This is a genomic window from Bradyrhizobium retamae (genome assembly GCF_001440415.1).
Lineage (GTDB): Bacteria > Pseudomonadota > Alphaproteobacteria > Rhizobiales > Xanthobacteraceae > Bradyrhizobium > Bradyrhizobium retamae.
Genome location: NZ_LLYA01000176.1, coordinates 1 through 54,896 on the forward strand (window position 1 = coordinate 1; position 54,896 = coordinate 54,896).

Genomic DNA, 54,896 nt, shown 5'->3' on the forward strand with positions numbered 1-54,896 from the left:
AAGCGCTCGCCATCGCAAAAGCGGGATGCAAATGAATGAGTCAGAACACTAGCGCCGCGACAAACGGCGCAAGCCAGCGATCGAGATCGGCTTGCCAGTCCACGTCCATAGATCGGCCCTCCATAAGCCGACCTCTCATGAATCATTGAAAACCTGATTCGGGAATCCTGTTGCGACGATCAATCCAATAAATCTGCCAAAGTAGTGCTAGCTAGTTTGCTGTAAGCGCGGCATGGACCGTGAAATCCTCTTGCAGCAGTTGGCGGTAGCCCACCGCAAGTCTCCCAGGGCGCCGCGCGCATTGCCAAAAAGGAATTGCCTTCAACCCGGATCAAGTCCGTGGGGCAAGGTCCGGATGCGTCAGCCCCTCGATCCTTGTCCGCTTTCTGACAGCGGTGCACAAAGCTGTGAGATTCAAAACACCGTGCGCCGTTTGCGCATCGCGAACTGTTTCAAAGCACAATCAGGCGCTTAATGCGCGCGAGGAGCGCTGGCACGGCCCTTGCTCTATCTCGCCGTAGGGCAATAGGCGCCAATTTGAGCTGAACATGAACGGCACGACAGGATCTTGGATTATGGAAAAAAGCGCTGATGCCGAGTAAAGAACAGACCAACGCCAAAGAAGTTCGCGGCACTTCGATCCACAGCGGTTTTGGGAGCATATCACAGGACGCGATAGTTGCGGCTAGAGCTGTTTTGCTACCAGATGAAATGGCGGAAGAGCAGAAGAAGGGTTCTGAAAGTCAGCGACGAGATCAAGTCTGCCGTTCAGAGGCAGGGCTATCATGTCGGCAGTCTGCGAGCCACCAAGGCGCCGATGACAAAGATCGAGTACGTGCCTGCTCATCATGGAATTCCGACGCTTTCCGCAGCGCCCGCGGAGTAGCGGGAGCAGGATCGGCGCGGCGGCCTTGTGGCTGTCGTCTCGTGACCGATGGGGGCAATTTACCCCGCCAAAAAAGCCCGCCTTTCGCTTTCACCATAGTCGAGTGTCAATCGGCGATTGGCGGAACAGCGCCGAATTTTGCGCCCGAAACTTGCAAGAGGTTGCAGGCAACAAACGGAGCAGCGAGCAAGCGGCCTCTTGCTCGGTGCGATGCTCAAATCCAAATGGAGGAAAGTGAATGCGTAAACTAATAATCGGCGCCCTCGCGCTGTTCATTTCAAACACTACCGCGTTCGCCGGCTCCGGGGCCATCGCATACTCCAAACCAGATGACGTGGTCGGTTTCTCGTACGGGTCTGGATCACAACGGGACGCTAGACGGTGGGCCCTGCTCAACTGTCGCGGCAACGGCGGCTCGGATTGCCAAATCACAGCTTACGAAAATAACGCTTGCGCCGCCGTTGCCATAGGCAGGGGACGCGGGCTGGGACGTGCGTGGTGGTCCCACCCACTTGGTGAATTGGAAGAGGAGCGATCGCAACAAGGCGCGGTGGTCAGATGCAATGAGACCGGCGACGAGGACTGCAAAGTGCGGGCCTGGGTTTGCCACTAAGGCCCGTCAGTAAACCAAGGCTGAGGCAGGAGGTCAGGCGAACCCAAATTCGTAGCAGACATATCCAGCCGAACCCCGCGACTGAAGAGAGTTCTGTGCGTCAAGTTCAGCAAAATCGATCATGGGGTCCGGCCGAGCCATCCCCTCGGAGCCGCCGTCGCTCGCCTCACCCAGAAGCGCAGCGGGCGAGCGACGGCGGCGGAGAGGGGTGGCGTCCATCCCTTTGGTGGGCCCGAGCATCGTCAGGCCGCCTGGCGTAACGCCTCCTTGTCGTCATTCATCGCTTCAACAAACGCGCCTACAGAGGCCGAAATGTCATCGAACGCTGCTTTTGCCGGCTCAAGGACTTCCGCCGCATCGCCACACGATACGACAAGCTCGCCCGGAATTTCTTGGCCGCTGTTCAGCTCGCCGCTCTCGTCGCATATTGGCTCAATTGAGACCCGTCCTCGGCGAGCATCGCCAAGCGTTCAGCTGAATCGAGAAAAGGGATCGCATAAATTCCGTGGGCGGCACAGACTGCCGGCACGTCGGCCTCCAGATCGCACATCAGCCGCTCGATGATCGCGGCTCGGACGCGGTCTTCATCGGTGAGACGGTAGCCTTTTGACGTCGCCAGACGGCCAGCTGATGTGCCGGCTGTAGGAGCCTGTTGCAACATCGTTCTGGACGTAACCGTCGCCGAGACGGCCGATGGCCGACGTGCCGAAGCCGATCAGGATTTTGCAGGTGTCGGCCGAGTAACCCAAGGAGTTACGCCGCAGGCGACCGGCTTTCTGCGCCAGCGCGAGCTCATCGTCCGGCAAGGCGAAATGGTCGAGCCCGATTTGGTGATAGCCGGTGGCGACAAGCGTATCGGCCACGGCCGCGGCCTGTTCGGCGCGGGCAGCACTGTCCGGCAGCGCTGCCTCATCGATCAGGCGCTGACGTTTCATATACGAAGGAACGTGCGCGTAGCCGAAAACCGCAAGCCGGTCCGGGCGCATGGCTACCGCCGTCGTCGCGCTCTCGACGCAGGACTGCACCGTCTGATTTGGGAGACCGAAAATGAGGTCGAAGTTGATGCGGCTTATTCCGTGCTGGCGCAGATTTTTCGACGGCAGCGGCCGTCTGCGCCTTACTCTGGACCGGTTGATCGCTTTTTGAACAATGGGATCGAAGCTCTGCACGCCGACGCTCGCGCGGTTCACGCCGGCTGCTCCTAAGGCTTCGGCCATCTCGACCGTGAACGTGCGCGGGTCGATCTCGACGGCGATCGCAGCCGTTTTCCTGAACGCGAAGCGGCGGCGCAGGAGTTCCATCAGGGCCAGGAACTCCGCTGGCTCGATGACGGTCGGCGTTCCGCCGCCGAAGTGCACGTCTCTCACGGGCAGCGCTTGCTCCGCGACCAACCGGATCTCCTCGCGCAGCACCGACAAATAATTGAGGATCGGCGCAACCCGGCCAGTGATGGCCGTAGGGAAGCCGCAATACCAACAGATCGACCGGCAGAACGGAATGTGGAGATAGAGCGACACGGAGTCGTCAGCCGGCAGGCGCCTCAGCCATTTCTCACAATCCTGTGCACCGACAGCCGGGGAGAACTCCGGTACAGTTGGATAGATGGTGTACCAAGGCAGGCAGGCATCGCAATACTTTTTCAGGATTGAGGCCTGCAACGGTTACTATCCCACGCTTATATCAGCATCACCCTAACCGCTGCGCTCCCCTGTGTCTTTGCGCCATATCAATCGGTCCGCTTTAGCCGCGAAATCTGCGTTCCGTCGATGTCCATGCTAAGGAGACCGGTTAGCATGATAGCGGGAGCGATAGCCACTCCCTGACACTCATTTAATGTTTGTGAGAAGAAGGAATTTATCACACAACTGATGTTGAGAGCAGGGCTTGATGTCGAGGATCGACGTGCGCCGTTCCGCTTCGAGTCCCATCCCGCATGTTCGGTTTGATTGATGCGCTCGAGGCGAACAAGTGCTTCATGAGGATCGCAGAGCGATCTCCTCAAAGCACGAAATGGCAGAAGTGCGATTGCGCTCAACAGATCCGGGGCAATTGTTCGCCCGACAGCCAATCGACAATTCGCCCGCCACCAAAGCTGGTTGACATCTGCACAAACTGATGATTGTCGGCTACGGCCTCGCCGATATCAGCCGCATCGCACCCGAGCGGATGCGCCTTCATGGCTGCAAGCACGGCATCGGCCATGTCAGGCGCCACGATGGCAACGAGCTTGCCCTCGTTGGCGACGTGTAGCGGATCAAGCCCAAGGAGTTCGCAGGCGGCGGCAACCGCCGGCTTCACCGGAATGGCCTCTTCCTGCAGATGGAACCCGAGACCCGACTGATGCGCAATCTCGTTGAGCATCGCCGCAAGACCGCCGCGGGTGGGGTCGCGCATCACCCGGATGCTGCTGCCACCGGCCGCAACCATTAGGGCTACGAGATCATGCAGCGCTGCGGAATCCGAGACGATCTCGGTCTCGAAAGCGAGATTCTGGCGCCTCGACATGATCGCCGTACCATGGTCGCCGAGACTGCCGGAGACCAGCACGCGGTCGCCGACCCTTGCCTTCTCGGCGGAGAGATCGAGCCCATCGGCTAAAACCCCGACCCCCGTCGTCGAGATGAACAGGCTGTCCGCCTTCCCGCGCTCGACGACCTTGGTGTCGCCCGTGATGATGTAAACGCCGGCGGCGCGCGCGGCCTCACCCATCGAATCCGCAATCGTCTTCAAATCCGAAAAGCGGAAGCCCTCCTCGATGATGAAACTTGCCGACAGATAGAGCGGACGCGCGCCGCCCATCGCGACATCATTGATCGTGCCGTGCACCGCGAGCGATCCGATATTGCCGCCGGGAAAGAACAGCGGCGAAATCACATAGCCATCGGTCGTCATCACCATCCTGCCGGCGCCAACATCGAAGGCCGCCTGATCGTTGCCGCGGGCGAGCCATTCATTGCCGAAGGCTTCGTGAAACAGGCCGGAGATCAGCTGGGCCATGGCGCGTCCCCCGGCGCCATGGGACAGGTCGACCCGTCCGTTCTTGATGTCGAGCTTGCGTTGATAGGCTCTCATCACGCCCGCCTCAACCGATAATCGCGAAACCGTCCATACGTCCAATGCGCGGCACAGGCGCCTTCCGATGAGACCATGCAGGATCCTATCGGGATTTCCGGCGTGCAGACGGTTCCGAACAGCTTGCAGTCAACCGGCCTCTTCACGCCGCGCAGGATGGCCCCGCACTCGCACGCCGGATTATCGGCAACGCGCACTTCGTGCATCGTGAAACGCATCTCGGCGTCGAATTGAGCGTAAGCCTGCTTTAGCTTTAGTCCGCTATGGGGTACGAGCCCGAGCCCGCGCCATTCGAACTGGTCACGCAATTCGAAGATATCCGACACCTCTTCCTGGGCGCGCCGATTGCCTTTCCGCGTCACCGCACGGCTGTATTGGTTCTCCACCTCATGTCGGCCTTCGTTCACCTGCCGCACCAGCATCAGGATCGCCTGCATCATGTCGAGCGGTTCAAATCCCGCGATCACGATCGGCTTGCCGAATTGTTCTGCGAGGACCTCGTAAGGTTCCGTGCCGATGATGGTGCTGACATGCGCAGGCCCGAGGAAGCCATCAATTTCGACCCGCCCGATATTCCGGATATCGGGACTCTCGAGAATGCTGTGCATCGCCGAGGGAGTCAGCACGTGGTTGCAGAACACGCTGAAACTCTTCAGCCATTTCTTCTCGGCAAGCCGTATCATCACCGCTGTCGGCGGCGTCGTGGTCTCAAATCCAATGGCAAAAAAGACCACCTCTCGATTCGGCGCCTGTTCGGCGATCCGGATCGCATCGAGCGTCGAGTAGACCATCCGAATGTCGGCGCCGAACGCCTTGGCGCTCAGCAGGGATTTTCCCTGCGAGCCGGGCACGCGCATCAGGTCGCCATAGACACAGAGAGTGACCTCCGGCTGCTCGGCGAGCCTGATCGCCATGTCGATCCGGCTGGCGGGGAGAACACAGACGGGACAACCCGGCCCGTGGATCATGCGAACATTCGCAGGCAGCATATCCTCCAGGCCATAGCGGGAAATCGCATGCGTGTGCCCGCCGCAGAATTCCATGAACCGATATTCCCTTTGCGAATCGGTTTCGGCGCCAATCACACGCGCTAGCCCCCGCGCGATGGTCTTGTCGCGAAATTCGTCGGCATATTTCATGACTGGAGCTCCGTCCCCACGCTGCCCAGCTCCTGTAGGAGCTGCAGCGTGCGCTTGGCTTCCGCCGGGTCAATTCTAGCCAGGGCATAGCCGACATGGACAAGGACGTAGTCCCCCACCGCGAGATCGTCGATGAACGCGATCGATATCTCCTTGCTGATGCCGTCGATGGACACGATGGCCATGTCATCAGCAAGAATTTTCGCGACCTCAGCTGGTACCGAGAGACACATATTAGGCTGTTCCTTCCAGGGCTGACGGCCGTTCTGCAATCTGCAGAGCGGCGATCCAGGCTTGTCCGAGGCTCAAGCCACCGTCATTGGGCGGAACCTGCCGTGGCAGTAGCGGAGTGAGGCCGGCCGCAATGCAGCCGCGCTCGATTTCATCCGCGAGTACCGCGTTCAGGAAGCAGCCGCCGCTCAGAACGACGGCGGTAACGCCAGTTGTCCGCGCCGCGCGCGCGACCCAGTCAACGCAGGCAGCGGCAAACGTGCCATGAAACAGCTCCGCTCCCTCCGTGGCACCGACGTTGTCTGCAATCAAACGCGCAAACAGCGGGCGAAAGGACAGCACGTCGCCATCGATCATCCAGCCCGCTTCAAGCACCGCAGTCCGCCGCACACGCGCCTCGAGCTTCATCGCGGCTTCGCCCTCATAGCTCTGCAAAGTCGCGATCCCCAGCAGCGCCGCCGCTGCGTCGAACAGTCGGCCCGCGCTGGTCGTGGTCGCCACGCCGGGCTGATCGAGCATTGACGGCAGACGCTCGGCCTGAGGCTGTGCTGCAAAGCGCGGCCTGATTTCGCTTTCCCGTCCCAGCAAGTGAAATATTGCGCTCGCCATGCGCCAAGGCTCGCGGGCTGCGCGATCTCCGCCAGGCATTTGCAACGGCGCGAAATGCCCGATCCGTCGAAACCCGGCGCCTTCGCACAACAAGAGTTCGCCACCCCAGTTGCCGCCGTCGGAGCCATAACCATAGCCGTCGAGGAGAAGGGCGAGCGTAGGCCCCGCAAGGCCATGCTCCGCGATGACGGCCGCAGCGTGCGCGTGGTGATGCTGAACAGCGACCAGCGCGCGGCCGCTTGCTTCCGCAAAGCGGGTGGCCGCCATGTTGGGATGCAGATCATGGGCAATGACGACAGGATCGATGTCGAGGGTCGATGTGAGGTGCCGGATCGTCTCCTCGAAGAAGCGGATGCCTTCAGCCGTATCGAGATCGCCGATGTGCTGGGAGACGAAGGCCTCACTGCCCCGTGTGACCGTGATGGTCGATTTCAACGCGCCGCCGACGGCGAGGACGGGCGGCACGGACCTCGCAAGCCGAATCGGTTCGGGAACATAGCCGCGGGCGCGACGAATGAATTAGCGCCGCCCCGCCACCACCGCCACTACCGAATCATCGGCGCGCGTCTGAATATCGCGATCATGGGTCACAATAAGATCGGCGATGCCCGCGAGCCGCCGCAGCGCCTCCGCGTTGTCGATCGGGAGCGGTTCGCCGCCGGGATTAGCACTGGTGCTGACAATGACCGGACCTTCAGCCCCATGCCATGCACCTGTCGAACGAAGCGCATGGAAGATAAGGTGATGCAACGGGGCCGCCGGCAGCATCACGCCGACGCGCGACAGGCCAGGGGCTATCGCCGGCGCTAGATTGTTGCGCGACGGCAGGAGGACGATCGGACGGGCGACAGATTCGAGCAGTGGGAGCTCGGCGGCATTCGCCTCCGCAATCTCGCTGACCTGCTCTACGGAACCAACCATGACCGCGAACGGCTTCTGGTCGCGCTGCTTCCTCCTGCGCAAACGCTGCACGGCGTCATGGTTGCGAGCGTCGCAAAGCAGCTGGTACCCGCCAACCCCCTTTATTGCGACGATTTGGCCGCCATCGATCCCCGCGGCAATGTCGTTGATCCCATGACTGAGCCGAGGACCGCATGTCGGACATGCAATCGCTTCCGCATGAAACCGGCGGCTCGCCGGATCGGCATATTCGCCCGCGCAGGCGGCACACATCGCAAACTCCCCCATCGCCGTGTTGCGGCGATCGTAGGGAAGCCGTTCGGCGATGGTATAGCGCGGGCCGCAATGAGAGCAGTTGATGAAGGGATAGAGGTAATGGCGGCTGTTCGGGTCGAACAACTCATCGAGACATTGCTGGCATGTCGCGGCATCGGCGACGATCCGCGTCGAGCCCCTCCCGTGTTCGCTGGCGCGGATTGAGAAGTCTTTCGCCGCAAGCGCATCAATCTCCTGAACGGAGATGTGGTCGATCCGCGCCAATGGAGGGCTTTCGAGTGGCAAAGCGGCCACAAACTCGCACGTAAGGTCGCCCTCAACCTCGATGATCACGCCATCAGGATCGTTGGCGACGAACCCGGCCAACCTATAACGGGTAGCGAGACCATAAATATACGGACGAAAGCCGACACCCTGCACGGCGCCACTGACGCGCACCCGCAGCCGCGTTCCGCCGCGGATGATGGCATCGCCGCTCGCGCTCATGGCAATGCGTCACCGACGGGACGCCTCTGATTCGCAGCCTGCTTCCGGATCCAGGCGTAGAGCGCGGCAAAGCCCTCGCCCGTACGCGCCGAAACCGTCAGCACCTCAATGTTCGGATTGACGCGTCTCGCATATTCGATGGTCTTGGCTGAATCGAAGTCGACCACCGGCGCCAGATCAATCTTGTTGATCAGCATCAGCGACGATGCGGCGAACATATCCGGATATTTGAGCGGCTTGTCTTCACCATCGGCGGTCGAGAACACCACGATCTTGCAGGCTTCGCCGAGATCGAACGCCGCGGGACAAACTAGATTCCCGACATTCTCGATGAAGAGAATACCACCCTTGAGCGGCGGCAAGCGGCGATAAGCCTCACCGACCATCGCAGCATCGAGATGGCAGCCCTTGCCAGTATTGATCTGGATTGCGGGCGCGCCGGTGGCGCGAATGCGATCGGCATCGTTCGAGGTCTGCTGGTCTCCCTCGATGACACCAACCGGGCGGCTATCCTTCAGTTCCGAGACGGCGCGGACGAGCAGCGAGGTTTTGCCGGCGCCCGGACTGGAAACAAGATTGAACACGAGCAGGTCATCGGTCAAGAAGCGCGCGCGGTTGTCGGCGGCGATCCTATTGTTCTTGCCAAGAATGTCGCGCTCGATCCGAATGGTTCGCTCGCTGCTCATACCCGCGATCTTCAAGCCGGCCGGATCGGCACCGCAATCCACAAGCGCCCCTCCGCCCTGAGCATGTTGATGGCTATGATCATGATGGTGATAATGGCCGTGGTGATGGTTGTGAGAATCATGCACGTTTTGACCGCTATGCACATGATCACGGTGGTGACCGTAGTGATCATGCGCATGATCATGGTGATGACCCTGGGTTTGCGCACTTTGCGCGTCGGCGCGTTCGATGGAGGGCGTTCTTTCGCTACAGCCACATACGGTACACATCAATCGACCTCCAGCTCTTTCAACCGCATCTCTTCGCCCCCGGTCACCTGCAGCTGATAGCTGCCGCAGCAGGGACACGGCTCATCGCGCTGCGCAATCTCAACTCTCCTCGAACAGGCAATGCACCAGGCGACGCCAGGCAATTCGATGACCTCAATAACCGCGCCATCGGCGATTGTCCGCGCGGCAACGACCGCAAAGCAGAACTTCATCGCTTCGGGAGCGACATGGCTGAGCGCCCCGATCTCCAGACACACGGTCTTCACCCTGGAAAACGATCGCCGGCGCGCCTCCTCCTCGACGATCTCGACGATGCCCTCACAAAGCGCCATTTCATGCATCGCCAATTTCGCGAAAATTGAGAGCGAACCCGACGCAAGGGTCGAAGGATGCGACCATCGCGCGAACCGCACCCAGTCCCCGCGGTTTCGCGGCCAGCACCGCGCCTTGCAGGCTGCGGACAAGCGGTCCGCGCGCGTGGAAATTCCACTCGGTTGGGGCAAGAAATTCCAAGCGCAACATCTGCCCCTGACGATCAAGCTCAACCGCGTGATAGAGACGTCCCCTTGCGCATTCGACCGCGGCCGCACCACGGCCCGGCCCCAGCCTGTAGCTTTCGACGATCCCATCCTCCGCTGTTTCAACATAAGCACTGGAGCGGAGCCAAGCGTGCAGTCGCACGATTTCCGCGATCCTCGCCTTCAGCCGCTCGGCCGGCCCCGACCGGCCTAGCGTGAGCTGATCACGCATCATTTGGCGCGCCCACGCACCTGTCTCGGGAATGCGGCCCTCCAGGTCGGGGCAACGGCAAAATCCTGCATCATCCGCGAGCAGCCGTTCAATGACGCTGCGGTCGTCGGCAACGGACAAAAACGAGTGCTGCGTAGGCATTGGGTTCAACGCGTCTTCCTCGAGAGCCGCGATGCGAAGGGCGAGTGCGTTACCGAGTGTCGGCGCGCCGTCTTCGTTCGTTATGCCAAGCGCTGCCAGCGCAATCGGAACCCGCGCTGTTGCCTCGCGTCGAACCTGGCCGCAGCCGGGCTCTGAGCTGCTGAGAAGTGCCGATACCCCCTCCATCAGGGCGCGGATCGCTGCGGCGCTGGTGGTATCCAGCGCGAAATGCCCGACAAACAGGCCCCGCAGCAATTCCGCCAGCCGCTCGGCAACGACCATGGCGATACGATGCTGCCGCGTCGCAAGGCTGATGTTTTCGCGGCGCGCCGCTTCGATCGCGGACAGGAATGCCACCTGGTGCGCGGCGGCACACAACGAGAAGATTCGCGGCAGCACGTTGAGCAACGAAGCGGCCGGCTTGCCGGCGAATAGCCGCGCCAGTGGCGGCCGGGCGCACGGCAGAATCTCGACCGCGGCAATTGCGTCGCCAGCAAGCGATACGGTAACATCGATCTGGTTGCGGACGGCGAGGCTCATGCGCGCCGCTCCGTCAGTACACCGTGCAAGAAATGCCGGCGGTCGAACGAACTGATATGTGGCGCATCTGTCCCATGTGACGCCGCGCGATTGGCCGGCGACATCAGCGCCGCGAGCGCTGCTTCGGCGGTGGCGCGCGCGGACGCCATATCCTCGAACTCAAACATCGGCGAGAACAGTGAGTAGCTCGCGATCGAGCCCACGGGCACCAGATCGCTGACGGTGAATTCGATCTCGCCGGCCGGAAATCGCAAGCGCAGGTTCGATCCCGGGCCCGGAGACGATTGCGAAGTGCCGTCACGCATGGGTATGACCACGTTCATGAACCAGGGCGTGACCATCATGCCGACGACCCTGCCCTCGCGCGCGCGAAAGGCGATGGCTTCGACGCTCAAGGCATCGTTGAAGATCGGCAGGTCGCGCATGGTGCGATCGGCGATATCCCGATAGGCTGCCGAGAGCATCTCGCCCCACGCCGACGCATCGGCGTGCACGCTCCTGCGGGGATGCTGTTCGCGGTTAGGCGTCATCTTCAATCCCCATGAACTTCGATTTGGGCGCATCGCAATTTGCGACAACGCCAATTTTCGGGCAACCCGGCGAAAGGCGTTCCCGCTGCAATCTGCGTCGCCTCATCCCCCTCAGCTGGGTCGTAGACGATCCAACAGATGCCGCACTCCATGCGCGCGCCGTCTGCGATATCCTTCCGGACGCTAAAATTCTCGAAGCTCGTCATTCGAAGTAAGCTTTGATGATTTCTTGCAGGCGTTCGGCGGAATCCCAGAAATCCTCCTCGGCGGCCAAGGCGACCGTTGGCACGCCGCCGATCTCCAGCGTATCCAGAATGATGGTGTCCATGGCATTGAAGAACTGCACCGACCAGACGTTCCGGATGCCCGTAGCAAGCACTCGGCAAGTCCCGTAGCCGCGCGAGCTGAGCTGGATCGGCCCGTTGCCGACGCTTTGCTGCAGAAACGCCTGGTCGACCGGGCTCATCGGCAGCAGGGTGAAGTTGATGATCTGCGAGCGCATGCCCGGCCGCCAGGCCAATGCCCGCTCGCGGATTTCCGCGAGCACCGGCAGCACGTTCATCGCGCCGTCCGGTGCCGCGCCGATCATGAGATCGCTCGACGTCAGGTCGGTTGCGGCGCGCCGCACGATCTCCGGGATGGCACCGACCTCGACATATTCGTGTGCGGCGTCGGTCTCGATGCGCACGCGCCAGATTCCCGCAAGTACCGATTCCTGGATTTGCGCCACGCGGCCACCCGGCAGCGCCACGACGCCGGCCAGCTCGCCCTCTCCAAGCACGTCCGCAATCAGCTTGCGCTCGAGATCGCTGAGATTCCCGAGCCTGAACAGCTGCGTCGGCACGTCGCTCTTCTGGCCGGCAACGGCAGCCGCGACGGAAGACAACAGCGCGTTGGCACTCTGACAGTTCCTTGCCAGCTCGATGCAATTGAGCGAAGCGGGCCTCGCGAGCGCACCCGCAGCCGTCAGCCCGCTATGGGCTGCGCCGAGACTTTCCGCGGCGATAGGAAACACGCTCATCAGCTGCTCGCATTTTCTCGGCGCTATCGGGCGCGACCCGGAAACCTGTTTCATGTACGACGTTCCGTTGGTGTGCTGAGGGATGATGCTTATGTCCACAGACGCGCCATTGGCGCGCGGGCGATCAATGAGCTTCGCAATGCGGTCGATAGAGATCTCCCGGATCTTGGCGATTATGCCGAGTGTCTCGCGCTTGTGCGACGCTTTCGGTCCCCACCTCGGACAGACGGAGCCGCGTCAGATCATGTTTCCGGGCTGAAGGTCCATCAGCCGTCTCCCTGATAATCCATGGTTCTGCTGGATGAGGTGTAGCAAGGCACGTGCCAATCATTGCTCTTTCGCGATTGCGTTCCCGCTCGGATCAGCACCCGCTCGACATATTCCGCGTGAACCTTGTTTCGGCTGCAAATTTGGTTCCCGCTGATATAGGCAAAGATGGGCAGGCAGTGTCCGGGAGGCGACACCAGGCTAGCGCAGGTGCTCGGGCAGTTGCGGCTCTTGACCGATCAAGTCCGCAAAGAAACGATCGCAATCGTGGTCATTGAGGGCCGCATCACGGCCCTCAAGCGCGTCCGCGATCAGCCGCGCTTCGTCGTCATCCAAGAGCCGCACCGCGGTATCGATATGGACAAGCACCTTGGCACCGACCGGCGGCTCGGAGAGCAGCATGACTGAGACGCGCCGCTGTTCATTAGCATATTCGCAAAGCGCCGACATGCCGTCGGTCTCAATAATCGTCATTGGCAAGCCAAGGCACATGGTAATCGGCGAGCCGCTAGATCGGCCGCGCCCTCCTCTCATACTTTGCATGGTCGATGTCGTTCGCGAGTAGACGCTCCGACTCCGGTAGCGGCGCGGTCCGCAGTTTTGCCGGAGAACCCCACTGCGCCAGCAGTTCGCAAGCCAGTTCGATCGCAGGCGCAATCTGAGTGCGCACCGGAGCCGTCAGCGGCCCGCCCCAATCCTCCAGATCAAGTGGCTGACAGCCGATTAGAGCGAGCTCTCGCGGGCAGCGGCCAAGCAGGTCGGCCGCACTTAAGACCTCCTGGAAACCGGTCTGATGCAGGCTCACCTTCTTGGCGCCGGTGAATTTCGGCACCTCCTCGTCTCGCACGAGCTTCAAGTGCCCGGGCGCGAGTCCATAATCGATGGCATCGAACGCTATCAGGCAATCGGCCTCCTCGAGAAAATTGACGAGGTAGAGCCCCTGCGTGCCGCCATCGAGCATGGTGACATTGCCAGGGACGGCGTAGCGGCAGTGGAACTGCTCCACCACCCGCACGCCGAACCCCTCATCGGCCCACAAGATATTGCCGATGCCGAGCACCAGAATCCGTTTCGTGTTCTCCGGAGTTGGCATCTGCATCGTCAATCAATCGCGGAATTCGCGCTCGCCAGAAATGATCGAGGAGACGATGCTCTGGCGCGACACGATGTCTTCGCGAACCGCTGTATAGATGTGGATGAGCGCAAACGTCACGATCATCCACAGGCCGAGATGATGCCAGGTGTGGAGGTCCTGGCTGTTCGGCCAAATCGAAAACACCCAGCCGAACAGCATGTACTGCCAGCTGTCGTTGCCGGTGCCCTGTGCGTACAGTGCAAAGCCGGTGACGATCATGAACGCGATCGCCAGCGTAAACATGAAGAACATCGCAAGCTGGGCCAGCGGATTGTGCGCGACGTATTTCTTTGGCTCGGCCGCAACGAAAGCGTACCAGCGAATCTCGTGCCACACCTCGCGCCAATACCTCTTGCGCCAGAGCGGCACGTAGAAAATCTGCTTAGCATGGGGGTTGCCCATGAACGCCCAGTAAATGCGGAAGAGGAAGCCGAGCGTGAGCACATAGCCTGCGAAAAAATGCGCAAAACGGATATGGCCGAACAGGAAATCGTCGCTTGTCTCTCCCGGCATGGTCGGTATCCCACTGCCGATGAAATAGCCGGTGAGGCCCAACACCAGGATTGCCGCGGCGTTGATCCAATGCCATAGCCGCACCGGCGCCTCGTAGACGTAGACGACGCCACGCTCGGCGCTGCGGCCGGAGCGTACCGCGTCGGCCGCGACAGCGGCGGTTAGCGCTTGCGGAGATTTGTCCAGCAATGCCGCCTCCCCTAGCGGACCTTGACCGTTGCCATTTCCTGGCCATCCGGCCCCATCACATGGGTCGAGCAGGCCAGGCATGGATCAAAGGAATGGATCGTGCGCAGGATTTCCAGCGGCTTCTCCGGATCAGCGATCGGCGTATCCATCAACGAGGCCTCAAATGCACCGATATTGCCGTTTGGATCACGCGGCGAGCCGTTCCATGTCGTCGGCACGACGCACTGGTAGTTGTCGATCTTGGTCTCCTTGATCTTGATCCAGTGCCCCAGCGCACCACGCGGCGCCTCAGTGAAACCGTAGCCCTTGGCTTCCTTCGGCCAGCTCTCCGGCTTCCATTTATCGACGTTGGCGGTAGCGGTGTCACCCGCTTTGAAATGCGCCATAAGCTTGTCCTGGAAATAGCGCATCTGGTGCGCGGCCCATTGGCATTCGAGCGCACGCGCCGCAGTGCGGCCGAGCGAAGAGAAGAGTGCAGCGAAGGGTAGATCGAGCGTCTTCAGCAGCTTCTCGGTCGGCTCCTTGAACTCCGCTTTGCCTTGCGCGTGACCTATGATGTATCGCGCCAGCGGTCCCACCTCGACGGCGTTGCCGCGCCAGCGCGGCGCCTTGATCCAGGAATACTTGCCGCCTTCGTCGAGCTCCTTGATGTGGGTCCTGGTGCCCTTGACGTTGGGCCCGAGCTGGAAATTCGGCTCGGTGATACCACCCCAGGGATGCAGCCCCCTGGTTTCATCGGGATATTTGTACCAGGAATGGGCGACGAACTCCTGGATCTGCTCGGGATCGCCGTGATCGATCGGCAGGACTTCGCTGAAATTGCCATTGAGGATCACGCCGCGCGGCAGCTTGAGGTTTTTCGCGGAATAATCATTGGCGTTCTCGGGAATGTCGCCATAGGACATTATGCTCTTACCCGAGAGACCACCGCCATAGAGCCAGTCTTCGTAGAAGGAGCCAATCACGGCAACGTCGGGCAGATAAACCTGCTCGACGAATTCGATCGAACGGCAAATGATCGAGGATACCAGGTTCAGCCGCTCCATATTGATGGCGCCCACTGCACCGGTACCATCGACATTGATGGCACAGGCCACGCCACCGACCAGCCAATTCGGATGCGGGTTCTTGCCGCCATAGATGGCGTGGATCTTGACGACGTCCTTCTGGAAGTCGAGCGCTTCCAGATAATGCGCCAAGGCCATCAGGTTCGCTTCCGGCGGAAGCTTGTAGGCCGGATGCCCCCAATAGGCATTCTTAAACGGGCCGAGCTGCCCTGATTCAACGAACTTGGTGAGCCTGATCTGCAGATGTTTGAAATAGCCTGGCGATGATAGCGGCCAGGACGAGACCGATTGCGCCAACGCAGAGGTCGCCTTGGGATCGGCCTTGAGGGCGGAAATCACATCGACCCAATCCAGCGCGTGCAGGTGATAGAAGTGTACAAGATGATCGTGCACCTGCAGGCAGAGCTGCATGATATTGCGGATCGAATTAGCATTCTCTGGAATGGTGATGCCCAGCGCGTTCTCCACCGCGCGTACCGAGGTGAGCGCATGTGTGCCGGTGCAGACGCCGCAAATCCGCTCGGTGAACGCCCAGGCATCGCGAGGATCGCGTCCACGCAGGATCGTCTCGATGCCGCGCCACATAGTTCCGGATGAGACCGCGTTGCGGATCACATTGTCGGAATCGAGATTGACCTCCACGCGGAGGTGGCCTTCGACCCGGGTCAGCGGATCGATGACAATGCGTTTGCCGGAATGGTCGAGTTTGAACCCATTGGGTGTCTGGGCGCCCATCGTTGTCCTTCTGAATTCAATTATTTTTCCTGAGCTACTCGGCCCGGTTTAGGGTCAGCCGCTTCACGGCCGTGACCGCCGCGTGCGCGGCAACGGCTAGGCCGACCGCGCCAGCAGCGGCCATGCCGATTTGATCGGCGTTGGCCTCGATGCCGAATTGCTTGATGGTCGTCAGTCGATCGTAAAACGAGCCCTTGTCCCAAAAGCCATCTTCGGAGCAGCCGAAGCAGCCGTGGCCGGATTGGATCGGGAAGGAAACGCCGCCGTTCCACCGAACGGCCGAGCAGGCGTTGTAGGTGGTCGGCCCCTTGCAGCCCATCTTGTAGAGGCAATAGCCCTTGCGCGCTGACTCATCGTCCCACACCTCGACAAACTGGCCGGCGTCGAAATGGGGACGCCGATAGCACTTGTCGTGGATGCGCTGGGAATAGAACATCTTTGGACGCCCTTGGCGGTCGAGCTCGGGAAGCTTTCCGAACGTGGTGATGAATGTCACCAAGGCGGTCATGACCTCTGCGATGGGCGGGCAGCCGGGCACCTTGATGATCGGCTTGTTCGTGATCACTTTATCGATCGGCGTCGCCCCAGTCGGGTTGGGCTTGGCCGCCTGCACGCAACCCCAGGACGCACAAGTCCCCCAAGCGATGATCGCCATGGAATCTTCCGCCATCGCCCTGAGCTTTTCGACGAACGGCTTGCCGCCATCAATGCAGAACATGCCGCCTTCGTTCAGCGGCGGATTGCCTTCAACGGCAAGCACATACTCGCCCTTGTACTTGGCGCGGGTCTCCTCGAGGATGGCTTCGGCCTGGTGTCCTGCCGCCGCCATGATCAGGGCGTCATAATCCAGCGAGATCATCGACAGCACCACGTCTTTGACGAGCGGATGGGCCGAGCGGATAAAGCTTTCCGAACAGCAGGTGCATTCGAGCCCGTGCATCCAGATCACGGGCACACGCGGCTTTGTCTCCAGCGCGTTGGCAATCTGGCGTGCCGCGAGCGGACCGAGCCCGAGGCTCGTTGCCGTCAAACTGCAGAATTTGTGGAAACTGCGACGCGTGATACCCTGACGTCTGATGACGCCGTAAAACGTTTCCGCTGCCCCGCCCATAAATTCTTCCCCGAGATCTGTTAGCGACGACTTGCTGACGCTAGGGTAGCAAGAAGCAGGCCAACACCACACGTAAAACACTTGAGAGATACCAAGCCGTTTCCAGAAGAAGCGCTCAAATTAGTCACGCAAGGGCGATGAGAGCCGGGGAAACGGAACGCATTCAATCAGAAATCGGCAAGTAAGCTGCCGGCTTTAGCTCGGTGGCTCTGCGATCAGTCCGTCGTACACATCACGCAGGGCCGAACAAACGCACGATATTCTGGTCGCAGCGTCTGCATTGACCAAGTCGCTGTTCGACACTGTCTGATAGGTAACCATCACCTCAATGGGGGCATCGCTACGTCTTTACTCGTCGAGCTCACCTTCCGCGCTTCCGCGACGCCGCGCTTCTCTTGGTCGTCGCGCGCCGAAATCCTAGCGCCTCCACCTTCTTCAGCTTTTCACGAAGCTGGTCACTCAGGATTAGACTGGATTATCCAGGCTCACAATGTCATCTATCATGTGAGGTGGGGCATCCCGGCCGGTGAGCCGCTTATGGTAGAAAATCACTGCATATCCGTGCAACATCCCTTCCTTGCGGCGAACGTAGCCAGCCGTCTCATAAAGCCTTTGAGCCCCTACTTGGATCTTTGTCGTGTCGAGAATTATCCACTTGAATCCTAGAGCACCGGCTAGCGATTCCAATTCACTAAGAATCCTCCTCCCAAGCCCTCGTCGGTGAAAGGCAGGATCGACCCGCATCCGCTTCAGCTCTGCGACATCACCGTCAACAGGTTTCAATCCACCCATGGCAACGAGTCGGGAACCAATATGCGCAACCACGAAGTCTCCGCCTGACGCGATGTATACTTCTCCAATGTTGCGTAAATCATCCTCCCACGCTCCTTCCGGGCCACGCACACCAACATCCTCCGATGCGCTTCTATGCATATGCCATACATCATCAGTATCCCCTGACTCAAACCGACGAAAGATCACCTCGTCTTGAGACATCGAACATCACCTTTCGACCGGTGTCGGGCGCCGCACGTCTGGCGCATACCGTCAGCTTACGGACGCGCCGCCGTTAATAGCCGCTGTGAAAGGACAACCTCAACACTTTCCGACGCCTCAACTCCGACAGTTGGACGACCCGGTTCAACCGTATACTTTAAGGCAGTAATACGGTGCATCCGGGTGAACTGATCCAGCGCATAAACACAAGACGCGCGCAGTTTTCCGATTTCATTGCCGTGGCGTTCCATGACGGGCGAAATGGTTGCAGACTTAGGAAAGTCCGCTTTCCCTTCTAGCCAAGTTGGCGTGAGCTCCGCGCTTCTATTGTCCGGTGACAACCAGCGGAACACCTCGTGAATGCATCCCTGCGGATAGTATTCGGACAGCCGATATACATCCCTATAAAACTGCGGCCTCTGTTGGAAGAGTTCTTCACCGACCAGTAGCACCGAGACCGCCACTATGCGGGCAGAGAACCGGCCGCTCGGGCCAAGCCTGTTCTTGTAAGGGTTCTTTCCGTAAAACACACGGAATTGGCCAAATAGGTCAGGCGACATATGTTCGTAAAAGCGGGTCAGAACATTATTTGCTGACTCAAGGCGCTCCAAGCATACCGAAAGACATTGACGAGCGTCCGCGCCAGCCGCGTCACGCAATTCAAGTAGAGCGTCGATTGCTAGCTGTAGCTCGCTCTCGATGAGTTGGTGACCTAAGCAAAAATCTCGCTCCTCGACCCCGGCCGCGCCGAGGCAATACACGCGTGGATCGCTCTGCACCGGGTTCGCAAGGATCATATCTTCATACGAGAGGACCTCAATGCTAGGCTGCCGATGACAACTTAAGCAGGCAAGACGGCTCAGCTCCTCTCCCACCGTCAACTCCGCGTCCACGGGATCAAGACCGGCAAACGCTGACATCTGATAAGCACAGTTGACGAGATACTGGATGTCTGTCTTAGCGATCGCGAAGTCGGGCTGCGGCAGATTCAGCAGCTGTACCACATAGTCAGTCGATGCAATCATCGCGTTGACGCTGCGTCCAAGAGCCTTGACCCCTTCATCTGGCCGTTTACTGCCTTTGATCTCGGCAATGCAGTGCGGAAGCTGATCGGCGACAAAATTGCTGACAAGCCCAAGCGGGCGTTTTCGCTGCCCGCGATCAATGCCATCGGTAAGATGAGAAAATATCTGCTGCTCCCGATAGGGCGGCGGCTCCGGAGTGGAAAGGGATAAACTATGGATCATAGACGAGCGCCCCGATTTCATCGAAAGACAGCTTGCATTTCTGCACTTGACCCGTATCTTGCGGCCGGCGAGTAGTCGTGTTTTTCGAGCAGATCGGTTCGCTTGTCTGTTATCCTGCCATCGTTGTACGCGACCCGCTCAAGCACATTGTCGGAGAAAAATAGCAGCGATACAGCGCCCGAGTTGATATTGCCGGCGGCAGTTAACGACAGCACGCCATCGTTTGAGATGCAGACGAGACCCGCCTCCCTTAAGATTTCAAGCTCGCGGCAAAAGTATTCTTCAACCGATACTCCAAACTCCCGCTCGAATCGGGAGAGCAACACTCCGCTGCTTCGCAAAGCAAACATTAACGTTCGGCGCATAAGGTCGTCTTGCGACAGTACAACACCCCTCCACACTGGCTTCTCGCCTGCCTCAACCCTAGAGAGGTAGCGATCTAAGTCTGCCTCGTTATAGAACTGGCACTGGCTCATGTAACCAAATCCGCCAACCCCAAACGGGACAAGATTATTGTCGTTCCAGGAATCGTACTTACGGCGCTGTTGAACGGAGTGCGGCTGCGACCTCTTAGTCCAATAGAAAATCGGCCCGTGGCGATAGCCGAGTTTAGTGAGGATGTGCTCTGCCATAAAGTGCATTATGATGCGCTCTTTAGCCCCGGCGAATTGATATCGTCCTCTAGCCAAATGGCGGGCTACGGGGTCAGTCGATTTAAACATCAATGGGAATACATTGAACTTCTCTATTCCCATGTCCAATAGGCCGATAATTGAGTCGTACCAGCTTCGGAGCGTTTGCTGCGGCAGCCCATACATGAGGTCAAGCGACAGGTTCTCAACGCCCATTTCATTCAGCAATTTTACGGTTTGTATCACCTCCTCCACACCGTGCCCGCGGTTCAGTATGCGCAAAATACTCCAGTCTAGACTTTGAACGCCCAGTACGAAGCGGTTTACGCCACCTCTAAGTAGAGTGGATATGCGATCCGCAGCGTCCGCATGCTTCACAAGAGAGGGATGCAATTCGAAACTTACTTCGGCCCTCGATAAATCAAAGCGCTGATTAGTCATATCAAATAGCGTTTTGAGTTGATGGTTGGTCAAAAACGAGGGAGTACCACCTCCAAAAAAAGCAGTCTCAACATCTCTGCCAGCAAGCGCCGCATCTGACCAACTCATCTCCTTATTCAAAGCCACCAAATAACGTTCCACTCGCTCGGAAGATGGATTGATTTCCTTGGCGAAGTGGCAAAAGCTGCAATACTGATTACAGAAGGGGATGTGGAAATAGAGATCAATTGACGACGCGACCTGAGTCAACAACCTTTCGGCATTCAGGTCCCCCATTGCCTTGAGAGGCGGATAGGTGCCGACGAGATAATCGTTGTGCGTATCAAGGTGCAAGTTTCGCGATCTCAACATGTCTAGGTTGATCTCGTACGAACGGTCGATCGCGAATTCCAGGGCCTCGGAATAGCTTGGCGCGTTCATGCTTTGGAACTCCTTTAGTTTTCGTGTGCAGGAAAGCCGCGATGGCAGCTGCGGCCGCGTCCCATCAGTTTCTTCTTTGGCTCGTTACTGAAGCAGCACATTTCGATCAGCCACCTGCATTCGCCTCCCACTGGACCCCGATCAGATCGCACGTCGCGATGCGCTCAGCGAGACGCGCGGGATGACTAGAGATTGTCGAGGACAGGCAGGTGTCGCGGCCAACGCGAATATTCTTCGTGCGTTGCGAAACCTGACGGCACTCAGTGCGGCGTCTCTGGTGTTGATTTGGATCAAGCGAGTAAAGTTCATTTAGCTCCTGCGCCAACGACTGGGATAGCGGCATGGTCGTGCGGATCCTTTACCTTGTCCAAGCAATCGACGTGCCACCAAGCACGTTGTGCGAGCCTTGCTTGAAGAGTGAAAATCATGTGCTTCGCGCCGCGGCGACGGAATACTTGCGCCTCGGCGTCGGTTTCCGGACATATGCGTCTTCAACCGGACACGCCGAACACGACACCACGGAGCATCGAATGACGATGGTCGTCTCTCGACGAGCTCAGTTGCCCCTTTCGGCGGCCGACCGGGAAGTCAGCCAGGGGGAGCGATGCTGCTGCACATCGCACCAGCTTATGGTTATTCTCGCTGTTGGCCTGATCATATCAGCCAGTGGTATAGGTTGTCGGCGATTTAGCCGTTAAGCCTGCAAAGCATGTCTCTGCGCGGGACAACTTGCCGCCCGCGACGACGCGCAGGAGATCCCCCGGCGACCGTTCGAGACGTTCGGGAGCTCAGTTAGCTCGATGCCCGACGCATCCGCAGGCCGGCCGATGTCGATTCCAGAACAGGGGCCGATGGCAATCAGCGCGAGCGCCCATCGCCGTCGCATTAACAAGGCACGAGCGCGGTCATGAAAACCCGGCCTGACGCGAGGCAACAACGCGCCTTCCTTGCACGGCGGCGGCGCCGGGAGGTGTTGAGATACGCATTTTGCTCCGGCTGTGATATCAGTCCTTGGTCGCGGTAAACCGTCCGCGGGCGAATGTTCAAGATGTTTCTCGCATTGATAAGGATCTCGGAGATATGGGAATGGAAGGGGAAGCCTTTCTTTGGTTGGTCCGGCATGCGGTCGTCGATTCTATCGAAGGAACGATCTCCCCTTCGGGCGCTCCGGCCGATCTCAGCGATCGGGCGCATTTGGAAGCCGTGCGAAGGCGCTTGCCACGGGTCGCCGCAAGCTATGCGAGTCCGTCTCAACGAACTCTCGATACCGCGCGCGCATTCGAGCTTGATCCAATCCTGGTGCCTGAGTTTCGGGAGCAGGACTTCGGGGATTGGACCGGCCGACGTCACGACGATCTCGCCGCTCTCGGAGAAGAAGGGTACGCCGAGTTCTGGAAGGATCCCGCTCGTTCAAGCCCACCCGGCGGCGAGAGCTTCGAAGATCAAATTGCGAGGGTTCGGGATGGACTACGTAAAATAGCTGCTGGTCCAGCAACGCTCGTCGTGCATTCCGGCACTATTCGCGCCGCGCTCTGCGTAGCCCTCGACATCGCACCGCAAGCAGCGTTGCGCTTTGTTATCGATCCGCTGTCGATCACCCGAATTGATCGGCTACGGAACAATTGGCGGATTGTGTCGGTCAATCAGAATGTCGCGTTATGAGCGATTCGGAACGCTGGCTTGCGCGAAGGTCGCCATGCCATTGTGCAGAGCGCATGCAAGCCGCAGGATCGGCAATGCAAGCGCGGCGCCCGATCCCTCCCCTAACCTGAGGTCCAGATTGAACAACGGCTGCACATTCAGGGCCTCAAGAACCAGGCGGTGCCCCTGCTCGGCCGATTGATGCGAGGATAAGAGAAAGGGTCGACACGATGGATTAAGATGCACCGCCGTCAATGCCGCGACGGACACGATGAAACCGTCGATCATGATAGGGAGGCGACGCTGTGTGGCGGCGATGATCGCGCCCGTAATCGCAGCAGTTTCGAGACCGCCTACCGCGCACAGGATCCGCTCGGCAGAAGTTCCTGGTCTTGTAAGGTCATGACGAGCCAGCGATGCATCAATCAGGTGCGCCTTGCGCGCACGGGTGTCTGCATCGATCCCGGTGCCATTGCCGGCCACCTGCTCGGCGCCCATGCCAAGCAGGGCGGCGGCGACTGCCGCAGAAGTCGTGGTGTTGCCGATCCCCATGTCACCAAGGATCAGAAGATCTGGCTCTGCTGAGGCCGCCCGCGCGACGGCGCGCTTGCCGCAGTCGAAGGCGAAGGCGACCTCCCCCAACTCGAGCGCCGCTTCCTTGCTGAAATCCCGGCTGCCCCGGCGCGGCTTGTCTGTCGCGACTCCCGGGATTGGCTGTTCGGCGAGCGTGCCGGCATCGACGATCTCCAGAATTGAGCCCAGCTCGCGCGCGAGAACCGAAATTGCTGCACCGCCTGACGCGAAATTCGACATCATCGCGCTCGTAACTTCCTGAGGATAGGCCGATACTCCCTGCGCGACGATGCCGTGATCCCCTGCAAAGACGATGATCGGCACGCGCTCGGCTCGAGGCCGGTCGGTTTGTTGCAGACCGGCGAGCTCGATCGCGAGCTGCTCGAGGCGACCCAGCGCACCGGTCGGCTTGGTGAGCTCGGCCTGACGGGCCAGGGCGGCATCGCGATGGACGGTCGAAACGCCCGGGCACTCCTGGTAGACCCACTCGGGTAGCATGTGGTCCTGCCCTTGGTGATGGTTCAAGATGCCAGCGGCCTTCGCACGAGTGCTACGACACGCGCTTGAGGATGTAGCTATCCATGATCCAGCCGTGCCTGGCGCGTGCTTCCTGTCGTGCGGCGACGATGCCTGGCCCCACTTCTGCAAGCGCACCTGACATGGTGATCTGCTCGGGCATCCCGAGATAGGCGCCCCACCAGATATGTAGTCCGTTCGGGTCGAGCGACTGGAACGCGGCAACGCCATCGAGCATGATGACCACGGTGTCGGTGCCTGACGGCCAACCGACCTCGCGCAGCCGCCGTCCGGTGGTGACGAGAAAGAGCTCCCCGATGTCGTTCAGCGGCAGTGCATGCGCGGCGCAAAGCGTCTGGATCGACGTGACGCCTGGCACGACCTCGATCATTGGCAACGGATCAAGCCTTCGTGCGATCCGCAGGCTCGAGTCGTATAGCGAAGGATCGCCCCAGATCAGCAGGGCAACGCGCCCGTCATGACCGAGATACGCCGCAATTGCCCGGGACCAGGTCACGGCGACGGCGTCGTGCCATTCCTCCACTCCCTTGCGGTAGTGCTCCTGCGCGGTGCCGCGAACGGGCAGGTCGAACTCAGCAACGCGCGTGCGGCTGTTCGTCAAGGCTTGCGCACAAATCAGCCGGCGCAGGTCGGCGAGATCGGACTTCGCGGCACCTTTGCGCGGAATCAGCACCAGGTCAGCCGCATTGATCGCGCGGATCGCAGCAAGCGTGAGCTGCTCGGGATCGCCGCAGCCAATGCCTATCAGGGAGAGTGTCAGCATCACGTTATGAGTGGGGGCGGCCGCGACTTGCGACCGCCCTTACGCCATCTTCAGGCGGCGTTGTGAAGGCGATAGGTAACAAGACCGTCGGCCATCACATCTCGCAGTGATTTCGCCAGTGCCAGCACGGCCAGATCGGCCAGCGGCTCAAATACTACGACGAGCGCGTAGGAAGCGGCGAAAGACGCGATGGAGGCGAGGTTCTCGGCCGCAAAGCCCGCACCATACAGCGCCCAGAAGGCGACCCACGCCACGATGCCGGATTGATAGGCGGTCGAAAGCGCAAGCGCCTGGCGATACTGCAGGTCAACATAGGCGGTGCTGCGAGGAATGATCCACCCGGCCAGCGCCTGGATCGCAAACAAAGGCACCAGCAGCGTGGTCACGTTGATACCATATTGCGGCAGGTCGGTCGGTACGAAGAACAGCCCCTGCAGCAGAAGACCAAGCGCCAGCCCGAATGCGGCTGGCGCTGCGCCGAACAGGAGAAACAGCGTCGAGCCGAGAATGAAATGCACCTCCGAGACCCCGATCCGGAAATGCGGCAGCAGTTCGAAGAAAGAGAAGACCAGGACCGTTGTTGCGACGGTGCGCACCGCGAATGAAACAAACCCCTGCTCGCGCACGGTTTCGACCGTGAGCTTGAGAGCGCAGCCGGCGGCAACGGCACCGGTCGCGTAACTCAGCACGAGCTTGGCGCCCGTAACGATACCTGGTTCGATATGCATGACTTACGTCCCTTCTGCCGTCACACGACGGCGCTGGTGTTAAAAACTGCAGGGCCGGTCTTCTGGCTCGCGGTTCAAAACGGGCCCCGGCATTCCCAAGCTGACGGCCCAGTGGCGGATTGGAGCCCCTCACCGTCTTACAGGCGCGGGGGGGGGGGGGGGCCGGGGCTTTGGGCGCCGCATTCAGGTCCGCCCTTGCCCGGTTCCCGATTATGCTCCGGCGCTTTGCGCCGCTTCGAGCACCATGCCTGATCTGTGTGCTCCTTCCGACGAGGAGACGTCAAGGGGCTCGCGAGATCGGGCGACGGCCTCATCATAGAGTCTCTCCCGCCAGCGCGCCGAAAAGAATGACCGCCGCCGTTGCGGCGCTGGCTTGCGCGAGCTGCTCTGCAAGCTTTGCAATCGTGGTGCGGACAATCCGCTCCTGGGCGCGGCCCAGAGACTCCGCAAATAGCGCCGGGGTGTCGGGAGCCATGCCGTGCTCGATCAGCTTTGCCGCGAGCGCCGGGAATGTGCGCTTGCCCATATAGACCACGGTCGTCGATTCCGGATCGGCCAGTGCCGCCCAATTGAGATTCGCGGGCAACCGCCCGGTGACATCTGGGCCGGTCACGAACTGGACGCGGCGCGAGGTGTGCCGGCGGGTGAGTGGAATGCCGCGCGCTGCCGCAACGCAGGCCGACGTGACGCCTGGAATGATCTCGTAGTCAATGCCCGCAGTTTGCAGCGCCTCAATTTCTTCTTCAAGCCGGCCGAAGATGCCGGCGTCTCCCGATTTCAAATGAACAACGCGGGCGCCTGCGGCGGCGTAGTCGATGAGCAGCCGGTTGACGTGCTCCTGTTTGGCTGAGGGCCGGCCCACACGCTTGCCAACCGCTACCAGATTGGCCCCGGCTCGGGCGTAATCGAGGATCGCGCCCGAGGCAAAGTCGTCATACAGCACGACATCAGCGGCGCGCAGACGCGCAGCCGCCTTGAGCGTCAGGAGCTCGGGATCGCCTGGGCCGGCCGAGACAAAGGAAACAAAGCCGCTCACCTGTCCTCCGCAATGAGGTGGAAGAACGTGCCGGTGGCGTAGCCGCGCCGCGAGCCCGTCTCCGCAACGACCGCGCCAGTCGCGTCGCGTACGATAGCCAAAGCTGTATCGGGCTGCGAGACGATCGTGGAGTAATGGAATTCATGGCCGCGCAGTAGCGCGCCGGCCTGATATCCGGGCATCGGCAGAGCAAGTTCCGCAAGCCGATAGCCCAGATGCATGCGACGTTGGGCAAAACTCGTATGCAGGCCGAGCAGTCCCGTCATCTCATGGTGTGTGCCGTGGGCGTCAGTTAAAGCGGTGCCAAGCAGCATGTAGCCGCCACACTCGCCATGCACCGGCCGTGTCTCGGCAAAGGATTTTAGCGCACGGCGACATCGGCGATTTGCCGCGAGTTGGCCGGCGTGCAATTCCGGATAGCCGCCGGGCAGCCAGCAGACGTCGGCACTGTCATCAGGACCCTCGTCGGCGAGCGGCGAGAAGGTCGTGATCTCGGCTCCGGCGGCACGCCAGGCCTCCAGCATGTGCGGATAGACGAACGAGAATGCGCCGTCGCGCGCCAGAGCGATGCGTTGCCCGGGTGGCTTTACGCTTGGGCCGTACGCGGCGCATGGCGCCGTCCAGGCGCATGCCGCCGATTGCAGCACTGCATCGAGATCGACATGCTCAGCGACGAAGCGGGCGGCTTCCGCGATCAGGCCGTCGACCTCGCCCTGCTCCTCAGCCTGTACCAGGCCAAGATGCCGCTTCGGCAAAGTGATCGCGGCGTGGCGGGGCAACGTCCCGAACACCAGAATGCCGGCGCCTGCCATGGCACGGCGCACCAGGTCCTCGTGCCGCGTGCTGGCGACGCGGTTGAGAACGACGCCGGCAAGACGCACGCCCGCGCGGAAATCGCGCAGTCCCGCAGCCACCGCTGCAGCGGTTTGCGCCTGTCCGGAAGGATCGATCACAAGCAGGACCGGCCAGCCCGTCATCTCGGCAATATCGGCGGTGGCGCCGGTGCCCGAGACGCCCCGCGCGGCAACGCCATCGAACAGGCCCATCGAACCTTCGGCCAGAACGAGATCCGCATCCGCACCGCGCGCGGCGAGCACTTCGATCGCCTCACGCCGCATGGCCCAGCTGTCGATATTGACGGAGGCGCGTCCCGTAGCGGCGGTATGAAAGGCCGGATCGATGTAGTCCGGCCCGCTCTTGAAGCACTGGACCTTCAGCCCGCGATCGCGATAGGCGCGGGCCAGCGCCAGCGTCAGCGTCGTCTTGCCGACACCGGATGCCGGCGCGGAGATGACGAGGCTCCGCGCCATCACGACGCCTCCGGAAAACGCGGCGTCGTGCCGACAGGCCGGTAGCGACGGTCATAATCGGTGGCGTACAGACGACTTTCGCCAAACTCCTCCGTTCCCAAGGTACAGCCGACCAGGATGAGGGCAGTGCGTTCGAGCTCGGTACCAACCGCAGCGTCCAAGGTACCGAGCGTGGCGCGGATGATGCGCTGGTCGGGCCAGCTCGCGCGCCAGACGATCGCCACCGGGCAGTCCAGACCATAATGAGGCGCGAGTTCGGCGACCACCTTGGCGAGCATATGCACCGAGAGATGGATGGCGAGCACCGCACCGGTGGCGGCGAAGGCGGCGAGTTTTTCGCCCTCAGGCATCGCGCTCGCCCTGCCCGGCGTTCGCGTCAGCACCACGGACTGCGCAAGACCCGGCAGCGTGAGCTCGACTTCGAGCGCCGCCGCCGCTGCGGAAAAGGCCGGCACGCCGGGGGTGATTGTATAGGGAATGTAAAGCGCACGCAGGCGGCGCAATTGCTCGCCCATCGCCGACCAGATCGAAAGGTCGCCGGAATGAAGCCGTGCGACATCCTTGCCTTCCGCGTGCGCGGCAACGATCTCGGCGATGATCTCATCGAGCGATAGCCGTGCGGTATTGACGATCCGCGCACCTTGCTGGCAATGCGCAAGAACGCCCTCGGGCACGAGCGAGCCAGCATATAGGCAGACCGGACAGGCGGCAATCAGATCACGGCCGCGCAAGGTCAGCAGATCGGCGGCCCCCGGCCCTGCGCCAATGAAGTGCACCGTCATTCGCCATCTCCTTCCGCGATCGCTGCGGTGGCCGTCCGATCGTGCGAAACCATCCGTGTCGAAATAAGGCGCGCATGTCGGCCGGCCGCTACAAGCGCGGCGGCTTCCGCGACGGATCCCGCGCCGAGCTTCGCCTTGATGAATTCAGACTGTGTCGGCGTAATGATGCCAGCCAGGGCCTTGGCCGGCACGGCCTTGATCGGCACGTTGAGCTCACGCGCCAGCAATTTGAGCGCCGCCGCTTCTGCCTTCCCGCTGACGGTTGCGACAGCCGCGATTCCGTCGGGACCACCTGCGGCGACAAGCGCTTCGCGCAGCGAAGCAACATTCACGTCACGCCTGAATCCCAGACCCGCGACCTTCACTTCACCGCACTCCATTGCACGACCGGCCGCGCCGCCTCCCAGGACCGGTAGCGGCCGAGGCTACCTGCCTGCGCGATTTCGACCCGCATCAGTTCGCCGCCGCAACGCTGCTGCAGGTCCGACAGCAACGCCTCCGTCTCCAACGTGACGGCGTGCGCAACGATCCGCGTTCCCGCCTGCATGCGGGACCACACGCCATCGAACATCGCGGCATCAAGCCCTCCGCCGACGAACACCGCCTGTGGTGTCTCGATGCCCGACAGAATGCCGGGGGCCGTTCCCTCGATGACGGTGATCCGATGCGCCAAGCCGAAGGCGGCGGCATTGCTGCGGATATTCGCCGCGCGATCGCCTCGTGCTTCGATGGCCGTCGCCACGCCTCCGCACAAGGCCCACTCCACGGAGATCGAGCCGGAGCCCGCACCGATGTCCCACAATCGCTCGCCGGGCTTGGGTGCCAGCACCGAAAGCGCAAGAGCGCGCATCGGACGCTTGGTAATCTGGCCGTCATGCACGAACAGCGAATCCGGGAGGCCAGAACTGCGTGACAGCCCGTCCGATCCGCCGGCCTCCAACGCAATGGCTGCCAGACCGGCGCTATGGTCGGTGACGTAGCTGTCAGCGCGATGTTGCGTGATGGTCTCGCGTGGGCCGCCAACCGCGGTGAGAGTCCATAACCGCGACTCCCCCCAGCCGCGCGCTGTCAGCCATTCGGCCAGATCGCCGGCCGCCTTGCCGTCGCGCACCAGACAAATGATGCGCGCGCGGCGCGCCAGATGCGGAACCAGCCGTTCAAACGGTGCAGCATGAAGGCCGAGACAGCTCACGGATTCCAGCCGCCAGCCAAGCCGTGCTGCCGCCAGCGAGAATGTTGACGATGCGGAATGGACGATCCATTCGCCGGCAAGCAATTTCTCCGCGAGACTTGCGCCGACGCCGTGCCAGAACGGATCGCCCGAGGCGAGCACCGCCGTCGGCCGGCCGCGGCAGGCCAGCACGCAGTCCGCATCGAACGGCACCGGCCAGGGACGGCCGCGGTCGGCAATGCCTGCCAGCGCGAGATGCCGTTCGCCGCCAAAGACCGTTTCGGCTTCTGCAAGGGCTTTTCGACTTGCTTCGGAGAGGCCTGCAAGGCCATCTTCGCCGATGCCGATAATTGTCAGCCAGGGATTACCCATGATGCGCGCCCTCATCCTGGGCGGAACGAGCGATGCCAATGTGCTCGCGGACGCCGCGGCGCGTGCGGGGCTCAACGCGGTCTATTCCTACGGGGGACGCACCCGCGCCCCTGCAAACCAGCCGCTGCCGACCCGCATCGGCGGCTTCGGCGGCGCGAGCGGCCTTGCCGAATACCTTCGTCGAGAACGAATTACGCATGTCATTGACGCGACCCATCCCTTCGCGGCCGAGATGAGCCGCAACGCGGTTGCGGCGTGTGCGACGAGTGGAGCCCAGCTGATCGCGCTCGAGCGCGCGCCCTGGGCGAAAGCGCACGATGAAAGCTGGATCGAGGTCGCGGACATCAGCTCCGCTGTCGCGGTGTTGCCAGACGAGCACGCGCAGGTGTTTCTTGCGATCGGCCGGCAGCATATCGCCCCCTTCGGCGCCAAGCCGCAGCACGCCTACACTTTGAGGTTTGTCGATCCTCCCGCCGGACCGCTGCCGTTGCCAGACGCCGACGTCATCGTGTCGCGCGGACCATTCACCCTCGCCGGCGAATTGGAGATGATGCGCTCGCGCGGCATCGAATGGATCGTTGCCCGCAATTCCGGGGGAACGGGCGCGCGTGCCAAGATCGACGCCGCGCGCGAACTCGGCCTTCCAGTTGTCATGCTCTCGCGGCCGCAACTGCCCGACAGGCCGCGGGCGGAAAGCGTGGCCGAGGTCATGGAATGGCTCGGTCATCGGGCATGCCTCGGAGCATAGACCCAGCGACCGACGCGACGGGTCGCCGAATTACCGACGATGACGAGGGTTCGCATGTCGGCCATCTCCGATCGCGCCTCGTGCAGCGTGACCGTTCGAATTCGCTCTTTGGGCGTGCTGACAGCGTGCGCGAAGATCACGAGGCGTTCACCGCAGCCTGCCTCACGCAGAATCTCGAGCGCGCGTCCAAAACCCTCGGGCCGGCTCGCCGAACGCGGATTGTACATCGCGATCGCGAAGTCGGCTTCGGCGGCAAGTCGCAGGCGTTTCTCGATCGTCGGCCACGGCTTCAGATTGTCGGAGAGGTTCATGGCGCAAAAATCGTGACCGAGAGGCGCGCCGGCGCGGGCAGCGGCCGCCAGCATCGCCGTCACGCCAGGAAGGACCCGGATGGGAAGCCCCTGCCATTGCGGCGATGCTTCAAGCGCTTCGAACACGGCTGAAGCCATCGCGAACACGCCGGGATCGCCGGAGGAGACCACAATGACGTGGCGTCCTTCCGATGCCAGCCGCAGGGCGACGGCCGCACGCTGCAACTCCATGCGATTGTCGGATGGATGCATCGTAAGCCCGTCACGGGCCGGCACGCGCTCGACATAGGGCGCATAGCCCAATATGTCGGTCGCGGCAGCGAGCGCGGCGGAGACTTCCGGCGTGACCAGCGCTTCGTCGCCCGGCCCAAGTCCCGCGATGGTCAGCGAGCCCGTCATTCGGCGGACTCCATGCGCCGCCCCCGCCCGTGCACCAGCACGATCGCAAAATAGGGGCAATCTGCCTCGTCGACGTCTCTCAGCCGCGCCACGCGCTCGCCCGGCATGGTGCCGCGCTCAATCAGCCATGCGTCATCAAGCCGGCCGGCGACCGCCAACGCGCGACGGACCTTCCCGAGATTGCGCCCGGTCTTCATGATCACGAGCGCATCGGAATTGCGCACGCGCCGTTCGAGTTCGTGCTCCGGCAACGTTCCCATCAGCACCGTCATCACGTCGTCGCCAAGGGCGATCGGCTGGCCAACCGAATTCCAGCAGCCCGCCATTCCGGGAATGCCTGCGACCACCTCGATCTCTATTCGCCCCTGCAAGCGAGCGTGCAGGTGCATGAAGGAACCATAGAAATAGGGATCGCCCTCGCAAAGCACGACAACGTCGACCGCGCGAGTGAGCCGCGCAAGACGCTCCGCCCACTCGTCGTAAAAGCCGGCGAGGAGGCGGACATATTCCGGACTGTCAAAGGCGATCTCCGTAGTGACCGGATATTCCATCGGGTATTCGCAGATGTCCTTGGCAAGTAGCCCATCGACGATGCGCCGGGCCTGGCCGGGGCGACCTTTCTTCCGGAAATAGGCAACATGCGTCGCCGCGCGGACCTCGCGATCAGCGCGCACACTCATCAAGTCCGGATCGCCTGGCCCGAGGCCGCAGCAGATAATACGACCCACGGCTATTCGCTCCGGCTTGCCAGCGCATTCACGGCGGCAACCGTGATCGCGGATCCGCCAAGACGTCCTTCGACCGTGAGCGCGGGCGTGGGCGGATCGGCCATCAGCGCAGCCTTGGCTTCAGCCGCGCCGACAAAACCGACCGGACAGCCGATGATCGCCGCCGGCCTTGGACAGTTGCGATCCTCCAGCATGTTGAGGAGGTGAAACAACGCGGTCGGCGCATTGCCGATGGCGACGATCGCCCCATCGAGATGCGACCGCCACAACTCCAGTGCTGCGGCTGAGCGGGTATTGCGCATCGATTGCGCGAGCCTGGGGACAGCAGGATCGTCGAGCGTGCAGATAACGGCGTTGCCGACGGGCAGGCGCGCGCGCGTGATTCCCCCCGACACCATGCGCGCATCGCAGAGCACAGGCGCACCATTCTGCAAGGCAGTCCGCGCGATATGCGCCATGCCGGGCGTGAAGCGGATATGCGCCTCGAGACCCACCATGCCGGCAGCATGGATCATGCGCACGACCACCGGCTCCTCGTCGGGAGTGAAACGCCGAAGGTCCGCCTCGGCCCGGATAGTGGCGAAGGATTGCCGATAGATCGCCGCGCCGTCGGTCTCATAGGTGTGCGGCATCAATGCCCTCCCATTAGAACGGAGGGATCCGCAACGATCTCCGTACCGCTCAGTCCACGCAGGAACGGCGCATCGCGCGTCGAGCCGCCGCGAACGAGATCGAATCCTGCGCTGGTCGCAACGAGCGTGATCGAAGCCGGGGCGGAATGGGCACAACCCTTGGCGCAACCGGAGACGTGAAGCCGGACATTTGCGGCAATATGCGGCGCAAGCGCGGCCGCCAGCGCGCGCGTATCGGCATGCGCCTCGCGACAGCGCGGAGCGCCGCTGCAGGCAACAACGCGCAGAACTGGATCATCGGCTTGTGTGATAAAGCTCTCGCAGCGAGGCACCGCGTGCAGCCCTTCCGCCAATATCATCCGCCACGGCGTGACGCGCAGCGCCGGTGCGTGACTGGCGAGATAGCTTAGCGCCGAGTGGGGCACTTGCCCGAACGCTGCGCCGAGCATCGCGCCATGCGGATAAAGGCCGGGAAGTGGCGCAGCCAGGAGGCGAGCGGGTTCGGCGTGGCCGCGAAGAGCTTCCGGCGGTCTTGCGCCGGTGCCGATGTGGGCGGCCATCCGCCCTCGCCCGCCCTTGGCTCCGCCCGAGGCGATGAACCATTCGGCCAACGCGAGCGCGACCTGCACGGCTTCTCGTCGCCTGACGGGCCGGCCAAGCGCCTGGCCGTCGGCGCGCACAATGAGCTCACCTACAAGATCGCGCTCGATCCGAACGTCGGCGGAGGCGCCGGCTAGCCGGCGCTCCTTCCCGTCGTCGACGGCGAAGCCGAATTTGGTCGGTAGATCGAGAGGACTGCTGGCAAGAGCCCGCTCGAGCTCAGCGGCAATCGAGCAGGTGTCGTCGCCAATGGTCCAGAACGGCGTCACCAGAACGTTGCGCCGCGCCTCGGACTCCGGATTCTGATCGAGCAACTCCAGCCGCGCGAGTACGTCGGTCAGCGGCAGAAGACCTCCATCACTGACACCCCGGATCTGGAGGTTCGCCCGGCTGGTCAGATCGATCAGACCGTTGCCGTGGCGCTCTGCCAGTTCCGCAATTCCTGCCGCCTGCCTCGCATCGAGCCTTCCGCCATGCGGGCGAATGCGTACCACCAGGCCGTCCCCCGACTGCATCGGACGCAGGGCACCGGGGCACCAGCCCTTGATCGCGACGACGCTCATGAAGCCTCCCGCAGCGCGGCCGCGATCGAATTGCGCCGCGTCATCCAGAGCGAAGCTTCATGCAATCGGGTGAAGCAGGTTTCGATCGCCGCGAGCGCCACAGCATTCTCACGTGCCATGAACGCGCGAACGTCGTCGTTACCGAGCGTCGTATCGTAGTAGAGATCGAAGAGATGCGGAGGCACGGCGTCGGCAAGATGGGCGAAAGCGGCCATGTGCTCGAGCGTCGCGGCGATCTCGGCCGCACCCCGAAAGCCATGACGCATCATGCCTGCGATCCAGTCCGGATTGGCCGCGCGCGCACGCACGACGCGCGATATTTCCTCCGTCAACGCGCGTGCATGCGGCCGATCGGGTCGCGTTGTGTCGAGGTGATAGAGCGATAGGGCGGCCGCACCAAGCCGCGCGGCCGCGGCCGCAACGCCCGCCTCATGCACGGCATAGTCTGCGGCAACGAGCAGGTCGGTCTCTGGCAGGTCCTGAGCATGGACGAAGGCGTCAGCCGCGGCGAGCCTCGCCTCGATACCCGCGCGGTCAGGCCGCATCGCTCCATCGGTCGCGAACGCCCAGGACGAAGCCGATAGCCAGGCTTCACCGGCCGCTTCGCGCGATTCCTCCGTGAAGACATCCGGCATCGATGCCATGCCGACGCCATACTGCCCGGGACGCGGTCCGAACACCCGCGCCGCGCGATGGCGATAGGGATTTTCGTCACCCTCCTCGTCGCGTTCGGAAAGCGCTTCACTCGCCGCCTCGAACAACCGTGCAAGACCTGAAAAGACGTCGCGGAACAGCCCTGACACGCGAAGCGTCACGTCGATGCGTGGCCGGCCGAGCGCGGCCGGCGCGATGATGTCATAACCCGTAATCCGCCCCGAGGCCTGATCCCAGCGCGGCGCAATGCCCGCAAGATGCAAGGCCATCGCAAAGTCCTCGCCTGCGGTGCGCATGGTCGAAGATCCCCAGAGATCGACCAGCAGCCCCTTCGGCCAGTCCCCGTGATCCTGCAGATGACGGCGCAGCAATTCCTCGGCAAGCTTGATCCCCTGCGCATGCGCCGACGGCGTTGGTATGGCGCGGGGATCGACGGCATACAGATTGCGTCCAGTAGGCAGCACATCGCTGCGCCCACGATACGGCGAGCCGGCAGGCCCCGGCGCAACGCGCCTGCCGGAGAGCGCATCGAGCAGCGCGGTTTTCTCCGCGTCACCGCAAGCCCCGAGGCCGAACACATGCAGGCCGTCACAGAACTGGCTCTCCTTGAGATCGCAAACGAATCGATCGATCCGCGGAATGGCATCGGCCGGCGCGGCTGAAGCGGCAAGGCCAAGATCATCATCGAGGCCCGCGGCACGGGCTTCATCACGGATCGCCCCAACCAGGCGCTGGCGGCGTGCGGGATCGAGGCCATCGGCGGTCGAATATTCATCAAGCAGCTGCTCGAGCCGGCGCAGACTTTCGGGCAACGCGGCCTTTGCCAGCGGCGGCGGCAAATGGCCGATCGCGACGGCGCCGATCCGCCGCTTGGCCTGCGCCGCCTCGCCGGGATCGTTGACGATGAAGGGATAGATCACCGGCAAATTTCCGATCAAAGCCTCCGGCCAGCAGGAGCACGACAGCGCGACGGACTTGCCGGGCAACCATTCGAGCGTTCCATGCGTCCCCATATGGACGATGGCGTGGATGCCTTGCTGCCTGAGCCAGAGGTAGACGGCGACATAGGCGTGGCGCGGCGTGCGCGAGAGATCGTGATACTCGGTATCACGATTAAAGACTTCGCCGCGTTCTGGCTGAACCGCAATGATGGTCTTGCCACGCCGGATCGCTGCGAAACGAAATTCGCCGCCGCGACAAGAGGGATCATCCTCCGGCGCTCCCCATGCGCTCGCAAGGTCTTCCTGCAATTCGCGTGAAAGCTTTGCCAGCGCCGCGCGGTAATCGGCAACGCCAAAGGTCAATTCCTCCCGCAGGAGGGCTTCACCGAGTGCTTCTGCAGCTTCGACATCGAAACCTGCAGCGCCGAGATCCGACAGCAGCGTCTCGACCGAAGCAAGCGCGTCAAGCCCGACTGCATGTGCGATCTGGTGCGGCCGACCGGGATAGCTCGAAAGCACAATTGCCAGCCGCTTTTCGCCTGCCGGCGTGTTGGCGAGCCTGTGCCAAGCCGCCACCCGCTCGGCGACAGCACACACGCGTTCGTCGTCGGGCCTGTGCGCGAGACCGGCAAATTGCAGATCGGGGTCGCGCTCGCCCGGTGACTTAAAGCTCACCACGCCGGCAAACAGCCGGCCGTCAACCTCCGGCAACACCACATGCATCGCCAGATCGCCCGGCGAAAGACCGCGAAGCGATCCGGCCCAGTCATCGCGCCCGGCCGTCGACAACGCGACCTGGAATACCGGGCAGGATACGATATCGAAAGGCGTCGTGCCACCGTCGCCGACCGCAGAAAAGGCAGTCGCATTCACGATAACGGCCGGAGCACGCTGCTCGAAATGAGCCCTCAACCAATCCGCCACACCGGCAGCTTTCAGCGAGGTCACGAACACGCCATAGGCATCAAAGCCCTTTTGCCGTAGCGCTGTGATCAGCGCGTCGACCGGTGCGGTATCTGCAGCGGTGAGATAGGAACGATAGAAAGTGACCAGCGCGCGCGGCCGCTGATCGGGACTTGGCTGTACCGCCATTGCACCGCAATCCGGGTCGTAGAAACCGATCTCCGGGATTTCAATCTCTCCCATGACGGGCCCCGCATAGAAGCCCGCGGCCAGCGCGAGCTGGGCGATCGACGCTTGCGCCGCCGTCGCACCGCCCTTGTCGCACAAGGCTTTCAGCCGTCTGAGCGTCGAGATGGGTAATGTCGAGAGCGTATCCAGGCGCGGGTCGTCGCGACCGTCCGCCGGGAGCACCGCGAGCGCGATGTCGCGGTCCTTCGCCAATTGATGCAGGGCAGACAGTCCATATGACCAGTAGGACTCGCTACCGATCAGGCGCACCAATACGCCGCGCGCATGCGACAACGTCCGTTCGATATAGGTGTCGACCGACAGCGGATGACGCAGCTCTGCAAGATTCGCGAGCCTCAGCGACGGCAGGCCGGCACGGCCGCGGCGCCAGCCGGAAGCAAACGCGGCGAGATCGCTGTCCGAAAACGAGAGCACCACAAGGTCGGCCGGATCCTGGCCGAGATCCTTAGGGACCGCGGTCTCCTCGAGACCGCGGCTCTCGCGAAAGACGACGTGCATCAGACTCCAAGTCCCGCCCTGATGGCAGCTTCGTCGATGTCGTCGTGTTCACCGATCAGAACCAGCTTCGACTGCCTTGGTCGTGTGCCCCAAGGCATATCGAACTGATGCCGTACCCGCTCCCCGACCGATTGCAGGAGCAATCGCATCGGCTTGCCCGCGACGGCAATATATCCCTTGGCGCGCAGCACATTTTGTTCGCGCGCAAGCCGCTGGATCGATGCGACCAGCGCATCGATGTTCGCAACTTCCGGGAGCTCGACGACAATGGAGGCAAAATCGTTGTGTTCGTGCTCCTCCTCGCCGTCGTGGTGCGAGGGGCGCGCGGCGAGATCGTCTTCGGCCGCCACTTCGAGACCAAGGATCAAACGCGCATCGACTGCGCCGTCGATGACCGGCAGCATCAGCACGCGACGCGGCATCTCGGCGGCAATCGCCGCCTTGGCCGCTTCCAGCCCGTCAGCGCCGGCAAGGTCCGCCTTGGTCAGCAGCACGATATCCGCGCAAGCGATCTGGTCCTCGAACACTTCCGACAGCGGCGTCTCGTGATCGAGATTTTCATCGGCCGCGCGTTGCGCCTCCACTGCGGCAAGGTCCGGCGCGAAGCGACCGGCCGCCACCGCCTCAGCATCCGCCAGCGCGACCACGCCGTCGACCGTGATCCGTGAGCGGATCTCTGGCCAATCGAACGCCTTGAGCAGTGGCTTCGGCAAGGCCAGTCCCGATGTCTCGATCAGGATATGGTCGGGCTTCACGCGGCGCGAGAGCAGCTGCTCCATGGCGGGAATGAAATCGTCGGCGACCGTGCAGCAGATGCAGCCATTGGCAAGCTCGACGATGTTCTCGGCAGGACAGCTGGCGTCCGCGCAGGATTTAAGGATCTCTCCGTCCACGCCTTCGCTGCCGAACTCGTTGACGAGCACCGCAAGCTTCTTGCCGTTCGCGTTGGCGATCAGGTGCTGGATCAGTGTCGTCTTACCCGACCCGAGAAAGCCGGTGACGATGGTGACCGGGACCTTGGCGAGCGTGTTCATTCTGCGGTCTCCGGCACGACGGCGATGGATGGAATGCGGGCAAGCGATTGTTTGCGGAAGATCTCCGGCCGGCTGCGCCATGGCACGATGCCGTCGGACGCCGCCGCATAGGCCGCAGCGCCGGCAACAACATCCGGCGCGTTTACATCGGACAAGCGGCCGTACACATAGGACCAGCGTCCGGGGGCGCTGAGCGCGATCGAGCAGCCTTGGCTGCAAGCGGACAGGCACTCGACCGGAACGACGTTGACGCTTTCCGGCACGCCAGCCTCGAGGATGGCGCTGTGCAGACGCGCGCCTAGCGCGGTTTCGCCTTCCCTTGGCGATTGGCCGGCACGGCAGGTGACACAAACATGAAGCGTGACGGTCATCGCCCCTTCCTCAAAAAATTTGGCGGGGGCGATGAGGCACACGAACCGGTGACGTGAGGGTTCGTTCCCCGTCGCGGATCACCCCGTCCGCCGGTTCAATCGGTGCGCTGGCAGGTCTCCCGGCTTGCGGAGTAGGTTTCCCTTCGATCCCGCCTTCCCAACCCCAAGAGGGATCAGTGGCTTTTGGAATCTCTCCGGTCACGGTCGCGGGGGCGGCTGCGCTTCAGGCTCAAGCTTCGAAACTTTAAGCCCTATCGCATTCCCTCTTCGCCTGTCGTAGGACAGGAACCAACGCTCCCTCACCATTTGCCCTAGCGTGCAACTTGTCAAGCCAAAGGAACGTGCACATGATTTCCGAACCAGATGCCGTTGAGGAGGAAACCATCGTCTCCGAGACTTCGCTCGAGACCCGCCATGCGGCCAAAATGGCGAAGAAGAAGGCCGCCCGTGACCGGATGATGGCCGCCAAGAGCAACGAGAAGGGACTTATCATCGTCCACACCGGGGCGGGCAAGGGAAAATCTTCCTCGGCCTTCGGTATGATCATGCGGTGCGTGGCGCATGGCTTTCCCTGCGCCGTCGTGCAATTCATCAAGGGGGCGTGGGACACCGGCGAGCGCCGTCTTCTGACCGGGCATTTTGGTGAACTGTGCCAATTCCACGCGATGGGTGAAGGCTTTACCTGGGAAACACAGGACCGTGCCCGCGACATCGCCGCCGCACGCGCGGCATGGGAGAAGGCCATGCAGTTGATCGCCGATCCAGCCCTGCGCATGGTTGTCCTCGACGAGATCAACATTGCGCTTCGCTATGACTATCTCGAGGTTGGCGAAGTGGTCGAGTTTCTAAAGAATGCAAAGCCGCCCATGACGCACGTCGTCCTCACCGGACGCAACGCCAAGCAGGAATTGATCGATGCCGCCGACCTCGTCACCGAGATGACGCTGGTGAAGCATCCGTTCCGATCCGGCATCAAGGCGCAGCCCGGCGTCGAGTTCTGACAAAGTAGCCGAGAAAAATCCGTGGCGCGCGCATTGATGATCCAGGGAGCGGGCTCCGATGTCGGCAAGTCGCTCATTGTCGCCGGGCTTGCACGCGCCGCGACGCGCCGCGGCTATCGGGTGCTGCCCTTCAAGCCGCAGAACATGTCGAACAATGCGGCCGTGACCATCGACGGCGGCGAGATCGGACGCGCGCAGGCATTGCAGGCGCAAGCCGCAGGCGTCGAGCCTCACACCGATATGAATCCCGTCTTACTGAAACCGGAGACGGATGTCGGCGCGCAGATCATCGTTCAGGGACGTCGCGTGGCGACGTTGCGCGCGCGTGAATACGCGGCCATGAAGCCCTCGCTGATGGGTCCGGTTCTCGAGAGCTTCGCCCGCCTGAAGGATCGCGCCGATCTTGTCCTGGTCGAGGGCGCCGGCAGCCCCGCCGAAGTGAATTTGCGGAGCGCCGATATCGCCAATATGGGCTTTGCACGCCGGGCGGACGTCCCGGTGGTGCTGATCGGCGACATCGACCGCGGCGGCGTCATCGCGCAGCTCGTCGGAATCAAGACCGTGCTCGATCCCGCGGATGCCGCGATGATCCGCGCTTTCGTCATCAACAAATTCCGCGGCGATCCATCCCTGTTTGACGACGGTTACCGGCTGATCGAAACCCGCACATCCTGGCGGGGCTTTGGGGTCCTGCCCTACTTCGCTCGCGCCAACGAGCTTCCGGCCGAAGATGCGCTCGGGCTTGTCGGCGCGCGCAAGGAGGGGCAATGCAAGATCGCCTTTCTCGCGTTGTCGCGGATCGCGAATTTCGACGATCTCGATCCGCTGAAACTCGAAGCCGGCGTGGATCTTGTGATGGTCCGGCCGGGAGAGGTGATCCCTGGCGATGCAAAGCTCGTGATCGTTCCCGGCTCCAAGTCGACACGCGGCGACCTCGCCTTCCTGCGCGCTCAGGGTTGGGACATTGATCTTCTTGCCCACCATCGCCGCGGCGGCCATGTCCTCGGCGTCTGCGGCGGTTACCAGATGCTCGGACGCAATGTGGCGGATCCAGAAGGAATCGAGGGACCCGCGGGAGAAACGCCAGGCCTCGGACTCCTGGATGTGACAACACTAATGACAGAGCAGAAGACGCTCACGCACGTTACAGCGTCCCACGCCGCGACGAACCAACCGATCGAAGCCTATGAGATTCACATCGGGCAGACCGATGGGCCAGATCGTGCAAGGCCATTTGCCAGTGTCGGCGGCGCGCCGGAAGGCGCGGTTTCCAGCGACGGACGCGTGCACGGCAGCTATCTGCACGGCCTGTTCGCGTCCGACCATTTCCGCAAGGCATTTCTCGCGCAACTCGGCATTCCGGCTGCAGACCAGCAGTATCGCGCCAGGGTCGAGAGCGCGCTCGACGCGCTCGCCGAGCACATGGATACCCATCTCGATCTTGAAGGCCTGCTCGCGCTTGCCCGCTGAAGCGTGATCCTCAACGCGAGAGCGCGGCAGCAAACCGCGCCCATTCCGTCTCGTTACCCGGCAAGCCCAGCCGCAGCCATCCCGGCCTTTGCCCAAATACACGCGACCAGATCTGGCTGCGTGCGAGTCGCTCCTGCGCGGCGCGCGCATCGCCGGTTTCATAGAGCCGGAACAGCGGCGTGCCGCCAACCAGTTGCCAGCCCTGCGATTTCACTTCGGCGTCCAGCCGGAGACAGTCGTGTGCCAGACGCCTCGAGGTCGCCTTTGCCCAATCGCGATCGAGCAAAGCGCGCCGTCCGATCGCAATCGCTGCACCCGAAATCGGCCATGGACCCGCCATCGCCGCCAGCGCCGCGACATCAGCCTCGCTGCCGAGCGCGAAACCGAGCCGCAGTCCCGCAAGCCCGTAAAACTTTCCGAACGAGCGCAGGATCAACAGCCCCGGCCGTCCCGCCTCCGGTGCCAGCGACAGGTCGGGGACCGTGTCGCCGAAGCTCTCGTCGATCAAGAGCCGACCGACACGCGGCAAAAGCGCGAGCAATTCGTTCGGATCATGGCGCCGACCGTCTGGATTGTTGGGATTGACGACCACGGCGAGATCCGCACCCGCCAGCCCTTCGAGATCAGAGACTTCGGCCACATCCCAGCCCGCGGCCGAAAGAATCGCTGCGTACTCGTTATAGGTCGGCGCGAGGATTCGCGCCCGGCCGCGAAATGAGAAGAGATGTGGCAGCAACTGAATGGCCGCCTGCGCGCCACCTATAGCTACGATCGGCGCCTTGGTGGTACAGGCTTGCTGCGCCGCCCGATGGAGCGATTCAATATCGGATTGTGAGGGCAAAGCGCTCCAGTGTCTCGGCGCTACCTCGCCCACAGGATATGGCTGCCGATTGATGCCCGTCGAAAGATCGATCCAGTCTTGCACCCGCCCGCCAAAGCGCTGCAGCGCAAGATCGAGATTTCCACCATGCTCAAGCATTTGCTGCTCCTTCATGCGAAGGCCAGGATCGCAAGCACTCCACCCAACAGTATCATGGCGCGGCGATAGAGCTGCAGTCCCCGGCGGATGTCGGCGGCAAGCGGATCGCGCGCTCCCTCGTTCAGCCAGGGCTCGTTCGCGGTGCTTCCATGATAGATCCGGGGACCGCTGAGCCGCACGCCGAGCGCACCGGCCATGGCTGCTTCCGGCCAACCGGCATTGATCGAGCGGTGGCGGTTCGCATCACGCACCATGCAGGACATCGCATCCGAAGGCCGCCCGGCGACCAGCGTGAACAGACAACCGGTGAGACGCGCCGGAATGAAATTTGCGAGATCGTCGATGCGCGCGGCGGCCCAACCGAAAGATCCGTGCCGCTCGGTGCGGTGGCCGATCATGGAATCGAGCGTATTGATCGCCTTGTAGCCGACGATACCCGGAAGCCCGAACAACGCCCCCCAGAACACCGGCGCGACGATGCCGTCGGAGGCGTTCTCGGCCATGCTCTCGATGGCCGCGCGCGCAATACCTGCCTCATCGAGAGCTGCGGGGTCGCGTCCCACAATGTGCGCGACCGCTGCACGTGCGGCTGCGATATCACCGGATTGCAAGGGATGCGCAACGGCGGCGACATGATCATAGAGCGAACGCAGTGCGACCAAGGGCCAGGCCAGGATTCCCAGGAGGACGATGCGGCTCCATTCAACGGCGAGCGCCGCCTGAACCGCCCATCCAATTCCGGCCAAAAGCCCAATCACGAAAAGCGCCACGGCTGCGCCAGCAATCCTCCGGATTCCGGGCGGATCGATGGACCTGTTGAAGCTGATATCGAGGATGTTGATCAGCCTGCCGAGCCATGTGACGGGATGGCCCACGCGGGCGAACAATGCATCGGGCCAGCCCATCAGGGCGTCCACCGTCATCGCCAATGCCATCGCCCCCGCAAAGTCCACGCATCGTCTCCTGTCATGCCTGATCCTGATGCACAAGAATTCCGCACCAAGGCAAGCCCCACCTCGCCCGATTTCCGCCTTTGTCTTTATCGGAGATTGGTGATTACTGCAGGCCTGAGCGGAGGACGTCATGGCCATCATACTCATCACGGGCGGCGCCCGATCGGGCAAAAGCCGGCGCGCAGAAGCCCGCGCGCGCGCCTTTCCGGGGCAACCCGTGTATATCGCCACGGCAGAGGGGCTCGATGAGGAAATGGGCGAGCGAATCGCAAAGCATCGCGCGCGGCGAGGAAAGGACTGGATCGAGCGCGAGGTGCCGCTCGATCTCGTGCAGGCCCTGGTCGAAACCGATGGCGGTGGCGCAAGGCTGGTCGATTGCCTCACACTGTGGCTGTCGAACCTGCTCCACGCGGAACGCAACTGGTCGCATGAGGCTTCGCTGCTCGCTGACGCGCTTGCCCGCCAGCGCAGGCCGGTCATCATGGTCACGAACGAGGTCGGGTTCGGTATCGTGCCGGATAATGCGCTGGCGCGCGCATTTCGGGACGCGGCGGGTATCCTGAACCAGACGATTGCCTCCGTTGCGGACGAGGTCGAATTCGTCGTGGCAGGATTGCCGATGAAGCTGAAGTAATGCCGCGCTTGGCGCAATTGCGACGCGTCGTCGGGTGAGGCGAGCGAGTTGACGGTTCGAGGGCTGAAGACACATGCATCATTTCGAGCTTCTCAGGGGCATCGTCACCGACCTGAGAATCGCCATTTCGCTCTCCACGCTTCTGCCTCTCGGGCCGGCGACGCCGGTCAGCGATGGCGATGTTGCCCGCGCGAGCTGGGCGTTGCCAGTGGCAGGATTGCTGGTTGGCTTTGCCGGTGGGGCGGTCTACTGGATCGCACGCGAGGTGGGCTTGATGCCAAGCCCTGCAGCCATGCTGGCGCTGGCGGCCACGGTTCTCGTCACCGGCGCGATGCACGAGGACGGCCTTGCCGATACCGCCGACGGGCTCGGCGGCGGCCGGACGCGCGAGCGGAAGCTCGAGATCATGCGCGACAGCCGGATCGGTACTTACGGCGCGTGCGCGCTTGTCGCATCGCTCATCTTGCGATGGAGCGCGCTCGAAACGATCGCCGAGCCAATGTCGATCGCGGCGGCGCTTTCGGTTGCAAATGCGGCGGCGCGCGCCGGCATGCCCGCCTTCATGTGGCTGATTCCGCCGGCGCGATCGGATGGGCTTTCGGCCCGAGCCGGACGGCCGCCGGGGCGAAGCGCCGCCATTGCATTTGCTCTCGGGGGTCTTTGCCTCGTTTTCGGTTCCGGGCCGAGCAAGGCGATGATCGGAGTGATTTTGCTCTCACTGGCCGGGTTGATACTGGCGTGGCTTGCCACGAGGCAGGTCGGCGGACAGACAGGTGATATATTGGGTGCGTTCGAACAGATTGGCGAGATCGTGGTTTTGCTGATGACAGCCGCCCTCCTCCACACGGAACCAGGACCCTGATGGCCGCTTTCGATGAAGCCTTTCGCCGGCAACTGCGCGAGCTCTTCGTGTGGCGCCGCGACGTGCGGCGCTTTCGTCCCGATCCTCTGCCGAGCGGCGCCATGGAGCGGCTGATTGAGATCGCCTGCCTTTCCCCGTCGGTCGGCCTGAGCCAGCCTTGGCGGTTTGTGATCGTCGAAGACAACGCAAGGCGCAGTGCCGTGGTCGAGGATTTCAGGGCCTGCAACGCCGATGCGTTGTATTCTTATTCAGGCGAACGCGCGGCGCGATACGCGAGCCTCAAGCTCGCCGGTCTCGAAGAGGCCCCGGGTCACTTGGCCGTGTTCGCGGACAAGACGAACGATATGGGACATCGCCTCGGGCGTGCAACCATGCCGGATACGGTCGAATACTCCGTCGCCGCCGCCATCTGCTGCATGTGGCTCGCCGCACGTGCAGACGGCATCGGATTTGGCTGGGTGTCGATCCTTAACCCGGTTCGCATCCACGAGGTTCTTGAAGTGCCGGAGTCCTGGAAGTTCATCGGCTATCTCTGCGTCGGCTATCCCCAGAAAGAGTTTGATCGACCCGAACTTGAGCGCGCCAACTGGGAATATCGGCGATCGGCGAAGGAATTTACCACTCGACGCTAGCGCCCAGAATTTCAAGTTTCCACCCGGAGCCTTCGTCGCGTGTCAACATCGTGTAGGTCAACCAACCAGGATGCTGGTCGCGATGCATCATGATGCGAACGACCAGGCGATTGGCCGAAGGGCAACGTTAGATTCCTCTCGGCCAGATATTGGCCCCACACTGGTTTGTCTGGCACTGCAGACCCGGGCCGCGATGTTTTTCCAGAGAGAGAGAGAGAGAGAGAGAGAGAATTTCCAGTCCAGACGTCTGTGTTCGCTCGCAATACCCCGTGCGTAGCTAAGAAGCGAGAAACTCGTTTCGGGTTGAGGCCCCGGATCGGCGCGACCGATGCGGCGCCTGTTGCTGGCTGCAGTCGAAATCGGTGGGCCTCGCGCTTAAAGCTAAGCGCTAACCGACATCGATCGCCCCGCAATGATGGGTAGAGCGCGTGAGAAGCCACCCGCAGCCATCTACAGAGTACGCTCGCACGACGATCAATCAGTGCGCTCGCAATTCGACGGGAAAGAATAATACCCGGTCGCCAGTTCAGCTGTACGAGGCCACAACGATTTGAATCAACGCACTTAGTGGTAAATGCCATGCCTGTCCTTAGGACAAAACGCTTTTCTGCCGGCCCAGTATTGTTGCGAAGTAATAGGCCGGTGACAGACATCAACTAATCCGATGGGCCGTTCTGATTTAGCGATGGACTGGTGCGAGGACGCGGCGCCAACCCCTGAATTCATGGGTGTGAGTGAGATCAAATGCAAGATCTGCAAGCTGGCGCTCGTACTCGCCATAGTAAAAAATGCCCGGCCCCCTTTCGGCGGCCGGGCGGAAGTCAGTCTGGGAGGAGCGACGCTGCTACACATCGCACCAGCTTCCGTCGGCAGAGGGAGGGTGCCGGCGGTTCATTTACGGCGAGGGCATTCGCCGTTAACTTTTCACGGGGGGCCGATATCCGTTCCAAACGAAATCTGGTTTCGCTTCCTTCTCTATTCAGGGAATTCGGCCCAACGCTGCGGGGGAAGGTCGGCAACGGCGTCAGTTCTTCCCTCACGTAATCTTAGGACGGTCGCAAGATCATGCTTCTGAGATGGACCCCACGGAAAAGAGGCTGTCCGTCAATGCTTCACCCACCGACTGATCGTCATCCACGACGGAAATGACGCCGAGTGTGTGCGGCCATTTGCACCAGACTATGCGCTTTTTCTATGCAGCATTCCGTAAAATTGGTGAAATCGATTGTTTTGATGGGATGCATCTATACTGTTGATACATAAAGACATGCGTTCAGCGGCCTTGATCTAAATCGCGTCGTTCGCGCCGGACGCTCTGATGACCCAGCGTAAGCTCTGGCCTCATAGCAATCTATTCTATCAAGACCTCGGGGTGGCCGACTTTTTTGCGCGGCCTCGGCCCTTTTCCCACCTGCAAGGCCCGCTGCGGGCTTGCGCTGCTTTTACGGATCAGCCAGGGCACGCCGCGGAAATCTCACAATTGCGCGTTTAGGGCTTCAATCGCGAAAGACCACTGAGGGGGCGCGTTGGCCGACGGCTGGTGCGAAGGTATCATCGAGGCTTGCACGGACACGGCTCGCAAACTGCGAGGCACCGGGCTCATCATGGCGCATGATTGTTTGATGGCCGACAAAGTCTCACTCGGCAACGTGGTAATTGCGACACTATTCTCAATCCAAGAATATCGCGCGGCCGTGCCCCGGGCCGACTAGACGCACATCATCGACAGCCTTCGAGCGGCACGTCATTTGCAAAGATGATGTTGGGCGTGGACACGGACGTTCACCCGTGCCGATGCCCGCAACCTCCAGGTTGCAGCCCGACGCACCCCTTGCTTCCCCTGCAAAGTGCGTCGGGCTTTTCGGTCGTCAAGTTTCCATGCATCTGTCTATCCTCCGCGTGAATGCAAATTGGAACGCCGATGAACTATACGCGCGCATTTTCGGAGACGCCGAACGCCATGTCGGCGCCAATCATCGGATGCATGGCGATGTTCTCGGCGACCAGCGGCATTGCGGTCGCCGAGATTTAGTCCACTTCCTTCTGCACAGACGCAGGTAACGTTCACGGTGAGCAGGAAGCGCTTGCGCCAGAGCGCAGCGACGCTGAAAAGTGCAGTTCCCTACTCGCTGAAAGGAGTGATCACCTTCAATAGTTCTTGCGGTAGCGCGTCCAATCCGATTAGAAGGGCACGCTGCTCCGTATCCGGATTTTCGTATCCGGGATGCAGCAGACAACCTGTCGGGGAGCCAACGAAAAACATTCCCAAATTGATAGTTTCCCGGCGATTTAGAGCACGACCAACCACAACCTTGACGATCAAGCCCAATGGCTTGGAATCGCTGATCTCGCCGGTCATGCTCCCAGTGAAGCTGATGGAAGCCACTCGATCCAGCTTGCGACTGCGCGCTGCAATATATGTTAAGCAATTGTGATGCTCACCCGGGATTTCGATCTGAAATGAGAATTTCTCGATAGCCGTATTGCCGTCGTTCCGCACCCTAATGATTACGCGGGTCAGCGACCGAAGCGTGCGTCCGTCCAATCCAACTCCTAGTCTTACTGCGTCATAAAATTCGATGGCTACTTTGACTTGAGATTGCTCTGATGCAACAAGGACATCGAGATAGGGGCCGAGAAGTATGTCGGAGTGACCGCCCGCGTAAACCTTCGCAGGAACGTCTTGTGCGCTCCGCAAATTGAGGCTGCATCATATTCATGTCGAGCAGCAATGTTGCCTCCACCTTGCCTGTCTGCATCGCCTTTAGTGACCCCTCATCCGAGCAGTGCTATCTCGTCTTACGACGTGGGAGCGCCGGCTTGTCGTCTTTAGGCAAGGTATCCAGGGTGTCGTCGCTCCTTTGGAAGGCTGAACAAAGAATTCAGATAAATGAACACCTAGCGATTCGGCGATCCGGTCAAGAAGATCAATTGTCGGGTTCTTTGATTGCCGCTCAAGACCACCCACATAGGAGCGGTCAATCCCGGTATCGCGAGCCAATTTCTCTTGCGGAATACCGCGATCTACGCGGATCCGGCGTACATTGCAGGCCACGAGCACACGAGCTTTCATGCGCCAAAGCGTGCCATTTGGCATGGCTTCAAACCACTGGCTATATCCATACTATTGCAGCAAATTCATGCGGGATGCAGATGCGACGCATAAGCTTACATGGAATAGACGGCATTCAACAAGATGATCCGGATGTCGCGCGAATGAGCTGGTGCTGACCACCTATAAAGAGCCGCATCTGGTGACGTATTGGCGGCCTCGTGATGCTGACGATGACGAGAAGTGGTTTGAGGACAACCGGGGCCATCCACCGCTACCCCATGGAGAGTATGGTCGGCATCGTCGAAGTGTCACTCCCTACCGTTCAATCCTCTGGCTAGTTCGATCATAGGGCGCTCGCATCCGTGTCAGGCAGATTACGAACCTGCCAGCCGCAACCGGCGATTCGGAAGTCGAGACTCGCTGACGAAATTGGGGCGTTTCTGCTCAAGCATTGCATCCCTCGGGCGGCGACCGCCTTGTTTAGTTTGAGTGGCGGCCCGAGGATTTGACCTTGTATGGTCCGGCCGTGCATTGCGAGAAGATTCGTCGAATTGGCGACAGCGGTCTTGCATCAATGTATTCGGCCTCTGATTGGATCGTTTGTGCTCCGGGCCACCTTGGACATCAGCGCGCGTGCGTTCTGATTAGTCTACAGGCCTCGAACGGGCCACTAAGGTGTCGTCCGTGAAGAGTGGCTAAGCGACTGAGCAAGAATCGCATTTGTCTTTGTGGACTGTTTTGGGATTGCAGGGTTTTGATGCTTCGGGCGTCGGAGCCTTGCGATTTCGTTTTCAGATATGCCGAGCCTAACTCTCGGCATATCTCTGGTTGCCCTGCGCATAATTCAGAGCCCTGCTCGAACTCCCAACAACGGAGATTGAGCATGCCCACATTTCGACGCTCTAAACTCAGGACCGAAGATCCAGACAATGTTCTCTGGCCGATCATGGGCCTCTACACCGACTACCTTGTGCGCAAGTCGCTACAAAGCTGACTTTCGCCGTCAATATGCCGCTTGCGCTCTTCACTTCGGCGACTGGCTGCGCAGTGAAGGCGCTGAAGCAGGTGACATAGACGAGGCACGGATAGATCGCTTCCTCACCGGTCACCTGCCTAATTAGCGCTGAGAACCGGATTCGCAGCAATGTCGAGGCTCTCCCGCATTGCCCACTTGAGCATTGAGGATAGGGCTGTACGGGCAGCGGGCTGCTGAGACCGCTCCATGAGCTGATGCGAGGTCAGCGATACGAGCCGAGATATGGCGGCGGGTGATCTGGAAAACTAAGACGGGATGCAGGGGTCTCCAACTGGCCAACAAGTAGCGTTCTATTTCCGAATTGGTCGGGGCTTCAGCCTTTGTTGAGCGTTCCGGAGATATTGATCCGCGATTGCCGGAGTGGGTCGGCCGCCTGCAGGCGCGCCTTGGCTTTCTCGTCGACCGGGTCTTTGCCATTGGCAACCAGGCCCAAAAGCCGCTTGGCCTCCTTGCGTGCAAGCTCTGGTGTCCAAGGGGCACCGTGAGGACCGATGGTGACGAAGCGCTGCCGACCGAACACTCGGTACTTGAGAACGTATGTCGCTTTTGTCGCGTTGACGTTTACGGCGGGAAACGGCACGCCTTGATCATCCGCATGGGGCAATACCGGATACGGTTGATGACGAAGACCAAAGGCATGTCTAAAGTCTGGACGTATACGCGTCGTATGATGCTGTTGGGCAGTAGCTTCTTGGGTAGCGCGTTGTTCGGGGGCGTTACGCTGCCTACACCCAATCGGCCGCAGCGCAAGGTTGCCATGGTGTTGAAGGCGGCCGACTCTTCCTTCGTCGTTGGGTGCACACAAGACGGCATTACCTCGTTGCGTTATCGTAACGATACGTATGACACGGATTACGTCCTGCCTGGAGCCGTGCTGGGGACGGCTCACGCTAGAGTTCGGCGTGCCGGATCCGAGTGGCATACGCTTCGAACCGGCGTTGATGCAACGAAGCCGATGCATAGCGCGGCCCTTGAACTAGCAGCCCGCGATGCCGGCGTCCTTCTCACGACCCGCCTCGCAGTCGACGAGGCTGGATTGACGTGGGAGATCATGCTGCGGAACGACGGCATGGCGAGCGTGGAGGTTGGCGACCTCTATTTGCCCATGCCGATGAACACCGAATTTCCGGCAGGGCAACCGGTGTCGATGGCTGTTTTGAAGCACAGCTTCGTCTCGGGGCATGGATCGCACATCTTCTGGATTCGCGGCAACAGCACCGGTCCCTTCCTCATGCTCTTACCGGAAGCGGACACGTCACTGGAATATTGGGATGTCCACAAGGATTCGGCCGAAGCCAGTGGGACGTGGTGCGCCTACATCTTGGGCGGGGCGGCCGCCGGCGAGGCAGTGGCGGGCGGGACTCGCTGGCGACAGCCGACCCATTCCCTGTCCCTGTCGCCGGCCGAGGAACGGCGTTACCGTCTCCGCTTCCAGTGGGTTGCCGATTATGAGGCGGCGCGCAGGGCTATCGCGGACGCCGGTCTGGTGGACGTGGAGGTAATGCCGGGCATGACGGTTCCCAACGACCTGCATGTCGACATCGCGCTCGCGTCCTCCATTCCGGTGGAGCGAATCGAAGCGGAATTTACCGGCGACACGGTGGCGCAACGGTTGCCGGATCGGGCTGGCAGGCGACTATGGCGGGTCCGGTTTTCGCGATTGGGCGAGAACCGGCTGACCCTGCACCAGCCGGGTGCGCGCCAGACCTTTCTTGAATTCTTCGCTACCGAACCCGTCGAGACGATGATGAAGAAGCGCGCAGCCTTCATCGTGAAGCGGCAGCATCGTGACCCGTCCAAATGGTACGACGGTTTGTTCGGCGAGTGGAACATGGAGACGCACGTCCTGCTTGGCCCGGACAATTACGACCGGATCAAGGGCTGGCGCATCTACGAGGTGACGTGCGACGATCCCGGGCTGAGCAAGCCCGCTTACCTCGCGACCAAGAATGCCGAGCATCCTGATGCGGCGGAAGTGGCGGCGCTGGACCGGTATATCGATACGTTCGTCTGGGGCGGGCTGCAACGTACCACACAGGAGGCATACGCCTACGGCCTCTACGGCATACCCGATTGGAGGCAGAACCGGGAAAGCAGCGATCCCGGCCCAAAGGGCCGCCTGCATATCTGGCGGCCTTATGACTATCCGCACATCTTCGCGATGTATTTGGCCATGCACCGCATCGCGCGTGACCACCCCGCGATACCCACCCGCCAGAGCGCACGAGATTATTTGGTACGCGCCTACGGTACGGCGCTGGCCATGTTCACGGTGCCGATGCGCGTGGTGATGTGGTCTGCCTACCGCACCGGCTTCTACAACGAATGTGTGATCCCCGAACTGGTTTCGGCGCTCACGACGGCGGGCTTGATGCGCGAGGCGGCGACGCTGGAGGCGCACTGGGCGCGTAAGGTGCGCGCCTTCGTCGATCCGAAGGCGGACCTGTTCGGGTCGGAATATCCGTTCGATTCCACAGGCTTCGAATCAACGCAGGCACTGGCGCGCTCGGCCCTTGACGACCCTGTCGCCATGGGGGTTTCGAAGGCGGCAGCCCGTGCCTTCGCGGAGCGTCAGATCGCTGCAAACCTGTTCTGCCGTGGCTGGCTGGAACCTGCTTATTACTACCTGGGCAGCGATTATCGCGGGAGTGCGGGCGACGCCTATACGCTGACCTACATGGCGCAGATGGGCGGCTGGGCGCTGCTTGATCATGCGCTGAACGATGCAGACGACCCGCATCCGCTCCTTCGTCTGGGCTATGCGTCACAACTCAGCGCGTGGGCCTTGCTGAACAGCGGCCCTGCGTCGGCCGGTCATGGCTATTGGTATCCGGGCGAGGAGAATGACGGCGCGGCCGGTGGCGGCTTCGAGCCGGCGCCGAGCGGGACCACATGGCTCGGTCAGCCGCATCACCGTGGAACCTGGTATTACTCGTGCGAGATCGACCTGGGATTTTGTGGGGCGGTCCGCGCTGCTGCGACGATCGTTGCCGACGATCCCATCTTTGGGCAGGTTTGTCACGGTGGCATCGTGGAGACGTTCGCTCACACCCTGCGTATCTGGCCACGTGATGGCGTGCGGCGACGGCTCAACGTGCGGCTCCAGTCTCTCCGATTGGACCTGGTGCTGCTTGACGCCCGATTCCGGGCGGATGGACCGATCATTCTGAATTTGGGGGAGGGGTGGATCAGCCTTACGCCTGAGCCCTTTGCCCCATCTGCATCGGGAGTGACGTTCGAATTGCGGTACGATGACGGGAGGAAGCGCAAGGAAGTCGTCGACATCACGGACAGCCAGATCGTCGTCCGCTTGCCTGCGGCGCGCTTACCGCGGGTTCAGGTTCGCTAGTGTTGCCGATTATCGGGTGCGATCGGCACTTATGGCCTGCTGTTCCACGCGGCTTCCGAGGCCCAGCACTGACCGCAGCGGGCCGAGCGCGGCAATCCTGCCGTCCGCCAGCGACGCGACACGGTCGCAGACCGCATGGAGGTTCTTGAGGTCGTGGGTAACCATGAAGACGATGAAGCTCAGCGTCCGCTGCAGCCTCACCATATCGAGCTTCGCATTGGCGATCTCATCGAACGAGGACGGCGACAGATGTGCCACCTCACGATCGAAAGCGGGAATCGCCGTTTCAGAGTGAAAGGCGTCGGCGCCTTTGGTGTTGCCGGCACAGGTGACGGCCACGGATTGAAGTGTCCGCGCAACTACGGCGCTGATGCCCCGGATGCTGCCCGTATCCAACACAATGCGTGCCATGCCATTCCATCTCCTGCCTTCGTGACCTGCGTCTTTGCCAAATAACGCAAGGAAGGCCGGCGGCTTTGATGTGGGTCAACAATGGGGATCGCGCTGCCATATTGAATCCGTCCATGAGAGTTTTCGTATTCACTACGGAGAAGTCTATGTACAGGAGCATTCTGGCGTTGCTTCCAACGGAATGGCCGGTGCGTCCAGCCATCGACGGGCCTCGATCTCATTGACTATCGCTTGCAAAGCCGAGCTCGAAGGCCGCGGCCGTGGGTTATGAGACCACCATCGTCCCTGAGGGCAGCGCTGCTTTGTTCTCGAAATCGACCGGCACCAGGCGCTCGAACGCGCGGAAACTGTGCTTGCAGTTTTTGAGGTGAAGGCCAAAAAGGCAGGCATCCGCTACCGGTGCCGGGCCCTCACTGCACCCTGGGGCGAAGCGGCTATTCTTGTCGGAGCTGCCGCCAGGCTTCACGACATAATCGTCGTGCAGCAACCCGGATTGTAGGCGGCAGTTTCGATAATGTCCTAGCGCAAGAAATGTTGTTGCAGGCTGGCGGGCCCGTGCTGTTCATTCCGTACACCTTCCGGGGCGCCTTCGCAGCGAAGCGGATCGGGATATGGGATGGCAGCCGCCTTGCAGCTCGCGCGGTGCACGATACCATGCCACTCTTGGAGGCGGCCGACGCACTGATCATCATCACCGTCAACGAGCCCGAAAACGTACCCTCACCAACACATTTCGCGCGAACCTAGCAAAGGCCGGCTTGCCAGCCCGGCTGTTCCCGTTGGACACCGATCGCTCGCAGATCCAATCAGGCATTCTTTCCCTGGCCGCCGACGAATCGCTCGATCTGTTTGTCATGGGCGGCTGCGGGCATTCCGCGCCTGAAGGAAACCGTGCTCGGCGGTGTCACGCGAGCGATGCTTCAGTCCATGACCGTGCCGACGCTGATGTCCCACTCACCTTCTACTACTGGTTGCCTCCCATACCGGAGAGGATCTCATGATACATCCATCATGGACGCCGCCAATATCATGCTGCGCTGTCACATCAGAGGCCTGCGGTGATGAATGAGGACGGCACGCTTAGCGATCATAACGAATTGACTTTGCAGGTCGGGTGCAGTGGAAGTCCGCCGCAAGCGGGGCCCGAAGGCGCTCCGCTAATGCGGCGCAAAGTCCAGTCGGCGCCAAGGCCGTTATGTGGCTAGGAATGGGGGAACTCGAATATGCGATTGGATTTGGCTGACATCTACGGGCAAGACAAGCTCCCACGGTACACCAGCTATCCAACAGCCCCGCACTTCTCTTCTGCAATCGGCGAGAAGGTGTATCGGCATTGGCTCAGATCTGTTTCGGCCCACCGACCCGTCTCGCTCTATTTTCACATACCTTTCTGTCGCTCAATGTGCTGGTGCTGCGGATGGCATACATCGGTGGCCGAGCACGAGGAGCCGATCGCCGCGTTCGTCGCAGCTTTGCGTCGGGAGGCGCAACTAGACGACCGATTCCATGAAACCTGCGCTGATGGAGCAGGCTGAATTGGTGGAACGGACGGGCTGTTGGCGGATTCCTCGTTTGCGGTCGGCGAAACGAGGAGCTGTATCATGGCAGGATGGCGGCGAGCGGTCGAATTGGCAATGAGTGATGAAGAGATAGCGACCTTGACGACGCTTTCGCGGTCGAGGATCGAACTGGCGAGCCGGGTGTCGCGGGCGCAGATGCTGCTGGCGTATCGGGAAAATCCTTCGTTCTGCGCGGTGGGCCAGAGACTTGGGGTCCATCATCAGACGGTGCAGCGCTGTGTCGAGCGGGCGCTGGCCGATGGCCCGCTGGCAGCCCTCGACGATCGCCCGCGACCGGGCAAGGAACCAACCATCACGCCTGAGGCCAAAGCCTGGTTGGTGTCGCTGGCCTGCGACAAGGCCAAGGACCACGGCTATCCACATGAGTTGTGGACGACGCGGCTCTTGGCGCGCCATGCGCGCGAACACGGGCCGGCGGCGGGGCATGCGTGCTTGGCCAATTTGGTCCAGGGAACGGTGTGCAAGATCCTCGGCCGAGAGGAAATCA

The 54,896-nt window shown here is 61.5% G+C and carries 46 protein-coding genes, 6 pseudogenes and 2 riboswitches; of the genes and pseudogenes, 12 read left to right on the plus strand and 40 right to left on the minus strand.

The features are described 5' to 3' along the window. Positions 1-1,124 precede the first annotated feature (1,124 nt). Together CQ13_RS47275 and CQ13_RS41640 are read left to right on the plus strand one after the other, a co-directional pair. The gene (locus tag CQ13_RS47275) at positions 1,125-1,499 is read left to right on the plus strand and encodes a DUF4189 domain-containing protein (RefSeq protein ID WP_082637691.1); all 375 of its coding nucleotides are present in this window, start codon (positions 1,125-1,127) and stop codon (positions 1,497-1,499) included. 284 nt (positions 1,500-1,783) lie between these two features. Then, a pseudogene (locus CQ13_RS41640) lies at positions 1,784-1,939 on the plus strand (transposase); the annotation flags it as partial. Between the two features lie 2 nt (positions 1,940-1,941). Here the strand turns inward: CQ13_RS41640 and hemN are convergent. The 19 genes and pseudogenes from hemN to CQ13_RS28205 all read right to left on the minus strand — a co-directional run. Next, positions 1,942-3,157: pseudogene (gene hemN / locus CQ13_RS28115) on the minus strand (oxygen-independent coproporphyrinogen III oxidase); the annotation flags it as partial. Between the two features lie 373 nt (positions 3,158-3,530). Next, positions 3,531-4,571, minus strand: a complete 1,041-nt coding sequence (hypE, locus tag CQ13_RS28120; protein ID WP_057846080.1) for a hydrogenase expression/formation protein HypE — start codon at positions 4,569-4,571, stop codon at positions 3,531-3,533. Continuing rightward, positions 4,571-5,710, minus strand: coding sequence for a hydrogenase formation protein HypD (hypD, locus tag CQ13_RS28125; RefSeq protein ID WP_057846081.1), 1,140 nt, complete (start codon positions 5,708-5,710; stop codon positions 4,571-4,573). The genes hypE and hypD overlap by 1 nt, the downstream gene beginning before the upstream one ends. Then, complete coding sequence (locus CQ13_RS28130; protein WP_347337063.1) at positions 5,707-5,895, minus strand: HypC/HybG/HupF family hydrogenase formation chaperone; 189 nt, start codon at positions 5,893-5,895, stop codon at positions 5,707-5,709. The genes hypD and CQ13_RS28130 overlap by 4 nt, the downstream gene beginning before the upstream one ends. A 49-nt stretch (positions 5,896-5,944) precedes the next feature. Then, a pseudogene (gene hypF, locus CQ13_RS28135) lies at positions 5,945-8,212 on the minus strand (carbamoyltransferase HypF). Beyond that, positions 8,209-9,168 (minus strand): hydrogenase nickel incorporation protein HypB, encoded by a 960-nt coding sequence (gene hypB, locus CQ13_RS28140; RefSeq protein WP_057846083.1) that lies wholly within the window; start codon positions 9,166-9,168, stop codon positions 8,209-8,211. Before hypB ends, hypF begins: the two are co-directional and overlap by 4 nt. Continuing rightward, positions 9,168-9,509 carry a hydrogenase maturation nickel metallochaperone HypA gene (gene hypA / locus CQ13_RS28145; RefSeq protein ID WP_057846084.1) on the minus strand — a complete coding sequence of 114 codons (342 nt, stop codon included), beginning with the start codon at positions 9,507-9,509 and terminating at the stop codon, positions 9,168-9,170. The genes hypB and hypA overlap by 1 nt, the downstream gene beginning before the upstream one ends. Next, positions 9,502-10,599, minus strand: coding sequence for a nickel-dependent hydrogenase large subunit (locus CQ13_RS28150; protein WP_057846085.1), 1,098 nt, complete (start codon positions 10,597-10,599; stop codon positions 9,502-9,504). Before CQ13_RS28150 ends, hypA begins: the two co-directional genes overlap by 8 nt. After that, positions 10,596-11,129, minus strand: coding sequence for a [NiFe]-hydrogenase assembly chaperone HybE (gene hybE, locus CQ13_RS28155; RefSeq protein ID WP_057846086.1), 534 nt, complete (start codon positions 11,127-11,129; stop codon positions 10,596-10,598). The genes CQ13_RS28150 and hybE overlap by 4 nt, the downstream gene beginning before the upstream one ends. Then, positions 11,119-11,335: pseudogene (locus tag CQ13_RS28160) on the minus strand (rubredoxin). Before CQ13_RS28160 ends, hybE begins: the two are co-directional and overlap by 11 nt. Beyond that, positions 11,332-12,150, minus strand: coding sequence for a hydrogenase expression/formation protein (locus CQ13_RS28165; protein WP_245309372.1), 819 nt, complete (start codon positions 12,148-12,150; stop codon positions 11,332-11,334). The pseudogene CQ13_RS28160 and the gene CQ13_RS28165 overlap by 4 nt, the downstream one beginning before the upstream one ends. Positions 12,151-12,618: 468 nt before the next feature. Continuing rightward, positions 12,619-12,909, minus strand: a complete 291-nt coding sequence (locus CQ13_RS28170; RefSeq protein ID WP_057846088.1) for a HypC/HybG/HupF family hydrogenase formation chaperone — start codon at positions 12,907-12,909, stop codon at positions 12,619-12,621. 16 nt (positions 12,910-12,925) lie between these two features. Continuing rightward, positions 12,926-13,510: a HyaD/HybD family hydrogenase maturation endopeptidase gene (locus CQ13_RS28175; protein WP_057846121.1), complete on the minus strand. Its 585-nt coding sequence runs from the start codon at positions 13,508-13,510 to the stop codon at positions 12,926-12,928. A gap of 12 nt (positions 13,511-13,522) precedes the next feature. Beyond that, positions 13,523-14,254 carry a Ni/Fe-hydrogenase, b-type cytochrome subunit gene (gene cybH / locus CQ13_RS28180; RefSeq protein ID WP_057846089.1) on the minus strand — a complete coding sequence of 244 codons (732 nt, stop codon included), beginning with the start codon at positions 14,252-14,254 and terminating at the stop codon, positions 13,523-13,525. 11 nt (positions 14,255-14,265) lie between these two features. Next, entirely contained in the window at positions 14,266-16,056 is a 1,791-nt protein-coding gene (locus CQ13_RS28185) for a nickel-dependent hydrogenase large subunit (protein ID WP_057846090.1), read from the minus strand. A gap of 34 nt (positions 16,057-16,090) precedes the next feature. After that, a complete protein-coding gene (locus tag CQ13_RS28190; protein ID WP_057846091.1) occupies positions 16,091-17,167 on the minus strand; it encodes a hydrogenase small subunit in 1,077 nt (358 codons plus the stop codon). A gap of 465 nt (positions 17,168-17,632) precedes the next feature. Further along, positions 17,633-18,163, minus strand: a complete 531-nt coding sequence (locus tag CQ13_RS28195; RefSeq protein WP_057846092.1) for a GNAT family N-acetyltransferase — start codon at positions 18,161-18,163, stop codon at positions 17,633-17,635. Positions 18,164-18,219: 56 nt separating this feature from the next. Next, positions 18,220-19,410 (minus strand): hypothetical protein, encoded by a 1,191-nt coding sequence (locus tag CQ13_RS28200; protein ID WP_245309374.1) that lies wholly within the window; start codon positions 19,408-19,410, stop codon positions 18,220-18,222. Positions 19,411-19,427: 17 nt separating this feature from the next. Then, positions 19,428-20,903, minus strand: a complete 1,476-nt coding sequence (locus tag CQ13_RS28205) for a coproporphyrinogen-III oxidase family protein (RefSeq protein ID WP_057846093.1) — start codon at positions 20,901-20,903, stop codon at positions 19,428-19,430. A gap of 1,086 nt (positions 20,904-21,989) precedes the next feature. On the opposite strand from CQ13_RS28205, the gene CQ13_RS28210 reads away from it, so the two are divergent. After that, a complete protein-coding gene (locus CQ13_RS28210; protein ID WP_057846123.1) occupies positions 21,990-22,565 on the plus strand; it encodes a histidine phosphatase family protein in 576 nt (191 codons plus the stop codon). On the opposite strand, the gene cobT is transcribed toward CQ13_RS28210, so the two are convergent. The 8 genes from cobT to CQ13_RS28250 form a co-directional block, all read right to left on the minus strand. Then, positions 22,560-23,615 (minus strand): nicotinate-nucleotide--dimethylbenzimidazole phosphoribosyltransferase, encoded by a 1,056-nt coding sequence (gene cobT / locus CQ13_RS28215; protein ID WP_057846094.1) that lies wholly within the window; start codon positions 23,613-23,615, stop codon positions 22,560-22,562. The two genes, CQ13_RS28210 and cobT, sit on opposite strands and share 6 nt — an antisense overlap. Before the next feature lie 52 nt (positions 23,616-23,667). Then, a complete protein-coding gene (gene cobF / locus CQ13_RS28220; protein ID WP_057846095.1) occupies positions 23,668-24,417 on the minus strand; it encodes a precorrin-6A synthase (deacetylating) in 750 nt (249 codons plus the stop codon). Between the two features lie 50 nt (positions 24,418-24,467). Next, on the minus strand, positions 24,468-25,145 hold the full coding sequence (locus CQ13_RS28225) for an energy-coupling factor ABC transporter permease (RefSeq protein ID WP_057846096.1): 678 nt from the start codon (positions 25,143-25,145) through the stop codon (positions 24,468-24,470). 35 nt (positions 25,146-25,180) lie between these two features. Next, a riboswitch (cobalamin riboswitch) is annotated at positions 25,181-25,407 on the minus strand. A gap of 51 nt (positions 25,408-25,458) precedes the next feature. Then, the gene (gene cobA / locus CQ13_RS28230) at positions 25,459-26,181 is read right to left on the minus strand and encodes a uroporphyrinogen-III C-methyltransferase (protein ID WP_057846097.1); all 723 of its coding nucleotides are present in this window, start codon (positions 26,179-26,181) and stop codon (positions 25,459-25,461) included. Further along, a complete protein-coding gene (locus CQ13_RS28235) occupies positions 26,178-27,491 on the minus strand; it encodes a cobyrinic acid a,c-diamide synthase CobB (protein WP_057846098.1) in 1,314 nt (437 codons plus the stop codon). The genes cobA and CQ13_RS28235 overlap by 4 nt, the downstream gene beginning before the upstream one ends. Beyond that, positions 27,491-28,273, minus strand: a complete 783-nt coding sequence (cobM, locus tag CQ13_RS28240) for a precorrin-4 C(11)-methyltransferase (RefSeq protein WP_057846099.1) — start codon at positions 28,271-28,273, stop codon at positions 27,491-27,493. The genes CQ13_RS28235 and cobM overlap by 1 nt, the downstream gene beginning before the upstream one ends. Further along, positions 28,270-28,638: a cobalamin biosynthesis protein gene (locus CQ13_RS28245; protein WP_057846100.1), complete on the minus strand. Its 369-nt coding sequence runs from the start codon at positions 28,636-28,638 to the stop codon at positions 28,270-28,272. The genes cobM and CQ13_RS28245 overlap by 4 nt, the downstream gene beginning before the upstream one ends. After that, entirely contained in the window at positions 28,635-29,816 is a 1,182-nt protein-coding gene (locus tag CQ13_RS28250; protein WP_057846101.1) for a bifunctional cobalt-precorrin-7 (C(5))-methyltransferase/cobalt-precorrin-6B (C(15))-methyltransferase, read from the minus strand. Before CQ13_RS28250 ends, CQ13_RS28245 begins: the two co-directional genes overlap by 4 nt. Between CQ13_RS28250 and CQ13_RS28255 the strand changes: the two genes are divergently transcribed. Then, positions 29,815-30,564, plus strand: coding sequence for a cobalt-precorrin-6A reductase (locus CQ13_RS28255; protein ID WP_057846102.1), 750 nt, complete (start codon positions 29,815-29,817; stop codon positions 30,562-30,564). The genes CQ13_RS28250 and CQ13_RS28255 overlap by 2 nt on opposite strands. Here the strand turns inward: CQ13_RS28255 and cobJ are convergent. The 7 genes from cobJ to CQ13_RS28290 are packed head-to-tail and all read right to left on the minus strand — an operon-like array spanning position 30,540 to position 38,447. Continuing rightward, positions 30,540-31,274 (minus strand): precorrin-3B C(17)-methyltransferase, encoded by a 735-nt coding sequence (gene cobJ / locus CQ13_RS28260; protein ID WP_057846103.1) that lies wholly within the window; start codon positions 31,272-31,274, stop codon positions 30,540-30,542. The genes CQ13_RS28255 and cobJ overlap by 25 nt on opposite strands. Further along, positions 31,271-32,002 (minus strand): precorrin-2 C(20)-methyltransferase, encoded by a 732-nt coding sequence (locus CQ13_RS28265; RefSeq protein ID WP_057846104.1) that lies wholly within the window; start codon positions 32,000-32,002, stop codon positions 31,271-31,273. The genes cobJ and CQ13_RS28265 overlap by 4 nt, the downstream gene beginning before the upstream one ends. A gap of 2 nt (positions 32,003-32,004) precedes the next feature. Next, positions 32,005-32,634: a precorrin-8X methylmutase gene (locus tag CQ13_RS28270; protein WP_057846105.1), complete on the minus strand. Its 630-nt coding sequence runs from the start codon at positions 32,632-32,634 to the stop codon at positions 32,005-32,007. Then, positions 32,634-33,797, minus strand: coding sequence for a precorrin-3B synthase (gene cobG / locus CQ13_RS28275; protein ID WP_057846106.1), 1,164 nt, complete (start codon positions 33,795-33,797; stop codon positions 32,634-32,636). The genes CQ13_RS28270 and cobG overlap by 1 nt, the downstream gene beginning before the upstream one ends. Next, positions 33,794-37,042 carry a cobaltochelatase subunit CobN gene (gene cobN / locus CQ13_RS28280; RefSeq protein WP_057846107.1) on the minus strand — a complete coding sequence of 1,083 codons (3,249 nt, stop codon included), beginning with the start codon at positions 37,040-37,042 and terminating at the stop codon, positions 33,794-33,796. The genes cobG and cobN overlap by 4 nt, the downstream gene beginning before the upstream one ends. Continuing rightward, entirely contained in the window at positions 37,042-38,076 is a 1,035-nt protein-coding gene (cobW, locus tag CQ13_RS28285; protein WP_057846108.1) for a cobalamin biosynthesis protein CobW, read from the minus strand. The genes cobN and cobW overlap by 1 nt, the downstream gene beginning before the upstream one ends. Next, positions 38,073-38,447, minus strand: a complete 375-nt coding sequence (locus CQ13_RS28290) for a DUF1636 family protein (protein ID WP_057846109.1) — start codon at positions 38,445-38,447, stop codon at positions 38,073-38,075. Before CQ13_RS28290 ends, cobW begins: the two co-directional genes overlap by 4 nt. Positions 38,448-38,539: 92 nt before the next feature. Next, a riboswitch (cobalamin riboswitch) is annotated at positions 38,540-38,755 on the minus strand. A 39-nt stretch (positions 38,756-38,794) separates the two neighbouring features. Here CQ13_RS28290 and cobO point away from each other — a divergent pair. After that, entirely contained in the window at positions 38,795-39,448 is a 654-nt protein-coding gene (gene cobO, locus CQ13_RS28295) for a cob(I)yrinic acid a,c-diamide adenosyltransferase (protein WP_057846110.1), read from the plus strand. 21 nt (positions 39,449-39,469) lie between these two features. Next, the gene (locus CQ13_RS28300) at positions 39,470-40,918 is read left to right on the plus strand and encodes a cobyric acid synthase (protein ID WP_057846111.1); all 1,449 of its coding nucleotides are present in this window, start codon (positions 39,470-39,472) and stop codon (positions 40,916-40,918) included. 10 nt (positions 40,919-40,928) lie between these two features. On the opposite strand, the gene cobD is transcribed toward CQ13_RS28300, so the two are convergent. Next, complete coding sequence (gene cobD, locus CQ13_RS28305; protein ID WP_057846124.1) at positions 40,929-41,897, minus strand: threonine-phosphate decarboxylase CobD; 969 nt, start codon at positions 41,895-41,897, stop codon at positions 40,929-40,931. Between the two features lie 11 nt (positions 41,898-41,908). Further along, positions 41,909-42,850, minus strand: a complete 942-nt coding sequence (cbiB, locus tag CQ13_RS28310) for an adenosylcobinamide-phosphate synthase CbiB (protein WP_057846112.1) — start codon at positions 42,848-42,850, stop codon at positions 41,909-41,911. Positions 42,851-42,980: 130 nt separating this feature from the next. On the opposite strand from cbiB, the gene cobU reads away from it, so the two are divergent. The 3 genes from cobU to bluB all read left to right on the plus strand — a co-directional run bounded on the left by cobU (position 42,981) and on the right by bluB (position 44,978). After that, a complete protein-coding gene (cobU, locus tag CQ13_RS28315; protein ID WP_057846113.1) occupies positions 42,981-43,484 on the plus strand; it encodes a bifunctional adenosylcobinamide kinase/adenosylcobinamide-phosphate guanylyltransferase in 504 nt (167 codons plus the stop codon). A 73-nt stretch (positions 43,485-43,557) separates the two neighbouring features. Further along, positions 43,558-44,346: an adenosylcobinamide-GDP ribazoletransferase gene (cobS, locus tag CQ13_RS28320; RefSeq protein WP_057846114.1), complete on the plus strand. Its 789-nt coding sequence runs from the start codon at positions 43,558-43,560 to the stop codon at positions 44,344-44,346. Further along, a complete protein-coding gene (gene bluB, locus CQ13_RS28325) occupies positions 44,346-44,978 on the plus strand; it encodes a 5,6-dimethylbenzimidazole synthase (protein ID WP_057846115.1) in 633 nt (210 codons plus the stop codon). Before cobS ends, bluB begins: the two co-directional genes overlap by 1 nt. 2,122 nt (positions 44,979-47,100) lie before the next feature. Here the strand turns inward: bluB and CQ13_RS28335 are convergent. From CQ13_RS28335 to CQ13_RS45920, 3 genes and pseudogenes are all read right to left on the minus strand, one after another. Continuing rightward, entirely contained in the window at positions 47,101-47,523 is a 423-nt protein-coding gene (locus CQ13_RS28335) for a hypothetical protein (RefSeq protein WP_156433963.1), read from the minus strand. Positions 47,524-47,767: 244 nt separating this feature from the next. Next, positions 47,768-48,051: pseudogene (locus tag CQ13_RS41645) on the minus strand (helix-turn-helix domain-containing protein). A gap of 1,331 nt (positions 48,052-49,382) precedes the next feature. Beyond that, complete coding sequence (locus CQ13_RS45920) at positions 49,383-49,649, minus strand: Arm DNA-binding domain-containing protein (protein ID WP_245309378.1); 267 nt, start codon at positions 49,647-49,649, stop codon at positions 49,383-49,385. Between the two features lie 3 nt (positions 49,650-49,652). On the opposite strand from CQ13_RS45920, the gene CQ13_RS28345 reads away from it, so the two are divergent. Further along, entirely contained in the window at positions 49,653-52,418 is a 2,766-nt protein-coding gene (locus CQ13_RS28345) for a DUF5695 domain-containing protein (RefSeq protein ID WP_245309379.1), read from the plus strand. A gap of 9 nt (positions 52,419-52,427) precedes the next feature. Here CQ13_RS28345 and CQ13_RS47280 read toward each other — a convergent pair whose 3' ends face one another. Continuing rightward, positions 52,428-52,829, minus strand: a complete 402-nt coding sequence (locus CQ13_RS47280; RefSeq protein WP_057846120.1) for a P-loop NTPase family protein — start codon at positions 52,827-52,829, stop codon at positions 52,428-52,430. A gap of 146 nt (positions 52,830-52,975) precedes the next feature. On the opposite strand from CQ13_RS47280, the pseudogene CQ13_RS47285 reads away from it, so the two are divergent. Both CQ13_RS47285 and CQ13_RS28360 read left to right on the plus strand, forming a co-directional pair. Continuing rightward, positions 52,976-53,783, plus strand: a pseudogene (locus CQ13_RS47285) (universal stress protein); the annotation flags it as partial. Positions 53,784-54,430: 647 nt separating this feature from the next. Further along, positions 54,431-54,896: helix-turn-helix domain-containing protein (locus CQ13_RS28360; protein WP_156433582.1), on the plus strand; the 466-nt coding region annotated here is incomplete at its 3' end.

Coding starts and splice junctions, on each gene's coding strand:
- cobT (WP_057846094.1), bottom strand. CDS start 23,615: ATGCTACCCGAGTGGGTCTACCAGGAGTGCCCGGGCGTTTCGACCGTC.
- bluB (WP_057846115.1), top strand. CDS start 44,346: ATGGCCGCTTTCGATGAAGCCTTTCGCCGGCAACTGCGCGAGCTCTTC.
- cobG (WP_057846106.1), bottom strand. CDS start 33,797: ATGAGCGTCGTCGCGATCAAGGGCTGGTGCCCCGGTGCCCTGCGTCCG.
- CQ13_RS28175 (WP_057846121.1), bottom strand. CDS start 13,510: ATGCCAACTCCGGAGAACACGAAACGGATTCTGGTGCTCGGCATCGGC.
- hypA (WP_057846084.1), bottom strand. CDS start 9,509: ATGCATGAAATGGCGCTTTGTGAGGGCATCGTCGAGATCGTCGAGGAG.
- CQ13_RS28150 (WP_057846085.1), bottom strand. CDS start 10,599: ATGAGCCTCGCCGTCCGCAACCAGATCGATGTTACCGTATCGCTTGCT.
- CQ13_RS28170 (WP_057846088.1), bottom strand. CDS start 12,909: ATGTGCCTTGGCTTGCCAATGACGATTATTGAGACCGACGGCATGTCG.
- CQ13_RS28165 (WP_245309372.1), bottom strand. CDS start 12,150: ATGAGCGTGTTTCCTATCGCCGCGGAAAGTCTCGGCGCAGCCCATAGC.
- cobU (WP_057846113.1), top strand. CDS start 42,981: ATGGCCATCATACTCATCACGGGCGGCGCCCGATCGGGCAAAAGCCGG.
- hypD (WP_057846081.1), bottom strand. CDS start 5,710: ATGAAATATGCCGACGAATTTCGCGACAAGACCATCGCGCGGGGGCTA.
- cobN (WP_057846107.1), bottom strand. CDS start 37,042: ATGCACGTCGTCTTTCGCGAGAGCCGCGGTCTCGAGGAGACCGCGGTC.
- hybE (WP_057846086.1), bottom strand. CDS start 11,129: ATGACGCCTAACCGCGAACAGCATCCCCGCAGGAGCGTGCACGCCGAT.
- CQ13_RS28225 (WP_057846096.1), bottom strand. CDS start 25,145: ATGCATATCGAACCAGGTATCGTTACGGGCGCCAAGCTCGTGCTGAGT.
- CQ13_RS47275 (WP_082637691.1), top strand. CDS start 1,125: ATGCGTAAACTAATAATCGGCGCCCTCGCGCTGTTCATTTCAAACACT.
- CQ13_RS28270 (WP_057846105.1), bottom strand. CDS start 32,634: ATGCCGCACACCTATGAGACCGACGGCGCGGCGATCTATCGGCAATCC.
- CQ13_RS47280 (WP_057846120.1), bottom strand. CDS start 52,829: ATGGCACGCATTGTGTTGGATACGGGCAGCATCCGGGGCATCAGCGCC.
- CQ13_RS28255 (WP_057846102.1), top strand. CDS start 29,815: ATGATGCGCGCCCTCATCCTGGGCGGAACGAGCGATGCCAATGTGCTC.
- CQ13_RS28185 (WP_057846090.1), bottom strand. CDS start 16,056: ATGGGCGCCCAGACACCCAATGGGTTCAAACTCGACCATTCCGGCAAA.
- cobF (WP_057846095.1), bottom strand. CDS start 24,417: ATGCTGACACTCTCCCTGATAGGCATTGGCTGCGGCGATCCCGAGCAG.
- cobW (WP_057846108.1), bottom strand. CDS start 38,076: ATGAACACGCTCGCCAAGGTCCCGGTCACCATCGTCACCGGCTTTCTC.
- cobO (WP_057846110.1), top strand. CDS start 38,795: ATGATTTCCGAACCAGATGCCGTTGAGGAGGAAACCATCGTCTCCGAG.
- CQ13_RS28290 (WP_057846109.1), bottom strand. CDS start 38,447: ATGACCGTCACGCTTCATGTTTGTGTCACCTGCCGTGCCGGCCAATCG.
- cobM (WP_057846099.1), bottom strand. CDS start 28,273: ATGACGGTGCACTTCATTGGCGCAGGGCCGGGGGCCGCCGATCTGCTG.
- hypB (WP_057846083.1), bottom strand. CDS start 9,168: ATGTGTACCGTATGTGGCTGTAGCGAAAGAACGCCCTCCATCGAACGC.
- CQ13_RS28205 (WP_057846093.1), bottom strand. CDS start 20,903: ATGAACGCGCCAAGCTATTCCGAGGCCCTGGAATTCGCGATCGACCGT.
- CQ13_RS28235 (WP_057846098.1), bottom strand. CDS start 27,491: ATGGCGCGGAGCCTCGTCATCTCCGCGCCGGCATCCGGTGTCGGCAAG.
- CQ13_RS28195 (WP_057846092.1), bottom strand. CDS start 18,163: ATGTCTCAAGACGAGGTGATCTTTCGTCGGTTTGAGTCAGGGGATACT.
- CQ13_RS28210 (WP_057846123.1), top strand. CDS start 21,990: ATGGAAGGGGAAGCCTTTCTTTGGTTGGTCCGGCATGCGGTCGTCGAT.
- cobD (WP_057846124.1), bottom strand. CDS start 41,897: ATGCTTGAGCATGGTGGAAATCTCGATCTTGCGCTGCAGCGCTTTGGC.
- CQ13_RS28190 (WP_057846091.1), bottom strand. CDS start 17,167: ATGGGCGGGGCAGCGGAAACGTTTTACGGCGTCATCAGACGTCAGGGT.
- CQ13_RS28200 (WP_245309374.1), bottom strand. CDS start 19,410: ATGATCCATAGTTTATCCCTTTCCACTCCGGAGCCGCCGCCCTATCGG.
- hypE (WP_057846080.1), bottom strand. CDS start 4,571: ATGAGAGCCTATCAACGCAAGCTCGACATCAAGAACGGACGGGTCGAC.
- CQ13_RS28250 (WP_057846101.1), bottom strand. CDS start 29,816: ATGGGTAATCCCTGGCTGACAATTATCGGCATCGGCGAAGATGGCCTT.
- CQ13_RS28130 (WP_347337063.1), bottom strand. CDS start 5,895: ATGGCCATCGTGTCCATCGACGGCATCAGCAAGGAGATATCGATCGCG.
- cobJ (WP_057846103.1), bottom strand. CDS start 31,274: ATGACGGGCTCGCTGACCATCGCGGGACTTGGGCCGGGCGACGAAGCG.
- cobS (WP_057846114.1), top strand. CDS start 43,558: ATGCATCATTTCGAGCTTCTCAGGGGCATCGTCACCGACCTGAGAATC.